A 57311-nucleotide genomic window follows, 5' to 3' on the forward strand; every position below is an offset into this window, starting at 1 on the left:
AGGCGCTCGGCGACGGGAATGGCTTCGATGTTTTGCAACAGCCGATTGACCACCGGCTGTTCCCGCAGAATCAATGAAATGTGGTTGCTCAGAATGTCGATCGGGCTGTGGAACTGTTCAGGTAAACGCTGTTTGTTCACCCCCAGTTTGCTCAGCCCCAGCAGGATGTCGGCGGCCTTGTCGTCGGAGGTGACCTGGGCGAACTCCAGACTGCTGAGCAGCAAGTCATATGTGTCGGTGGCGATGTTCTGCAGCTGCAGTTTGTCCCCCTCCACCAACTGGGCCAACTGTGCCTGAATGTCATCCTCGGCCGTGGGCAAGAACGCCAGCGAATTGCGCAATACGGCGTTGTGAGACTTGAACTGCTCCACCAGACGGGTTTTTTCCTGGATGGCGCTCAGGTACGCATCATGGCTGGTGCGCCAGATGGGCGACTCGTTGCGGCCGTGTTTCGACTCCATCGTGTCGAACCGCTCCCACAGCTGAGTTATCTCGGTCAGCGGGGCAACCAGCGGATCGTAGTTGTGGCTGATGGCGATCCTGGCCTTGAGGATTTCGGTTTCCCATTGCGCATTCAGCTGCTTGATCCGGCCGATCAAGTCCCGGGATTCGGCGTAGGTCGTCGTCTGGTTCGAATTGGATTTGAGATACAGGAACAGCAGCGTCGAGGCCAGCATCAGGGCAACGATGCCCAGTAATGCGAGGTTGCGGCGGTGATACATTCTCATAACGGTTTGCCTCCCCATTCACCGGTCAGGGTCTTGAGGAATTTGATGATCAGGGTCTTGTCCTCCTCGGAGGGAATGCGCCCGAGCTGAAACTTGAACATCACGTCCACCGCGTCTTCGAGGGTTTTGGCCGAGCCGTCGTGAAAGTACGGTGCGGTCACCGCGACATTGCGCAGGCTCGGCACCTTGAACACGTTGCGATCCTCTTCATCCTTGGTCACCAGATAACGGCCCAGGTCGGTTTCGGTAGGGTTGCCACGAACCTGAAAGTAATCGCCCATGACGCCGAACTTCTGGAACATGTTTGCGCCGATGTTCACCCCTTGATGGCAGGCGATGCAGCCGTAATCCTTGAAGCGTTGGTAGCCGTATTTCTCGTCGAGCGTGAGAACGTCGGTATCGCCTTGCAGGTATTGGTCGAAACGCGAGTTGGCACTGATCAGCGTGCGTTCGTAGGTGGCCAGGGCATTTTGCACATTGTTCATGGTCACGCCGTCCGGGTAGGCGCTGCCGAATTTAGACTGATAAGCCGGATCGGCGGACAGCGTTTGCACCACGTGTTGCCAGTTGCTGCCCATTTCGCTGGGGCTCTGCACCACTTCGTGGATTTGGATCTCCAGGGTGTCGGCCCGTCCGTTCCAGAATTGTCGAAAGTTCAGGCTCGCGTTGAACACGCTGGGGGTGTTGAACGCGACCGGAAGGCCGGCGAAACCAATGGAAAACGGCTTGTTATCGGCGCCGCCGTTTTCCAGTCGATGGCAACTGGCACAGGACAGACTGCCGTTGACCGACAAGCGCGGTTCGTTGAACAGTTGGCGACCGAGTTCGACCCGCAACGGATTCTGTTTTGGTACCGCCGGTAGCGGTTTGAGCGGTTCGTCCAGTGGCGCGCTGCCAGCGTTCAGGCAGAGCCCGAGCAGTGGCACCAGGAGCAGACGGTGAAAGCAGGACGACATCTTGTTATTCCTTGGCTGATAGCCGGTGTGTCGTTGCGCATCGTTCACAGGACTGCGGATTGAGGAGGTGTTACGGACCTCAGATACCGTACGAAATCGTCCGGCTCCACGGCTTTGCTGAAGTAGTAACCTTGGCCTTCCTCGCATTGATGAGCCTTGAGGAAATCCAGCTGTTCGAGGGTTTCCACCCCTTCGGCAATGATGATCAGCTTGAGGCTGCGACCCAGGCTGATAATGGCGCTGACCAGGGCGGCGTCATTACTGTCGCTGCTCAAACCGCGAATGAACGACTGGTCGATTTTCAGCACGTCGATGGGGAAGCGCCGCAAGTAACTCAGGCTGGAATAACCGGTACCGAAGTCATCGATGGCCAGTCGCACGCCCATGACCTTGAGTCGGGTCAGGGCATTCACTGTGGTATCGATATTCTGCATCAACACGCCTTCGGTGATTTCCAGCTCCAGCAAGGCCGGTTCCAGACCTGTTTGTTTGAGTATCAGTTCGATGCCGTCGACAAAGTCGCGTTGGCGAAAATCAATCGCCGACATATTCACCGACATACAGATCTTCGGCAGCCCGGCAGCCTGCCAGGCGCACGCTTGTCGGCAGGCCTCGGCCAGCACCCATTTGCTCAGCGGCACGATCAAACCGCTGTCTTCGGCCACACTGATGAAGTCCGTTGGATAGATCAGACCGTGCCCCGGTTTTTGCCAGCGGATCAGCGCCTCGGCGCCCACGACCTGGCCGCTGCCCAGATCCAGTTTGGGCTGGTAATGCAGGACAAATTCATTGCGTTCCAGCGCCAGGCGAATGCCGGTCTCGATGCTTTGTTGATCCCGGGCACGCTGGTTCATGTCGTCGATGAAGAATCTGAAATCGTTAGGGCCACTTTCCTTGACGTTGCGCATCGCGGTTTCGGCTTTCTTGATCAGCGATATCGCATCGAAGCCATCGTTGGGATAAATGCTGATACCCAGGCTGGCGGTCACGCTCAGATCGTGGCCGGCGATGTGCTGGGGTGCGCGGATGGCGTTCAAGAGTTTTTCGGCGATGCCCTTGGTCTGCTGGGGGTGGCGGACATCGGCGAGTATCACCACGAATTCGTCGGAGCCATAGCGAAACACCGAATCGGACTCGCGAACGGTCGCCACCAGATTACGGCCGACTTGTTTGAGCATCTCGTCACCGGCCGGATGGCCCAGTGCATTGTTGATGCGTTTGAAGCGATCAAGTCCCAGAAACATGACGGCCAGTTGTTTGTCATGGCGTCGGGACAGCGCCAGGGACTGGTTCAACCGGTCACCCAGCAACGTGCTGTTGGGCAACTCGGTCAACACGTCGTACTGCAACAGATGTGACACCTTGAGCAATTCGTGGACCCGGGCCTCGATGGTTTGCTCCAGGCTCAGCACCTTCATTGCGGCGTCCTGCGCCATCTGCCACTTCCAGGTCAGGGCGCTGGCCATCTGGCGGATTTCCAGGCTGTCGAAGGGTTTTTTCAGCACCAACAACTGGTCGCTGAATTCCAGCCGTTCGGCCATCGCCTCCCAGGAGTAATCGGAATAGGCCGTGCACAATGCGATTTGCAGATGCGGATCGGCCTTCCACAGTTGTTCGATGGTTTCCAGGCCGTCCCAACCCGGTGGCATGCGCATGTCGGTGAACACCAGCGCGTAAGGGCGACCTTCGGCCAGTGCACGCTTGACCAGTTCAAGGGCTTCCTGACCCTGATAGGCCGAGTCGAGCTGGAACGTCGGACGATCAAGTTGCAGCGTACCGAACAGCGCCTCTTCAGTGCCCGCCAGGCTTTGATCACCCTCGGTTTCGGGGCCGAGGATCTTGCGAAAGTCCTGATGGATCGAGGGCGTATCGTCGACGATCAGAATGCGCCGATTGGTCCGCACGAAAGGCGTTTTCATCCTTTGTCCTCCGTGGAGCGTGGCGGGTTGTCCGGAATCTGCCCGATGTCATGAAGGGCGGGCACGATGCTCCCGGCCTTCAGCAGCTCGGCGGCCTGCTGGCTACTCACAGCCTTGCTGAAGAAGTAACCCTGGGCGTTCATCGGTGAACCGGTGGCCATCAGCGAACTGCGCTGTTCCTGGGTTTCGACACCTTCGGCGATGATTCCGATCCCCACCTCGCGGGCGAAATTGATAATGGCGCGCAAGGTGTTCGCACTGGCCGGGTCGCGGGAGGCGGTGTCGATGAAGGCCTGGGCGAGCTTCAGGTGATTGACCTGGTAAATCTTGAGGTAGTCGAACGAGGAATACTCGGTGCCGAAGTCGTCGATGGCGATCTTCACCCCCAGTTCACGCAGGCGTGGCAGCACGTCGTTGTGGGTCCATTTGGTCTGGGCCAGCGTCGCTTCGGTGACGTCGAAGCGCAGGTCCCAAGGGCACAGCTCCCAACGCGCAGTGGTGCGCAGCACGTCATAGATCAGCTCGGGACCACTTTTTAGCTGGGCCAGCGACAGCTTGATCGCAATCACCGGCGGCGCCATGCCTTCATCGCGCCATTGGCGCATCTGCTGGCAGGCGCGATTCAGTACCCAGTGACCGAGTGCGACGATGGTGCCGGTCTTCTCCGCGGCGGGCAGGAACGCCGAGGATTCCAGCAGACCTCGCTCGGGGTGGTTCCAGGTGACTTGCGCTTCCATGCCGAGGATCTTGCCGCTGCTCAGGTCCACTTCCGGCCAGTAATGCAGTTCGAGTTCGTCGTGTTCGATGGCGTCTCTCAAGTCGCTGGCGATAGTCATGCGCTCGACCACCTCCTGATTGATCTCCTCGGAATGGAAGTGGTACTGGTTGCGGCCCTTTTCCTTGGAACGATAGAGCGCCATGTCGGCCTGGGTCAGCAGGCCGTCGGCGCTGGTGCAGGCCGGGCTGTAACTGCTGATGCCGATACTGACCGAAACCCGCACGTCATTGCCGCCCAGGGAGTAGGGCTGCACCAGCGTATCGCGGACCTTGGTGGCCAGGGCCGCGGAGTGCGTCGGGTCGCTGACGTCCAGTTGCAAAATTGCGAACTCGTCACCGCCGAGGCGGGCGACGACATCGTTCTCGCGCACGCAGGCCTTGATGCGATGAGCGACTTCTTGCAGCAACAGATCGCCCACGGGGTGCCCGAGGGTATCGTTGATGCGTTTGAAGTGGTCCAGATCCAGATAAAAGATGGCGAACGGTGTCGCGCCCCGTCGAGCGGCGGCGAAAGCCTGGTGCAACCGTTCGATCAGCGTCGCGCGGTTGGCCAGCCCGGTGAGCCCGTCGGTGCGGGCCAGCAGGGCGATTTTCTCCTCGGCCACCTTGCGTTCGGTGATGTCGATGATGATGCCTTCGACTTCCAGCAAGCGGCCTTCGGCATCGCGTACCGGGATATAGCGGTTTTCCACCCAGCGCCAGGCACCCGCGCCGGTGCGCATTCGAAACTCGATGGAGGCGCCTGCCGCATGGCGATCCAGCACCCGGGCCATGGCGGTGTCGACTTTCGATTGATCGTCAGGATGGATCAGCTCCTGGGCCCAGTTGACCGAGGCCACCAGGTTGGCCGCGACATGACCGTATTTGGTGATGTTGTGGGAGATGTACATCAGTGGAAACGACGGCTCACCCCGCAGCCGATACAGAATGGTCGGGCTGTTTTGCACAATGATGTTGGCATCGGACAGCTCCCGGGTACGTTCCTCGACCGCTTGTTCCAGCAGTGACATCTTCAACGCCGCGTCTTCGGTCATTTGCCACTTGGCCGTCAATGCGCTGGCCATCTGACGGATTTCGATCGCATCAAAGGGCTTCTTCAGAATCAGCAGACGATCACCCAGCTCCAGGCGCTCGTCGATGTCTTCCCAGGAATAGTCGGAGTACGCGGTGCAGAGCGCCACTTGCAGCTTGGGATCGACCTGCCACAGCCGTTCGATGGTTTCCAGCCCGTCCCAGCCCGGCGGCATGCGCATATCAATGAAGGCCATCGCGTAGGGCAGGTCATTGGCCAGCGCTGTCTCGACCTTGTCCAGGGCTTCGACACCCTGAAATGCGGAGTCGAGCACGAAACTTGGCAGCGAGAACGCCGCAGGGGTTCCGAACAAGGCGTTTTCGGCGCTGGTCAGGCGATCGTCATCAATCGATGGCGGGCTGAGGATTTTGACAAAGTCCTCATGAATCGAGGCGGTGTCGTCGACGATAAGAATCCGCCGGTTAGTCCGCGCCAGCAGTGTATTCATCGACATACGTCGACACCGGTAGCCGTTTGATGCGGTTTATTCATAGGGGCATCCTTTCCCGATCAACTGGCCGAACGGGTACGGATAATGGATCCGAGTGATCAGAGCATAGTCGCCCGAGCACAACTTCGCGCAAATGAATGAGCCCAATCATTTCCCGGAGCGGGCTGAAAATCATCTAGCCTGTAGGTCAGGCTCCGGCAATAGGGGATGTTTGCCCGGGACCTGACAACGCGATGTATCCGTTTCACTTGAGGTGACGCCATGGAAGAGCAACTCCCCACGACTTTGACCGATAAACCCAAGGTGCTGCTGGTCGATGACGAGGAATCTATCCTCAATAGCCTGCGTCGCCTGTTACGCGGCCAGCCCTACGAGGTGCTACTCGCTTCCAGCGGTGCCCAGGCACTTGAAATCATGGCGCAACAGCCCATCGACCTGGTGATGACCGACGCACGCATGCCCAACATGGATGGCGCCGCGCTGCTGGCTCGCATCCATCAGCTTTACCCGACGACCACCCGCATCCTGCTGACCGGCTATGCGGACATGCCGACGATCATCAAAGCCATCAACGAAGGGCAGATTCAGCGCTACATCAGCAAACCCTGGAACGACGAGGAAATGCTCCTGACCTTGCGCCAGGCCTTGGCTCATCAGCATTCCGAGCGCGAACGCCAGCGTCTGGAGCAGTTGACCCGGGAACAGAACGACCAATTGAAATCGCTCAATGCCACACTGGAAAAGCACGTTGTAGCCCGCACCGCCGAACTCCAGCAAACCGCCGACATGCTCGACCTGGCCTACGAAGAGCTCAAGCACAGCTATGTCACCGGCACCGAAGTGTTTTCGTTGCTGGCCAACCTGAGGCTGCCGCCGGCCAAACAGACCAACCGCCAGATCATCGAACTGGTGCGGGTGTACTGCAAACTTCATAGCCTGGACGAAGGTACCAGCCGCGACCTGACCATGGCCGCGGCGCTCTACAACATCGGCAAGCTGAGCTGGACCGACAGCATGATGACCGCGCCCGCAGATCTGCTGCACCACAATGATCGAGAACGCTATCGCAGTTATCCAAAGCAGAGCGAGTCACTCTTGATGACCCTCGACCCGATGAAGGATGCCGCTCGTCTGATTCTTCACCATCAGGAGCGCTGGGACGGCAGCGGTTTTCCCGATCGGCTCAAGGGCGAGGCCATTCCACTCGGTTCGCGATTGCTGAAACTGGCCGTGGATTTCATCGAGTTGCAGCGCGGGCTGATCCTTGAGCGGCAGATGAACAGCGATGAAGCGCTGGTCTATATCCGCAACTATGCCGGCAAGCTCTACGATCCCGAGCTGGTGGAGGATTTCATTCAGGTCTGTGCCGCGTACCTGAGCGATGTTTCGCTGGCCGATCCGTCGGTCAAGGTGATGACCACGCGGGAAGTGGCGGCGGGCATGATCCTGGCGCGCAATCTGAATGCCGACAACGGCATGCTGCTGCTCAATGCCGGCAAGGTATTGAGCGCAGCATTGGTGGAAAAATTGATCGCCTTCGAAGCCATGGAAGGCGCGAAATACAGCATTTTTGTGAAGTTGCCCGAAGAAGCGGGCGCGATTATCGAGGCGGGTTAAGTTTTCCAGCCAATGCATTACCCAATGTGGGAGCGAGCCTGCTCGCGATCGCGGTGTGTCAGACAATATCTCTGTTGAATGTGACATTGCCTTCGTCGGAACGCCGCCCGGAGCCGGTTCGCTCCCACAGGGGCTCGGTAGATATTTTTTCGGCGTGACGGCGCACCGACACCCATGTGATCCTTGCGCCTTTCACCCAAGGCCATTTCAGATCCATGACATTTTCATCCGCAACTTCACCCCGCCTTATCCGCATTGCCGCAGCCCTGTTGATCGGCCCTGACGGTCGTACCCTGTTGGTCCGCAAGCGCGGCACCGAGGCCTTCATGCAACCCGGCGGCAAGATCGAAGCCCATGAGCAACCGGTCCACGCGCTGGCTCGTGAACTGGAAGAAGAATTGGGCCTGGTCATCGATCCTGCACACAGCACCTACCTTGGGCAGTTCTCGGCACCGGCCGCCAACGAACCGGGTTTTGTCGTCCAGGCCGAACTCTTTCAATTGACCATCGATGCAGACGTCTGCCCGGCGGCGGAGATCGAAGAGGTGTGCTGGATCGACCCGGCCACCGACGGCGATCTCACGCTGGCGCCATTGACACGAGACCTGATCCTGCCGTTTTATCGAGCCTCGTTAACCACGACTGCCTGATCATTTACGCAAAGGACTCGCCATGATCCCGCTTCAAGATTTGCTGATCTTCGCCGCTGCCGCGCTGCTGATGGTGCTGACGCCAGGGCCGAACATGATCTACCTGATCTCCCGTTCGATCTGCCAGGGGCGCAAGGCCGGGATGACTTCGCTGCTCGGCGTGGTCGCGGGGTTTTTCGTGCACCTGTTCGCCGCTGCAGCAGGTTTGACCGCGGTGTTTCTGGCGGTGCCGATGGCCTATGAAGTGTTGAAGTGGGCCGGGGCGCTGTACCTGTTATGGCTGGCTTGGCAGGCGGTCAAGCCGGGTGCGCGGTCACCATTCAAAGCACAGCAATTGCCACCGGACTCGTCGCGCAAGCTGATCACCATGGGCTTTCTGACCAGCGCCCTGAACCCGAAGATTGCGGTGTTCTATCTGTCCGTGTTTCCGCAGTTCATCACGCCCGAACACGGTTCTGTGTTCACCCAAAGCATCGTGCTGGGGCTGACCCAGATCAGCGTCAGTTTCGGCGTTAATCTGCTGATCGCGATATTCGCCGCCGGCATCGCCTCCTGGTTCGTCAACAACCCGACGTGGCTGGCGGTGCAGCGCTATTTCATGGGGTTCGTGCTGTCTGCGCTGGCGGTGCGGCTGATGCTTGAGCAACGACGGATGGCGTGAACATGTGGATAGAACGGCTGGATGCAAGCCATGCCCTGGATTATCGGGCGCTCATGCTCGAAGCCTACGACCTGCACCCCCAGGCGTTTACCTCTAGCGTGCGCGAACGCGCCGTGATGCCGCTGAGTTGGTGGGAGTCGCGCCTGACCAGCAAGCTGGATGTGGTGCTCGGGGCATTTGAAGAGGGTGAGTTGGCGGGCATCGTCGGCCTTGCCTTCGAGCCTCGGGAAAAGGCCCGGCACAAGGCAACGCTGTTTGGCATGTACGTGTCAGGCAAGGTCCGCGAGCGCGGGTTTGGTTACCAATTGGTGCAAGCCGCTTTGGCGCAGGCGCAGACCCGTCAGAGCCTGAAACTGATCCAGCTGACCGTCACCGCCGGCAACGAAGCGGCATTCAACCTGTACCAGCGCTGCGGCTTCATCCAGTTTGGTCTCGAACCTTTGGCGGTACGGGTGGGCGAGGATTACTTCGATAAAATCCACATGTGGCGCGAACTCTGAAGCCACGACAATGATCGTTCCCACGCTCCGCGTGGGAATGCCGCCAGGGACGCTCCGCGTTCCGCTTCACGAGCTGACGCAGAGTGTCAGAGGATGCATTCCCACGCGGAGCGTGGGAACGATCGGATCGGTCAGCGAACCGCGCTGACCCCATCCAGGGTCGAGAACGACGTGTCCTTGGCCGTCAGCAGAAAGTCGCGCATATACGGCGCATCCAGCATGTCGGCGCGAATCCCGGCATACAGCGTCGCAAACAGTCCCTTCTCGCCAAGACGCTTACCCTTCACATAACCCCGTGAGCTGTATTCGTGCAGCGCCCAATGTGGCATGCCGCAGACGCCGCGACCGCTGGCCACCAGTTGCATCATCATCACCGTCAGTTCCGAGGTGCGGACCTGCGCCGGTTCGATATCGGCGGGTTCCAGGAAGCGGGTAAAGATGTCCAGCCGATCGCGCTCCACCGGGTAGGTGATCAGCGTTTCGGTGAGCAAATCTTGCGGGACGATGTAGGCCTTGCTCGCCAAACGGTGCTGATTGGCCACCGCCAGCATCGCTTCATAAGTGAACAGCGGCACGTAGGTGATCCCGGCCAGCTCCAGCGGATCGGAGGTCACCACCAAGTCCAGGTCGCCACGAGCAAGCGCCGGCAGCGGGGCGAAGGAGAAACCTGAGGCCAGGTCCAGCTCGACTTCCGGCCAGGCATCGCGGAACTGATCGATGGTCGGCATCAGCCACTGGAAGCAACTGTGGCACTCGATCGCCATGTGCAAACGCCCCGCGGTGCCACCGGCCAGCCGCGCGATGTCACGCTCGGCGCCCCGCAGCAGCGGCAGGGTGGCGTCGGCCAGCTGCAGCAGGCGCAAACCGGCGCTGGTGAAACGCACCGGTTTGGTCTTGCGCACAAACAACTGCATGCCCAAGCGTTCCTCAAGTTCCTTGAACTGATGGGACAGGGCTGACTGGGTCAGGTGCAGGCGGTCGGCTGCATCCACCAGGCTATCGGCTTCGCGCAAGGCGTGCAGGGTCTTCAAATGACGGATTTCAAGCACCGGGGGCTCCATGAGGAAAACTTGTGATCAACACGAAAAGGTTGAGTTTGTCTCATGTTGAGTGAGCTGTCGATAATGGCGCCATCTTTTATAGGGAGGTAACTCACCATGGCCTTGGCCCACACACTCGGTTTTCCACGCATCGGCGCTGACCGCGAACTGAAAAAAGCCCTCGAATCCTACTGGAAGGGCGATCTCGATCAGGACGCGCTGAAAAGTGTCGGCCGCCAATTGCGCGCCACCCACTGGCAATTGCAGAAAGACGCCGGCATCGATCTGCTGCCGGTAGGCGACTTCGCCTGGTACGACCAGGTGCTGACCCATTCCCTGACGTTCGGTGTGATCCCCGAGCGTTTCGACAGCGTCAAAGACTCGCGTGGCCTGCCCACCCTCGACACGCTGTTCGCCATGGCCCGTGGTGCCACCGCTGCCTGCTGCGGCGGTGAACATTCGAAGGCGCAATACGCTCAGGAGTTGACCAAGTGGTTCGACACCAACTACCACTATCTGGTCCCTGAGTTCACCGCTGACCAGCAATTCAAACTGAGCTGGGAACAGTTGTTCGACGAAGTCGACGAAGCCAAGGCCCTGGGCCACAACGTCAAACCGGTGATTATCGGCCCTCTGACTTACCTGTGGCTGGGCAAGGCCAAAGGCAACGACTTCGACAAGCTCGACTTGCTGGAACGCCTGCTGCCGATCTACGGCGAAATCCTCGGTCGCCTCGCGGCACAAGGTGTTGAGTGGGTACAGATCGACGAACCGATCCTGACCCTCGACCTGCCTCAAGACTGGAAAAACGCCTTCGAACGCGCCTATCATATCCTTCAATATTCGCCGCTGAAAAAACTCGTGGCGACGTACTTCAGCGGCCTGGAAGACAACCTCGGTTTGGCGGTCGGTCTGCCAGTTCAAGGTCTGCACATCGACGCAGTGCGCGCGCCGGATCAACTCGGCCAGGTGCTGGATCGTCTGCCGACCTACAAGATTCTCTCGGTGGGCCTGGTCAACGGCCGTAACGTCTGGCGCTGTGAACTGGAGCAAGTGCTTGCTCAACTGCGGCCGGCCCAGGAGCGCTTTGGCGACAACCTGTGGGTCAGCAGTTCCTGCTCGTTGCTGCACAGCCCGGTGGATCTGGATCGCGAAGACAAACTCGATCCTGAGCTGAAAAGCTGGCTGGCCTTCGCTGTACAGAAATGCGGTGAAATCGCTGTGCTGCGTGATGCCCTCAACGACCCGCAAGCGCCCAAGGTGCAAGCTGCCCTGGCCGAAAGCCGCGCCATTGCGGCCAGTCGCGCCGAGTCGCCGCGTATCCATAAAGCCGAGGTACAGGCGCGAATCGACGCCATCGGTGCGGCGGACAGCCAACGTCACTCGCCGTTCGCCAAACGCATCGAGCAGCAACGTGCGCGGTTGAAACTGCCGGCGTTCCCGACCACCACCATCGGTTCGTTCCCGCAGACCGGTTCGATTCGTCTGGCACGCCAGGCGTTCAAGCAAGGCAAGCTGTCGGCCAACGATTACACCGACGCCATGCACAGCGAAATCCGCCATGCCGTGCAAGTCCAGGAGCGCTTGGGCCTGGACGTGCTGGTGCACGGTGAAGCCGAACGCAATGACATGGTCGAGTACTTCGCCGAGCAACTGGACGGCTATCTGTTCACCCGTTTCGGCTGGGTGCAGAGCTACGGTTCGCGTTGCGTGAAACCGGCAATTATCTACGGCGACCTGAGCCGTCCGAATGCCATGACGGTCAACTGGATCGCCTATGCACAGAGCCTGACCGACAAGGTCATGAAAGGCATGCTCACCGGTCCCGTGACTATGCTGATGTGGTCGTTCCCGCGCGAAGATGTCTCGCGCAAAATCCAGGCGCAGCAACTGGCCCTGGCCCTGCGTGATGAAGTGGTGGACCTGGAAACTGCCGGCATCAAGATCGTTCAGATCGACGAAGCCGCTTTCCGCGAAGGCCTGCCACTGCGCCGGGCGCAATGGCAGGAATACCTGGATTGGGCGGTGGAAGCCTTCCGCTTGAGCGCCAGCGGTGTGCGTGATGAAACCCAGATCCACACCCACATGTGCTACAGCGAATTCAATGACGTGATCGAGTCCATCGCGGCCATGGACGCCGACGTGATCACGATTGAAACCTCGCGTTCGGACATGGAACTGCTGGAGGCTTTCGAAGCGTTTGATTACCCGAACGACATCGGTCCGGGTGTCTACGACATTCACTCACCACGGGTTCCGGACACGGCCGAGATGGTCAAGTTGATGAGCAAAGCCGTGAAGCGCATTCCGGCGCAGCGGTTGTGGGTCAACCCCGACTGCGGTTTGAAAACCCGCGCCTGGCCGGAAACCGAAGCGGCGCTGGTGAACATGGTCGCGGCAGCACGTCAGTTGCGCAGTCAGTTGGCTTAACGAAAGATCAAAAGATCGAGGCCTTCGGCAGCTCCTACAGGTGTACGCAAAACCCTGTAGGAGTTGCCGAAGGCCGCGATCTTTTTGCTTTGATAAATGACCGTTCAGCACTATTCATCAAACTGTCACGTAACTGTGGCAGCGCGCTTGAGCAAACTTCATCAGACTCGCGCTCTACTGGAGTTCTGCGTTTCGGTGTTTTTTCATGTGTGCACGATTTTTTTCGGCTGCGGTTTTTCTGACCGCGTTGTTGTTCGGCCTGCCGTCGTTGGCGGCTTCGCGATGCGATATCAATGTTCCGACTGAACGGGCCGATCTGGCGCAGGTGAGCCTGGCGTACCAGAGCATCGGCCGTGCATCCGACCCGGCGTTGCTGCTGGTGATGGGCCTGGGCGGGCAGTTGATTCACTGGCCGGACGAGGTGGTGATCGCGCTGTGTCAGCAGGGCTTTCGGGTGATTCGTTATGACAATCGCGATGTCGGCCTCTCGACTTGGCGGCAAACGCCGGTCGACGCCAACCTGACCTTCGAAGTGCTGCGCTACAAACTCGGTTTACCGGTGTCGGCGCCGTACACCCTGACCGACATGGCCGACGATGCGTTTGGATTGATGGATGCCTTGCACGTCGAGCAATTCCTCGTGCTGGGTGCCAGCATGGGCGGGATGATCGCCCAGCATATGGCGGCCATGGCGCCGCAACGGGTCGAGAGCTTGACCCTGATCATGACCAGTTCCGGGGCCGAAGGCTTGCCGGCGCCGAGCGCGGCGTTGGTGCAGTTGCTCTCGCGTCGTGGCGCACCGAATCGCGAAGTCGCCCTGGAGCAACAAGCCGATTTGTTGGCCGCGCTGGGCAGCCCCACGGTGAGCGATGATCGGCAGGCATTGTTGCATCAGGCGGCGCTGTCCTATGACCGGGCGTTCAACCCTGAGGGCGTGAAGCGCCAGATCATGGCGATCCTCGCCGAGCCGAGCAGGGTGGCGTTGCTCAACCAGTTGCGAGTGCCGACGCTGGTGGTGCATGGCACGGCTGATCCGCTGTTGCCAGTTATGCACGGCGTGCATCTTGCGGCGCACATTCGCGGCAGCCAGTTGAAGCTGATTCCGGGGTTGGCCCATCGTTTTCAGGAGTCGTTCAAGGCGCCGTTGCTGGCGGCGGTGCTGCCGTACTTACAGGCTCATCGCGAAGACACCTCGCATTGGGCGCAGATTGATCCGGTGACCGAACACAACCTCCTGTAACCCGCCAGCCAAACAATTTCTCACAGGAAAATGCATTCAAATTGTGGGAGCGAGCCTGCTCGCGAAGACGCTAGCACAGCCACCCCGTCTATTTCAGACAGAGCGCCTTCGCGAGCAGGCTCGCTCCCTCAATGGATCTGCTGTCAGCTTAAGTTTCTCGGTGTATGGTTGCTCTTTTCCTGCGCGTTGCCAGCCTGCGAGGTGAATGATGAGTACCCCCCTGAAAATCGATTTCGTCAGCGACGTGTCCTGCCCCTGGTGCGTCGTCGGCCTGTACGGCTTGACCCGGGCCCTGGATTTGCTGGGCGACGAGGTTCAGGCCGAGATCCGTTTCCAGCCATTCGAACTGAACCCGAAGATGGGCCCTGAAGGGCAGAACATCACCGAACACATCACCGAGAAGTACGGCTCCACCCCCGAGCAGTCCCAGAAGAATCGCGAGATGATCCGCGCCCGTGGCGCCGAGGTCGGGTTCGCTTTTCGCACTGACGGCAACAGCCGTATCTACAACACCTTCGACGCTCATCGCTTGCTGTTCTGGGCGGGGCTTGAAGGGTTGCAGTTCAATCTGAAGGACGCATTGTTCAAGGCGTATTTCAGCGAGGGCGGCAACCCTTCCGATCATCAGCAATTGGCGCAGATCGCTGAAAGCGTCGGGCTGGATCGGCAGCGCGCCGAAGCGATTCTGGCGTCGGATGAATTCGCCAAAGAGGTTCTCGAGGAAGAGCAATTGTGGCTGTCACGCGGGGTGAGTTCGGTGCCGACCGTTGTTTTCAATGGGCAGTACGCGGTCACTGGCGGGCAGCCGGTGGAGACTTTTGTCGGAGCCATTCGGCAAATCATGAGTGAGGCAAAGGGCGGAACGGTCAGCTGATGCTCGTCAGTTGTAAATAAATATATCAATGTGCCACTATTGTTTTTACCGGTGCTGCCGACAAAGGCAGCACCGTCGAAAAGTGGCAAGTGCGCGACCTCAACACTTTGCCGGATGTCATCGTCGCCAAGCTGCAGGCCAAGGGCTACAAGGCCAAGCGGATCAATGAGCCGGTCAATCTGCAGTTTTACAAGAACACTGACTTCCGCGAAGGCTACATGACCAAGGACTTGACGCCGATCAAGGGCGCCTACGGCGTCGATCGTCTGCTGCTGGTTAATGTCTACACCACCGGCGCCACCCGCAGCTACTACAGCATCATGCCGACCAGCGTACCGATGGCGCAGGTGGGCGGGCTGCCGTTTGAGGATGCTTTGTCACAAGCGCAGTTGCAGAAGGTTTACGCGCACTAGCCCGCGATCGCTTCCACGCTCTGCGTGGTAATGCTGCCCGTGACGCTCTGCGTCCCTTGAGGCATTCCCACGCAGAGCGTGGGAACGATCAGTTGTGGTCAGCTGTGAAGGTCCATCAGTGGCTCAGCCCGTATTTCTTCACTTTGTCGAACAGTGTGGTCTTGGCCATGCCCAATTCCAGGCTGGCCTGGGTCAGGTTGCCGCCGCTGCGCTGCAAGGCGTCGTTGAGCAGGTTGCGTTCGAAGGCTTCCACCGCTTCGGCGAAGGCCAGGCCCTGATTGCTGCCGCTGGTGCCGGTTTTTTTGAAAGCCGGCAAGCCGAGGGCAAAGCGCTCGGCGACGTTGCGCAGTTCGCGCACGTTGCCCGGCCAATCGTGGCTCATCAGGTTTGACAGGGTCTGGTTGTCCAGCTCCGGCACCGCGCGGTCGAAGCGCAGGGACGACTGCTGCAGGAAATGCTCGAACAGTTGCAGGATGTCTTCGCGACGTTCGCGCAATGGCGGCAATTCCAGGGTCACCACGTTCAGGCGGTAATACAAATCGCTGCGAAACTCGCCGGCCTTGCTCGACTCGTCGAGATCAGACTTGGTCGCCGCGATCACCCGGCAATCCACCGCCACGCTCTGGTTCGAACCGAGGCGTTCGAGGGTGCGCTCCTGCAACACCCGCAGCAGTTTGATCTGCAACGGCAGCGGCATGCTTTCCACTTCATCCAGGAACAGCGTGCCGCCATCGGCGTGTTCGATCTTGCCGATCCGCCGTTTACCGGCGCCGGTGAAGGCGTTGGCCTCGTGGCCGAAAATCTCGCTTTCGAACAGGTTCTCCGGCAGGCCGCCGCAGTTCAGCGCGACAAACTGCTTGGTATGCCGGCGACTGAAATCATGCAGGCAGCGCGCGACCAGTTCCTTGCCGGTGCCGGTCTCGCCCTCGATCAGCACGTTGGCCGAGGTGTCGGCGACGTTGGCGATCAGTTCCCGCAAGTTCTGCATGGCCGGCGAGCGGCCGATGATCCGGCCTTCGAGGGAATCACGCTCGGCGAGTTGCCGGCGCAACGAGGAGACTTCCCGCGCCAGGCTGCGTTGCTCCAGCGCGCGGCGGGCGACATCCACCAGGCGTTCGGGGGAGAAGGGTTTCTCCATGAAGTCGTAGGCGCCTTTTTGCATCGCGCCGACGGCCATGGAAATGTCACCGTGCCCGGTAATCAGCACCACCGGCAGGCTGCGGTCGCGGGCCTTGAGTCGGGTGAGCAGTTCCAGGCCGTCGATGCCCGGCAAGCGGATGTCGCTGATGACGATCCCGGCAAAGTTATCGCCGACCCGCTCCAGCGCTTCTTCGGCGCTGCCCACGCCAACGCAGGGAATGTCTTCCAGGGTCAGCGCCTGTTGGCAACCGAGCAGCACATGGGGGTCGTCTTCGACGATCAGCACACTAAGGTCGTTGTTCATATTGGCTCGGCAGAAGTGAGGCTTACCAACGGTAAACTGAGGACGAAGGTGGTACCACCGCTGGCCGGGTGTTCGACACCCAGGTGCCCGCCGGTGGCAGCGGCCAGGCTCGCCGACAGCGTCAGGCCCAGGCCCAGGCCTTGTTCGCCGGGTTTGGTGGTGAAGAACGGTTCGAACAGATGCTTGCGCGCTTCGGCGTCGATACCGTGGCCGTTGTCGCGTACCCGAAGGCGATATTTTCCATCGAACGCTTCGCCTTCGAGCCACAACTCCGGCATCGGCTGTGCCTGCATGGCGTCGAGGGCGTTGCCGATCAGGTTGACCAGAATCTGCTCCAGGCGGGTCTGGTCTATCTGCACCTGCACATCGGTGAAATCACGGTGCAATTGCAGATGTGCGCTTTCCATGCGGCTGCCCAGCACCTGCAAAGCGGCGTCTACCGCTTTGCCAAGGCTGGCCAGACCTTTGTCATCGCCGCGACGTGCGAAGGAGCGCAGGCTCGCGGTGATCCGACCCATGCGGTCGATCAGTTCGTTGATGGTCTTGAGGTTGGTGCTGGCCACATCCAGCTGACCGCGCTCAAGGAAACGCACGGTGTTGCCGGACAAGGTCCGCAGCGCGGCCAGCGGCTGATTCAATTCGTGGGCGATGCTGGTGGACATCTGACCGATGGCGGCGAGTTTTCCGGCCTGTACCAGTTCATCCTGGGCGCGGCGCAACGTCTCTTCAGCCTGACGCCGTTCGCGGATCTGGCCCTTGAGCCGTTCGTTGCTGGCGCGCAGGTCAGTGGTGCGTTCGGTAATCCGACGCTCCAGTTGATTGTTGGCTTCCTGCAAGGCTTCCCGGGCGGCGAGGCGGGTGGCGATCACCTTGCGGCGCTCGTTCCAGGCAATCAGCAGGAACGCCACGAGGGCAAACGCGACGGCGACCAGAATCCCCTGATTGATCGCTTCGCGACGCAAATCCTGCAGGGGTGTGAGCAGGGTGAAATTCCACGGCGTGTCGCTCAGCGGCCGGGTTTGCGAGAGGTAGCTGATGTCCTCTTCATCGGATTCCACTTCGCTGTTGGCGGGGAAGGTCAGTTTTTCCTCACCTTCGGCCAGCTTCTCCCGGGCCAACGGCTGCAGTTCGTTCAGCGGGAACCAGTAATACTGGAGGCTGCGGGCGAGTTTTTCTTTCGTGTCATCGCTCAATGGAATGACCGACTTCAGCCGCCGCGCCGGATCGCTGGAGAGAATGATGATGCCGTTCTCATCACTGACGAAGGCTTCCAGGCGTGCTCGCTGCCAGCGTTCTTCCATGGCTTCAAGACGTACCTTGACCACCGCGACGCCGATGATCTTGCCGTGTTCTTCGAGGCCGTGAGCCAGGTAGTAGCCGGGCTCGCCGTTGGTGCTGCCGATGCCGTAGAAACGTCCCGGCTGACCGCGCACGGCGTTCTGGAAATAGGCGCGGAAGGACAGGTCTTCCCCCAGGTAACTGTCGACATCGCGCCAATTGCTGGTGGCCATGACGCGACCGGTGGTGTCCATCACATAGATAGCCCGACTGCGGCTGCGCCGGTTCAGGCCTTCGAGGTATTCATTGACCGTCTGCCGGTGTTCCGGCGACGGATCGGCCAGCAGCTTTGAAACGCTGGTTTCGAGTTCCAGCAAGCTGGGCAGGTAGGTGTATTTGCTGATCTCGCTCTCGACGGCGCGGGCGTGCAGTTCGAGCTGTCGCTGGCCGTTCTCGCTGAGGCTGCGAATCCCGTAGTGTTCACTGACCCAGAAGCCGATATAACCCAATCCGATCATCAGGGCGATGACCAGCGGGGGCAGGAACAGATGGCGAATCAGACGGGGTTTCACGGCGAGTGATGGCGGCGCGGCGCGATAGAGAGTGGGGTCGCATTTCATCACAGATGCCTTGGGTCAACCACAACACAAATCGTCAGACTACCGCCGGCCCTTGTGGGAGCTGGCTTGCCTGCGATAGCGGCTTATCAGATCAATGATGATCTCAACTGACACTCCGTTATCACAGGCAAGCCAGCCCCCACAGGGGAGTGGCGTCGTCCTTAGTGCTGCAGAATCTTGTTGAGGAAATGCTGTGTACGCTCGGCGCGGTGGCTGATGTCGCCGAAGAAATCCTCTTTCTTGCAGTCTTCGATGATCTTGCCCTGGTCCATGAAGATCACGCGGTCCGCCACTTTGCGGGCGAAGCCCATTTCGTGGGTCACGCACATCATGGTCATGCCTTCGTGAGCCAGTTGCACCATCACGTCGAGCACTTCGTTGACCATTTCCGGGTCCAGCGCCGAGGTCGGTTCGTCGAACAGCATGACGATCGGGTCCATCGCCAGTGCGCGGGCAATCGCCACACGCTGTTGCTGACCACCGGAGAGTTGCCCCGGATGCTTTTTGGCGTGGGCCGAAAGACCGACGCGTTCAAGCAGCTGCAAAGCTTTTTTGCCGGCTTCTTCCTTGCTCCGACCCAACACCTTGATCTGTGCAATGGTCAGGTTATCCATGATGCTCAGGTGCGGGAACAGCTCGAAATGCTGGAACACCATGCCCACGCGCGAACGCAGTTTCGGCAAGTCGGTCTTCGGGTTGGCGATGGACGTGCCATCGACCACCACGTCGCCTTTCTGGAACGGTTCCAGGGCGTTGACGCATTTGATCAGGGTGGATTTACCGGAGCCGGACGGTCCGCACACCACGATCACCTCGCCTTTTTTGACCTCGGTGCTGCAATCAGTCAGCACCTGGAAGTCCCCATACCACTTGTTGACGTTCTTGATAGAGATCATACGGCGAACCTTTTTTGCAGACGCTTGACCAGCTGCGAGGCGGCAAAGCTGATGATGAAGTATGTGAAACCGGCGAAGATCAGGAACTCATTGGAGCGACCGATGATGTCGCCACTGGCGCGCGAAGCATTGAGGAAGTCGACCAGACCGACCGCGTAGACCAGCGAGGTGTCCTGAAACAGGATGATGCTCTGTTGCAGCAACAGCGGGGTCATCTTGCGGAACGCTTGCGGCAGGATAATCAACCGCATCATCTGGCCGTAGTTCATGCCCAGGGCCTGGGCAGCACCCATCTGGCCCTTGGGAATCGACTGCACGCCAGCCCGGACGATTTCGCAGAAGTACGCCGCTTCGAACATCATGAAGGCCACGATGCACGAGGCGAACGCGCCGATCGGGGTGTCTTCGCCGGTGATCCAGCGCAGTACGAACGGCACGGCCAGGTAGAACCAGGTGATGACCAGCAGCAGCGGGATCGAACGGAAGTAGTTAACGTAGGCGCCGGCAATGTTCGACAGCAGCTTGCTGTGGGACAAGCGCATCAGGGCGAGGATGGTGCCGAGGATGATCCCGCCGATCACGCCCAGCGCCATCAGTTGCAGGGTCATGACCATGCCGTTCCACAAACCCGGCAGGGACGGGATGATGCCCGAGAAGTCGAATTCCATCATTTACCCCCTACGGAGATCAGGCCAGGCACGGCGACTTTCTTCTCGACCATGCGCATCAGCAACATCAGGCCCATGTTCAGGGTGAAGTAGATCAGCGTTGCCAGGGTGAACGCTTCGAACAGGTTGGCGGAGAACTCGGCAGTCTGTTTGGTCTGCGCAAGCAACTCCATCAGACCGATCAGCGAGGCCACGGACGAGTTCTTGAACACGTTCAGGAATTCCGAGGTAAGCGGCGGAATGATGATCCGGTAAGCCTGGGGCAGCAGCACGTTCCAGTAAACCTGCGGCAGCTTGAAACCCATGGCGCGAGCGGCGGCTTCCTGGCCGCGAGGTAGCGCCTGGATACCGGTGCGCACTTGTTCGCAAACACGCGCGGCAGTAAACAGACCCAGGCACACCACGACGCTGAGGAAGGCCGAAGTGGTCGGGTTCAGGTCCTGCTTGTACCACTCTTGCAAGTTTGCCGGCAGCAGGTCCGGTACCAGGAAGTACCAGATGAACAGCTGAACCAGCAGCGGCACGTTACGGAAGAGTTCGACGTAGCAGGTCGCGATGCCCGATACGATGCGGTTCGGCACCGTGCGCATGACACCCAGAATCGAGCCCAGCAGCAGCGCGATAATCCAGGCGACGACGGCGATGGCGATGGTCCAGCCCAAACCGGAGACGTACCAGTCGAAATAAATTTCGCTGCCCACGCCGGTGGACTTGAAGAATACGCTCCAGTCCCAGTTGTAATTCATTAGGGTCTCCCCTCAGATCGTTCGATGTACAAATGCCCGCCTGGGGAAGCTCCGTTCCCGCCCGACCTGAGTGGCCTGTGGTCAGGCCACTACGACCGGGCACACACGAGCGGCTCGACAACCACCGGTTCGAGTGTTTCCAAAAATGCCAGCAGGGAGTGACCATCCCTGAAAGGGCAGAGGCCCCCTCAGGAGATAAGGTTAGTCAGAAATCAGGATTTCTTGTCGTCAGCCGCTTTATCGGTCGGATTGGCGATCAAGGCCTTGAGCTCGTCGCTCATCGGGAACATCAGGTTCAGGTTTTTAGGCGGGATTGGCTGCATGAACCATTTTTCGTAGATCTTGTTGATCTCGCCCGATTTGTAGGTCGCGACGATGGCGTCGTCGACAGCCTTCTTGAACGGCGCGTCGCCCTTGCGGACCATGCAGCCGTAGATTTCATAAGACTGTGGAGTGCCGGTCACGACCCAGTCAGTTGGCTTCTTGGCCTTGGCCATTTCACCGGCCAACAAGGCGTCGTCCATCATGAAAGCCACTGCACGGCCAGATTCCAGCATCTGGAAGGACTCGCCGTGGTCCTTGGCAGAGATCACGTTCATGCCCATCTGCTTGTCGGCGTTCATCGACTTGATGATGCGCTCGGACGTGGTGCCGGCGGTGGTCACGATGTTCTTGCCTTTCAGATCAGGGAAATCCTTGTACGGCGAATCTTTCTTTGTCAGCAGCTTGGTGCCGATTTCGAAGATGCCAACGGAGAAGTCAACTTGCTGCTGACGCTCGACGTTGTTGGTGGTGGAGCCGCATTCGAGGTCCACGGTCCCGTTCTGCACCAGCGGAATACGGGTTTGCGAGGTGACCAGGTTGTATTTGACCTGCAGGTTCGGTAGGTCCAAGTCTTTTTTCAGGGCTTCGACGACTTTCAGCTGAATATCGTGAGAGTAGCCAACCGGTTTGCCGGAAGCGTCCGCGATGTAGGAAAACGGAATGGAAGCGTCACGATGCCCGAGGGTGATGGTGCCGGACTCTTTGATCTTCTTCAGTGTGCCGGTGAGTTCGGCAGCGAAAACTGGAGTGCTAATCAGAGCGGCAGCAATGGCTGCGCCCAGGATATGGGGAACGATGCGCATCAAATTTTCCTCGACATTGTTTTTTTTATGGAGCCAGTTCATCGGCCCTTTTGTGCTTCGAACGTTTGCTGGCTCCTGAAGGGTTGGCGCAACAAAGCATTCGCTCAAGAGTGTAGAGCATGACTCGTGCCAGGCTAGGCTGAATAGATCAAATCATTGATTTACAAGGAGATTAAAAATTTATGGCAGGAATTTTGAGGCGGGATAATCCGGTTAACCGAACCGACCGTCAGGTCGCGTTCGGAAAACCGAATGAAATGTCGAGGCTTGGCGGAGCTTAAGGGTATTTGCGTTTGTCCGGTGCTGGCGGGAAGTATTGGTACAACCAGGTTTCGCTCAACGTGCGATCGTTGGTGCGAATGAACAACCGCAGCTCTACCGGCGCCACGCTGTCGTTGGTTGGGTACCAGTCGAAGGTGATGCGGTAGCCCTTGATGTCATCGAGCACCAGCACGTTGAAATCCTTGACCTCGCCGTTCGAGCAGGTCACCACCGGTTCGATCCCCGCGCCTGCGGGCAAGCGGTCCAGGCCTCCACCAGTAAAGTCCACGGCAAAGCGACGCGCCCAGACCGGCGGGTAATGCTCGCCCGGTGCCCAGCCTTCGATGAAACCGCCCATGCCCGACCGAGTCGCGTTGACTCGCGCCAGTGGCGTGCCGACCGGTGGCAAAGCGCTCCAGTAGAGTTTGTAGCCGTAATTCAGGGAATCGCCGGCCGCGACCGGTTTTTTCGGGGTCCAGAAGGCCACGATGTTATCGAGGGTTTCACCCGTTGTAGGAATTTCCAACAGATCGATAGAGCCTTCGCCCCACGCGGTTGTAGGCTCTACCCACAGACTTGGGCGCTTGCTGTACCAGTCGACGGTGTCTTGATAGCTGGCGAACTCGTGATCGGTCTGTACCAGGCCGAAACCTTTTGGATCTGTGTCAGCGAAGGCATTGAATTGCAGGGTCGCCGGATTATTCAGCGGGCGGCAGATCCACTCGCCGTTGCCGCGCCACATGGCCAGGCGATCAGAGTCGTGTATTTGCGGGTGAATGGTGTCGCACATGCGCCGTTCGTGGGTGCCGCAGCTGAACATGCTGGTCATTGCCGCGATGCCCAATTGTTCGATGGCAGTGCGCGCATTGATGTGGGCGTCGATGCCCATGACCACCTGATTGGCCTGGCAATCGATGTCGAAACGATAGGCGCCGGTGGCGCTCGGCGAATCCAGCAGGGCATAGACCACGAAGCGGGTGCTGTCCTTGTCGGGCGTCTCGAACCAGAACTTGGTGAAGTCCGGAAACTCTTCACGTTTCTTGGCGTAGGTATCGATCGCCAGCCCGCGAGCCGACAAACCATATTGGCCCGAAGCGTCTACCGCGCGGAAATAGCTGGCGCCGAGGAAGGACAATACGTCGTGCTTGTCCAGTTCCGGTGCCTTGAACAGCTTGAACCCGGAGAACCCCAGGTCGCCCGTGAGCTGCTTGGTGTCGACCGTGGTTTTTTCATAGTTGAACAGCGACGGGCGGAAATGGACCTCCCGCGCCTGACGGGTCTTTGGATCGACGCTGTACATGCGCACCGGCTGCTTGAAACCCATGCCGACGTGGAAAAACTGCACGTCCAGCTGACCGTTCAGGTCGTTCCACAGGGAATGGTTACCGTCGTACTGGATCGCGTTGAATTGTTGCGGCGCCATGGTCGCTAGCGTCGGCGGCAAGACCTGCTTGGTGTCTTGATAGCGACTGCTGGCAAGCTGCTTGGCCTGAATCTTCAAGGCTTCGAAGTCGAAGGCCTGAGCCTCGCCATCCGCCGTGCCGTTACCGGCCCAAGCCCGGGCAGCCAGTAGGCCGGTGGCAGACAATCCGGTGTAGGCAGCGATGGCCATGGACGCTTTGAGCAAATTCCTGCGGTGCATAAGTACAACCTGTCGTGAACAATCCCGCGCCGTTCTTGGCACGTGCTGGATCAAAAATAGAGGTTCGGACATGCCTTCGGCCAAACGCAACGGACATTAAACAGATGCCAAATAGCTTAGTCCGTTCGGTTGCAGAGGAAAAATGATTGATGGCGTGGCGATGGCGCGGCAATGAAACAAGAAGTGTCGGTGAAGTTTTCTGACAGTACATTCTGATTTATAGGGCATAACTGCTTTTTTCGACTAATTACTCTAAAAACTGCTTTTCAGCGCCGATTTACTTTCTATTCTATGCCCATGACCGACCTCTGCCCTTCAGGCCGGCGACTACAAAAAGGAGAGGGCGATGCGGTTTTTGAAGTTTTCTCGGGCTTATAGAAGGACATCGTCCATGACGAAAGTACAAGGCATCACCCAGTTGCTGGGAATCCTTCCTTGCTTGACCACTGTGCGCCGAAAGCGTCGGGTCAGTTCGGACGAGATGAAGTTGTTGGAGCGCTATCGGGAGCTGTCGGAAAGCGACCAGATTGCAATGCGGTATCTGGTGGATGCGATGAGGAGTGTTTCGAGGTTTTGAAAAGGAGAAGGCTTTGGCCGTGACACGGGTGTCGCGGTCAGATCCTACAGGGCGGTAGGAACCCGACATTTCAACAGACAAAGCTCAGGAAATTATCATGTCGACAATCATGAACAACGAGGACGAAGTCACGATTCCGAAGCCAAATGACGAGTCCCGCAAGACTGGCGCTCCAGATCAGTTCGAAGCCGCGCGAGGTAAAGCGGATATCAAATGGCGAACCGATGAACTGATGGCGCTGCTACGAGATGAGGATTGATATTTTGGAAGGCTTATGCGGAGGTTTTTTGAGAGGCTGATTAACCCAAGAGGCAGACTGTGAAGTCTGCCCCTTTTTCATTTATTCACGGCGTGGAGGAAGCGGTTGTGGCGGGTGAAGACGGTAGGGGTGTAATGCGGATGGATTTCAGACGGATTTGGTGTGTGCGTAAGCATTTTTCGACTCCATGTTGAAAAAGGAGCCGCCACTAATCCTTCGACAGATTTGGGTGCTGGCCGTTGTGGACCATCGTTTTTTTCGACGTCCAGGACGGGAGGAACAGCGGCGCGCAACAGCCAGGCAACATCTGGAAGCACTCTCGAATTCGGTAACCGGGCACTTTCGACCTAGGCTGGTGGCCCAAATGATCCGGTTACCCCGAATTCGTGGAGGCAGCAAAATGAACACCCGTGGATTGCTCGATCAGTTACTCAAATCCGGTCAGGACATGTTGCAGAACAAGGCCGGCAGTTCGCAGAACAAGGCATCAGGCGGTGGCTTGGGCGGGTTGCTCGGTGGCAGCGGTGGCTCGGGCGGCCTCGGCAGCCTGCTCTCGGGCGCGGGTGGCGGCGCACTGGCGGCCGGTGCGATGGGTCTGTTGCTGGGCAGCAAGAAGGGTCGCAATGTCGGCGGCAAGGTCCTGACCTACGGCGGCCTTGCGGCGCTGGGCGTCATTGCCTACAAGGCTTATGGCAACTGGCAGGCCCAGCAGGGCACTGCGCCGAAGACCGAGCCGCAAACCGTCGACCGCTTGCCGGCAGCGCAAGTCGAACAGCATAGCCAGGCAATTCTCGTTGCGCTGGTGGCTGCGGCCAAGGCCGATGGCCACGTCGATGAGCGCGAACGTGCGCTGATCGAAGGCGAGTTCACCAAACTCGACAATGATCAGGAACTGCAACACTGGCTGCATGCCGAGTTGAACAAGCCTCTTGATCCGACCGACGTCGCCCGCGCCGCCAGCACCCCGGAAATGGCCGCTGAAATGTACATCGCCAGTGTGATGCTGGTGGACGAGGAGAACTTCATGGAGAAGTCCTACCTCGATGAACTGGCGCGGCAGCTGAAACTTGAGTCGGGATTGAAGGCAGAGTTGGAAAAGCAGGTGCGCCAGGCTTCGGTGTAAGTCTTCAGGGCCTCTTCGCGAGCAGGCTCGCTCCCACAATAGATCTTCAGTGAGCACGAAATTTGCGTTCGACGGAGATCTCCTGTGGGAGCGAGCCTGCTCGCGAAAGCATTTTCAGGCGCACCACACCCCTCAATAGCCCAATCCCCAGCGTTTCTGCCCGGAATGAGAAATGCTGCGCAACCCTTTATAGATGCACCCCCGCCCTCGGCTATACTGCGCAGCATTTGAACCGCACCGAGGACTGACTGTGAAGAACTGGACGTTGCGCCAACGGATCCTGGCGAGCTTTGCGGTGATTATCGCCATCATGTTGCTGATGGTCGTCGTCTCATATTCCCGGCTGTTGAAGATCGAAAACAGCGAAGCCAGCGTTCGTGAAGACGCGCTTCCCGGGGTGTATTACAGCTCGATGATTCGTGGTGCCTGGGTCGACAGCTACCTCCTGACCCAGGAAATGCTCGGTTTCAGGGGGGGGGCAGGGTATCCGCGCTGAAGATACCGCCAATTTCAAAATCTTCGATGAGCATCTGCACGAGCAGATAAACAACTATCGTGGCACTGTCACCACGGATGAAGACAAGGTCGAATTCGCCGCCTTCGAAAAAAGCCATGACAGTTATGACAAGGTCCTGACCGCTTTACTCGACTTGCATCAGCGCAATCTGGAAACCGAAGCCATCAAGATGTTCAACGAGCAACTGACCCCGGCCTGGAATGCGGGTCGCGTGAAGCTCAATGACATCATCCGCGAAAACAAAGTCGTGGCCGACCAGGGCATCGTGGACATCGATAATGCCGTGGTCGAGGCAGAAGTCAGCATGGGCATTTCCTTGTTGGTTGCGGTACTGGCCGCCGGCCTCTGCGGTCTGCTGCTGATGCGCGCGATCATGGCGCCGATGAACCGGATCGTGCAGATCCTCGAAATCATGCGCACCGGCGACCTCAGCGGTCGACTGAACCTGGAGCGCAAGGACGAATTCGATGCTGTAGAAACCGGCTTCAACGACATGATGACCGAGCTGACGTCCCTGGTATCGCAGGCCCAGCGCTCCTCGGTGCAGGTCACCACCTCGGTCACCGAGATCGCCGCCACCTCCAAGCAACAACAGGCGACCGCCACCGAAACCGCCGCCACTACCACCGAAATCGGCGCGACGTCCCGTGAGATCGCCGCGACGTCCCGTGACCTGGTGCGCACCATGACCGAAGTCTCCACCGCTGCCGATCAGGCTTCGGTGGCCGCCGGCTCCGGGCAGCAAGGCCTGGCGCGTATGGAAGAAACCATGCACTCGGTGATGGGCGCAGCCGATCTGGTGAACGCCAAACTGGCGATCCTCAACGAGAAGGCCGGCAACATCAATCAGGTGGTCGTGACCATCGTCAAAGTCGCCGATCAGACCAATCTGCTGTCGCTGAACGCGGCGATTGAGGCCGAGAAGGCCGGTGAATACGGTCGCGGCTTTGCCGTGGTCGCCACCGAAGTACGGCGGCTGGCGGACCAGACCGCGGTCGCCACGTACGACATCGAGCAAATGGTGCGCGAGATTCAGTCGGCGGTGTCGGCCGGGGTCATGGGCATGGACAAGTTCTCCGAAGAAGTGCGCCGCGGCATGTCCGAGGTGCAGCAGGTGGGCGAGCAGCTGTCGCAGATCATCCATCAGGTCCAGGCGCTGGCGCCGCGGGTGTTGATGGTCAATGAAGGCATGCAGGCCCAGGCCACGGGCGCCGAACAGATCAACCATGCGCTGGTGCAATTGGGCGATGCCAGCAGCCAGACCGTCGAGTCCTTGCGTCAGGCCAGTTTCGCCATCGACGAACTGAGCCAGGTGGCGGTCGGGCTGCGTAGCGGCGTTTCGCGATTCAAAGTCTGATGAGCGAACTCACGGCCAAACGCATCGCCGTGAAGCCGGCGCTGCAATCATTGTTTCTGGTATTCCGCATCGGCAACGAGCGCTATGCCTTGCAGGCGATCGAGGTGGCGGAAGTGCTGCCGCGCCTGCCGTTGAAACCTATCCCGCGCGCGCCGGACTGGGTCGCCGGGGTGTTCGCCTATCGCGGCGCAGTGGTGCCGGTGATCGACCTCAGTGCACTGACCTTCGGCCAACCGGCCCAGGCCCGGACCAGCACTCGGTTGGTGCTGGTCAATTATCGTCCGGATGAAACCGCTGAGGCCCAGTTGCTCGGGCTGATTCTGGAGCAGGCCACCGACACCTTGCGGTGCACCCCGGCGGACTTTCAACCCTATGGCCTGGACAATCGGCAGGCGCCGTACCTCGGGCCTGTGCGAGAAGATGCGCAAGGACTGCTGCAATGGGTGCGGGTCGCCGATCTGCTGGATGATCAGGTTCGCGCGCTGCTGTTTCCGGCGCAGCCGTTGGACCTGACGCTGCTTGAGGAGCGGCCATGAGCAGCGATCAGCGATTTTTTGATTTCCTCAAAGAACGCATCGGCCTCGATGTGACCTCGGTGGGGCCTGCGATTATCGAACGTGCGGTGCGCCAGCGCAGCACGGCGTCAAAGGCACTGACGGCCGATGAGTATTGGCACACCTTGCAAGGTTCCCGCGACGAGCAGCAGGCGCTGATTGAAGCGGTGATCGTTCCTGAGACCTGGTTTTTCCGTTACCCGGAATCCTTCGCCACCCTGGCGAAACTGGCCGTCAAGCGGCTGGCCGAGATCAACAACATGCGTGCCCTGCGGATTCTCAGCCTGCCGTGTTCCACCGGCGAAGAACCGTATTCCATCGCCATGGCCCTGCTCGATGCTGGATTAAAGCCACATCAGTTCAAGGTCGACGGCATGGACGTCAGCCCGTTGTCGGTGGAAAAAGCCCGGCGTGCGCTGTACGGCAAGAACTCCTTTCGCGGTCAGGACATCGAATTTCGCGAGCGGCATTTCACCGCCGAAAGCGACGGTTATCGCCTCAGCGGGCGAGTGCTTGAGCAAGTGCGTTTGCAGGTCGGCAATCTGCTCGATCCGGCGTTGTTGGCCAGCGAACCGCCCTACGACTTCGTGTTCTGCCGCAACCTGCTGATCTATTTCGATCAATCGACCCAGCAGCAAGTTTTCGAAGTGCTCAAGCGGCTGACCCATGTCGACGGCGTGTTGTTTATCGGCCCGGCCGAGGGCAGTTTGCTGGGGCGCTTTGGCATGCGTTCGATCGGTATCGCGCAGTCCTTTGCCTTCAGACGCCAGAGCGCGCCTGAGCCCCAGCCTTTGCCGACTTTCATTCCGATCCCGCTGCCGGTGCGCCAACCGGTGCGCAGCGTGACACCGGCGCCCGTTTGCAGCCGACCCTTCGCAATGGTGGCGCCGCTACCTGTCGCGACGAAAACGGCTAACCCGGATGCTGCCGCATTGCTGGCGAACATCGCCGCACTGGCCAACGAAGGCAAAAGCGTCGAGGCCCGTACCGCGTGCGATAGCTACTTGCGCAGTCACGAACCAGCGGCCCAGGTCTTTTACTGGCTGGGCTTGCTCAGCGATGTCGCTGGCAGCACTTTTGAGGCCCAGGGTTTTTATCGCAAGGCGTTGTACCTCGAACCGCAACATCCCGACGCGTTGATGCACCTGGCAGCATTGCTGCAATCCCAGGGTGACACGACGGGTGCCAGACGATTGCAGGCCCGCGCCGCCCGCAGCGAACGTGCCGCTGACAGTGAGCGTAATCGATGATCGCCTCCGACACCTTTAGCGTCACCCATGAAGATGCCCAGACCATCGACGATTGCTGGAACCGCATCGGTATCCACGGCGACAAGTCTTGCCCACTGCTGATCGAGCATATTCACTGCCGCAATTGCGCGGTGTACTCGGCCGCCGCGACGCGTTTGCTCGACCGCTACGCGTTGCAGCAGGAAGATCGCGGGCAAGTCTCCACGGCGGTCGAGAGCGACGTGAAAACCCGCTCGCTATTGATGTTCCGCCTCGGTGAAGAATGGCTGGCTCTGGCCACGCGCAGTCTGGTGGAAGTGGCGCCGCTGCAAGCGATTCACTCCTTGCCGCACCAGCGCTCCCGGGCGTTGCTCGGCGTGGCGAATGTACGCGGCGCTTTGGTGGCGTGCCTCTCTTTGGTTGAGTTGCTGGGGCTGGACGGCGTCAGCAGCGTGGCGTCTGGTGCGCGAGTCATGCCGCGGATGCTGATCATCGCTGCCCACGGTGGGCCGGTGGTGGTGCCGGTGGACGAAGTGGACGGGATTCACGCCATCGACGAGCACATCCTTGATGCAGCGTCCCGGTCGGGAACCCAGGTCAGCGCCAAATACACCCGTGGCGTGTTGCAATTCAAAGGTCGCAGCCTGCGTTGGCTGGATGAAGAACAGCTGCTGTCCGCGGTGACCCGGAGCCTCACATGACCCCCGAGCAATTGCGCGACGCCTCGTTGCTGGAACTCTTCAGTCTGGAAGCCGAGGCCCAGACCCAAGTGCTGAGCGCAGGACTGTTGGCCCTTGAGCGCGATCCGACACAGGCCGATCACCTCGAATCGTGCATGCGTGCGGCGCACTCGCTCAAGGGGGCTGCGCGGATCGTCGGCGTGGATGCAGGCGTCAGTGTCGCTCATGTGATGGAGGATTGCCTGGTCAGCGCCCAGGAAGGGCGCTTGTATCTGCGACCCGAACACATTGATGCGCTGTTGCAAGGCACCGATTTGCTGATGCGCATCGCCACGCCGAACAACAATCCAGAGCTTGCGGATATCGAGGCTTACGTGGCCCTGATGGCGCGGTTGCTTGATCCGATGGCGGCGCGTGCGCCGGTCACTGCACCTGCCGCACCAGTGATGGCGGAACTTCAGCTCGAAGCGTCGGCGCTAACAGTTGAAACGCCGGTCGCGGTAGCTGAACCGGTGGAGGCGCTGCGCAAAAACAAGCGCACCACCGAAAACGGTGAGCGAGTGCTGCGCGTCACGGCCGAACGTTTGAACAGCCTGCTCGACCTGTCCAGCAAATCCCTGGTGGAAACCCTGCGGCTCAAACCGCACCTGGCCACCATGCAGCGGCTCAAGCGCACGCAGAGTAGTGGCCTGCGGGCTCTGGAGAACCTCAACGTTCATCTCAAGGAACATACCTTGAGCCTCGAGGCCCGGGAAGCGCTCGAAGATGCCCGCCGGTTACTGGCTGAATCCCAGCAATTGCTGGTGGAAAAAAACGCCGAGCTGGATGAGTTCGCCTGGCAGGCCAGTCAGCGAGCGCAAGTGTTATACGACACGGCTTTGGCCTGTCGCATGCGGCCCTTTGCCGATGTATTGACCGGGCAAGTGCGCATGGTGCGTGACCTCGGTCGCAGCCTCGGCAAGCAAGTGCGGCTGGAGATCGAGGGTGAAAAGACCCAGGTCGATCGCGACGTACTGGAAAAACTCGAAGCGCCGTTGACACACCTGCTGCGCAACGCCGTCGATCACGGCATCGAAACCCCTGAACAACGTCTGTTGGCCGGCAAGCCGGCTGAAGGTTTGATCCGTCTGCGCGCCTCCCATCAGGCGGGTCTGCTGGTGATGGAACTGAGCGATGACGGCAATGGCGTCGATCTGGAAAAGGTCCGCAGCAGCATCATCGAACGCCAATTGTCCCCGGCTGAGACCGCAGCGCAGTTGAGCGAAGAGGAACTGCTGACCTTCCTGTTTTTACCGGGCTTCAGCCTGCGGGACACGGTCACCGAAGTCTCCGGACGCGGCGTCGGTCTGGATGCGGTTCAGCACATGGTTCGCCAGGTGCGTGGCGCGGTGGTGCTGGAGCAGACGGCGGGCGAGGGCAGTCGCTTCCATCTCGAAGTGCCGCTGACCCTGTCGGTGGTGCGCAGCCTGGTGGTGGAAGTCGGCGACGAGGCCTATGCCTTCCCGCTGGCCCACATCGAACGCATGTGCGATCTGGAGCGGGCGGACATCGTTCAGGTCGAAGGCCGGCAACATTTTTGGTACGAAGGCCGGCACGTCGGGCTGGTGGCGGCCAGCCAACTGTTGCAGCGCCCGGCGAGCCAGAACAGTCAGCAAACCCTCAAAGTCGTGGTGATCCGCGAGCGCGAGGCGATCTACGGCGTGGCAGTCGAGCGTTTTATCGGCGAGCGGACGTTGGTGGTATTGCCGCTGGATGAGCGTCTGGGCAAAGTGCAGGACATTTCCGCCGGGGCCTTGCTTGATGACGGTTCTGTGGTGCTGATCGTCGATGTCGAAGACATGCTGCGTTCGGTGGATAAACTGCTCAATACCGGGCGTCTGGAGCGGATTGCCCGTCACAGCAATCAGGTGGTGGAAGCCGCGCGCAAACGGATCCTGGTGGTCGACGATTCCCTGACCGTGCGCGAATTGCAGCGCAAACTGTTGCTCAATCGCGGGTACGACGTGGCTGTGGCAGTCGACGGTATGGATGGCTGGAATGCGCTGCGTTCGGAGGATTTCGATCTGCTGATCACCGACATTGATATGCCGCGCATGGACGGCATTGAACTGGTGTCTTTATTGCGTCGGGACAATCGCCTGCAATCGCTGCCGGTTATGGTGGTGTCCTACAAGGATCGCGAAGAAGACCGTCGTCGTGGGCTGGACGCCGGAGCTGACTATTATCTAGCCAAAGCCAGTTTTCATGACGATGCCCTGCTCGATGCAGTGGTTGAGCTCATCGGGGGAGCGCGGGCATGAAAATCGCTATCGTCAACGACATGCCCATGGCGGTAGAGGCCCTGCGCCGCGCCTTGGCGTTCGAGCCGGCGCACGAGGTGGTCTGGGTCGCCAGTAATGGGGCCGAGGCGGTGCAGCGTTGCGCTGAAAATACGCCGGATCTGATTCTGATGGACCTGATCATGCCCGTGATGGATGGCGTGGAGGCGACCCGGCGGATCATGGCTGATACGCCGTGCGCAATTGTCATCGTTACGGTCGACCGCGAGCAGAACGTGCATCGGGTGTTCGAAGCCATGGGCCACGGAGCGCTGGATGTGGTCGATACGCCGGCCCTCGGTGCCGGTAATGCGGCGGAGGCAGCAGCCCCGTTACTGCGCAAAATCATGAACATCGGTTGGCTGATCGGTGATCGAGGCAATCGGGAGCGACCGGCACCGAGCCCGCAACGCAGCTCGGCCTCGCGCCAGCGTCTGATCGCGATCGGTTCGTCCGCTGGCGGGCCGGCCGCGCTGGAAGTATTGCTCAAAGGCCTGCCGCGAGATTTTTCGGCGGCCATCGTATTGGTGCAGCACGTTGACCAGGTGTTCGCCGCCGGCATGGCCGAATGGCTGAGCAGTGCCAGCGGCCTGAACGTGCGCCTGGCTCAGGAAGGCGAGCCACCGCAGGCCGGCACCGTGTTGCTGGCCGGCACTAACCATCATATTCGGTTGTTGAAAAACGGCACGCTGGCCTACACCGCCGAACCGGTCAACGAGATCTACCGGCCCTCGATCGATGTGTTTTTCGAGAGCGTGGCCAGTTACTGGAGCGGCGATGCCATAGGCGTTTTGTTGACTGGCATGGGGCGCGATGGCGCGCAGGGGCTTAAACTCATGCGCCAACAAGGTTACCTGACCATCGCTCAGGATCAGCACAGCAGTGCGGTATACGGAATGCCCAAAGCGGCAGCGGCCATCGACGCAGCTATGGAAGTTCGCCCACTGGACAAGATAGCGCCACGATTGCTGGAGATTTTCTCTAAATGAAGCATTTTCAGAGCAATCCTGGCCCAAGTAGTAATCAGGTGATCGCACATGAATAATTTACAGCCCGACGACTTCAAAACCGACGAAAACGCCGCCATGGTGTTATTGGTGGACGATCAGGCGATGATCGGCGAGGCGGTGCGCCGCGGTTTGTCGAACGAAGACAATATCGACTTCCATTTCTGCGCCGACCCGCACCAGGCCATCGCCCAGGCGATCCGCATCAAACCGACGGTGATCCTCCAGGATCTGGTGATGCCCGGTCTTGACGGCTTGAGTCTGGTGCGCGAGTACCGCAACCATCCGGCGACCAAGAACATCCCGATCATCGTCCTGTCGACCAAGGAAGACCCGCTGATCAAAAGCGCGGCGTTCGCGGCCGGGGCCAACGATTACCTCGTCAAGCTGCCGGACAACATCGAACTGGTGGCGCGCATCCGCTATCACTCGCGCTCCTATATGACCTTGTTGCAGCGCGATGCGGCTTACCGCGCGTTGCGGGTCAGCCAGCAGCAGCTGCTCGACACCAATCTTGTGCTGCAGCGTTTGATGAACTCCGACGGCTTGACCGGGCTGTCGAACCGCCGACACTTCGATGAATACCTGGAACTGGAGTGGCGCCGTTCGCTGCGCGATCAAACACAACTGTCACTGCTGATGATCGATGTCGACTACTTCAAGTCCTACAACGACAGCTTTGGTCACCTGGAAGGCGATGAGGCTCTGCGTAAAGTCGCCACCGCGATTCGCGACGCCAGCGCCCGGCCTTCGGACCTGCCGGCCCGTTACGGCGGTGAAGAGTTTGTCCTGGTGCTGCCCAATACCACGCCGGGCGGTGCGCGACTGGTGGCGGAAAAACTGCGCCTGACCGTGGCCGCGCTGAAGATTCCACACATTTTCCCCGTCGAAGGTTCGAGCCTGACCATCAGCATCGGCCTGTCGACCATGATCCCGCAGCCGGGCAGCGATTGCCGGCAACTGATCTCGGCGGCGGACAAGGGGCTGTATCTGGCGAAGAACAATGGGCGTAATCAGGTGGGGATCGAATAACCTCACAACCCCACCTCGCTCTGTAGCACCGTAGCAGCTGTCGAGCCCCGCGAGGCGGCGTTCGGCGGCGAAGCCGTCGTAAAACCATACAGCGCGGTCTTCCAGACAAACCGCGTACACAGGCTTAGCGAGGACTTCGTCCTCGAACGCGGCCTCGCGGGGCTCGACCGCTGCTACAAGTGTTCGCCCTTCAGCAAAAACCATTCGCCGCTAAAGCCGCCAGGCGGGCTGCCGTGACAGCTTGATTACGTTATACTCGCCGGCTTTCAAAAGTTCGCCAACGAGTGCTGCCCGCCATGGAAATCAACCCGATCCTTAACAGTATCAAGGACCTGTCCGAGCGCTCCGAAACTATTCGGGGGTATCTTTGACTACGATCAAAAGCATGAGCGTCTGACTGAAGTCAATCGCGAGCTTGAAGATCCGAATGTCTGGAACAACCCCTCGTACGCTCAGGAACTGGGTCGCGAGCGCTCGCTGCTGGCGCAGATCGTCGAAACCCTCGACGAAATGCACACCGGCCTGGCCGATGCCAAAGAGCTGCTGCTGATGTCCGCCGAAGAAGAAGACCAGGCGGCCGTCGATGACGTCGCAACCGAAGTCGAGCGTCTTCGCGAGTCCCTGGAAAAACTCGAATTCCGTCGCATGTTCAGCGGTGAGATGGACGCCAACAACGCCTACCTGGACATCCAGGCCGGCTCCGGCGGTACCGAGGCCCAGGACTGGGCCAACATCCTGCTGCGCATGTACCTGCGCTGGGCTGACAAACGCGGTTTCGACGCGACCATCATGGAGCTGTCGGCCGGTGAAGTCGCCGGTATCAAAGGCGCGACCATCCACATCAAGGGCGAATACGCCTTTGGCTGGTTGCGTACCGAAATCGGCGTGCACCGTCTGGTGCGCAAGAGCCCGTACGATTCCGGTAACCGTCGCCACACCTCGTTCTCGGCCGTGTTCGTGTCGCCGGAAATCGATGACAACATCGAAATCGACATCAACCCGTCGGACCTGCGCATCGACACCTACCGCTCCTCCGGTGCCGGTGGTCAGCACGTAAACACCACCGACTCGGCCGTACGTATTACCCACGTACCGACCAACACCGTGGTCAGCTGCCAGAACGAACGCTCCCAGCACGCCAACAAAGACACCGCGATGAAAATGTTGCGGGCGCGCTTGTACGAGCAGGAAGTGCAGAAACGCAATGCTGCCTCCCAAGCCATGGAAGACACCAAGTCGGATATCGGCTGGGGTCACCAGATTCGCTCGTACGTGCTCGACCAGTCGCGAATCAAGGATTTGCGCACTAACGTCGAACGCAGCGACTGCGACAAGGTGCTCGACGGCGACATCGACGAATACTTGGTGGCCAGCCTGAAGCAAGGGCTTTAAGGCCCGCGCTACAGGATCACCACGATCCTGTAGGAGCGTGGCTTGCCCGCGAACCCCGGCGAATGCCGGGGGTAACGAACCTGATGGAATATCTAAAGACATGAGCGACCTACAACTCGACCCGCAAGCCCTGCAACAGGAAGAAAACTCCCTGATCGCCCTGCGCAAGGAAAAGCTTGCTGCCGAGCGCGCCAAGGGCCAGGCCTTCCCCAACGACTTCCGTCGTGATGCTTACTGCGAAGACTTGCAGAAACAGTACGCGGACAAGACCAAGGAAGAGCTGGCAGAGGCTGCGATCCCGGTCAAGGTTGCCGGTCGCATCATGCTCAACCGTGGCTCGTTCATGGTGATCCAGGACATGACCGGTCGCATTCAGGTCTACGTCAACCGTAAAACCCTGTCCGAAGAAACCCTGGCCTCGGTGAAAACCTGGGACATGGGCGACATCATCGCCGCTGTTGGCACCCTGGCGCGTTCCGGCAAGGGCGACCTGTACGTCGAAATGACTGAAGTGCGCCTGCTGACCAAGTCCCTGCGTCCGCTGCCGGATAAACACCACGGCCTGACCGACACCGAACAGCGCTATCGCCAGCGTTACGTCGACCTGATCGTCAACGAAGAAGTGCGCCAGACCTTCCGCGTACGTTCGCAAGTGATTGCGCACATCCGCAGCTTCCTGATGCAGCGTGACTTCCTGGAAGTGGAAACGCCGATGCTGCAAACCATTCCGGGTGGCGCGGCAGCCAAGCCGTTCGAAACTCACCACAACGCGCTGGACCTGGAAATGTTCCTGCGTATCGCGCCTGAGTTGTACCTCAAGCGTCTGGTGGTCGGTGGTTTTGAAAAGGTCTTCGAGATCAACCGCAACTTCCGTAACGAAGGCGTTTCGACTCGTCACAACCCTGAATTCACCATGTTGGAGTTCTACCAGGCTTACGCCGACTACGAAGACAACATGGACCTGACCGAAGAACTGTTCCGCGAATTGGCGCAGCTGGTTCTGGGCAGCACCGACGTGCCGTACGGCGACAAGGTGTTCCACTTCGGCGAACCGTTCGTGCGTCTGTCGGTGTTCGACTCGATCCTCAAGTACAACCCTGAGCTGACCGCTGACGACCTGACCGACATCGAAAAGGCTCGCGCCATCGCCAAGAAGGCCGGCGCCAAGGTGCTGGGCTTCGAAGGTCTGGGCAAACTGCAGGTGATGATTTTCGAAGAACTGGTCGAGCACAAGCTGGAGCAGCCGCACTTCATCACCCAGTACCCGTTCGAAGTGTCGCCACTGGCCCGCCGCAACGACGAGAATCCGAACGTCACCGACCGTTTCGAACTGTTCATCGGTGGCCGTGAAATCGCCAACGCCTACTCCGAGTTGAACGACGCGGAAGACCAGGCCGAGCGCTTCATGGCTCAGGTGGCTGACAAGGACGCCGGCGACGACGAGGCCATGCACTACGACGCCGATTTCGTTCGCGCGCTGGAGTACGGCATGCCGCCGACGGCCGGTGAAGGGATCGGCATCGACCGTCTGGTGATGCTGCTGACCAACTCCCCGTCGATCCGCGACGTGATCCTGTTCCCGCACATGCGGCCGCAAGCGTAAGTGTTTCAATAAAAAAAGCCGCCTAAAACAGGCGGCTTTTTATTGCCTGTCTGGTACAAACGTATCAATTGGTTACTTTTGAAGTAAGAGAGGAATACCTGTCGTGAACCGTGCAATTGCTCAAGAGGGTGCAGCGGACGTCGCCACGGCGGTCGCTGAAAGTGTTCAGTATCAGGGTCGCAAGGCCAGCCGACAGGGCAGCGAGCAGCGTCGACAGGACATTCTTGATGCGGCGATGCGCATTGTCGTGCGCGATGGCGTGCGGGCCGTGCGTCACCGTGCGGTGGCCGCCGAAGCCGGTGTGCCGCTGTCGGCCACTACTTACTACTTCAAGGATATCGATGACTTGCTCACCGATACCTTTGCCCAATACGTGGAACGCAGCGCGGCGTTCATGGCCAAGTTGTGGGCCAACAACGAAGGCTTGCTGCGCGAAATGGTTGCCTACGGTGACGGCAGCCCTGAATCCCGTTCGCAATTGGCCGACGACATTGCCCGGCTGACGTCCGACTATGTGCACCGCCAGTTGCAGACCCGCCGCGAACATTTGATGGCCGAGCAGGCGTTCCGTCAGGAGGCGCTGTTGAACCCGCGTCTGGCGGAGTTGGTGCGCTCGCATCAGCAAATTCTGCTACAGGGAACCTGCCATTTTTTCGAGGTGTTGGGTTCCCGCGAGCCACGACAAGATGCCAAAGTGTTGACGGCGATTATCGGACGGATGGAATATCAGGGCCTGCTCAACGACGCCGAGCCTGTCGCCGAAGTGGAAATGCTCGGTATCCTCACGCGGTATATGCACCTGGTATTGGCGTCGGTGTAACCCTTGTGGGCGCCACACCTCCTGTGGGAGTGAGCCTGCTCGCGATAGCGGTTTAACATTCAACATTGATGTTGGCTGACACACCGCTATCGCGAGCAGGCTCACTCCCACAGGGGGCGGTGTTCACTTGAGGTCCGCGTGTATTCAAAGGGAGTGTTGAATGAAAGCCTGGCGTGTCGTTGTGATCGCCTTGTCGTTCCTGCTGCTCAGTGGCTGTCTGGTGACCTTCAAGGAGCCTATGCCCGACAGTGAGCCCGTGCCCAAAGGGTTGCTCGGCAAATGGACCAGCACCAACGCCTGGGGCGAGCCGCTGAACCTTACGCTGACGCGCATTGGCGACAATCACTATCAGGCGGTCAGCTACTTCAGGGCCAAGCCCAAGGAACGCGAAGCCTATCCCTTCACGGTGTCGCGCCATGGCAGTCGCTGGTACCTGTCGGCGAAGGTGCCTGCGCAGTTCGGTGGGCATTTCACCCTCTTGGGTTTCGAACTCACCGATAAGCATGAACTGGTGGTCTACAACCTCGACCTTGAGCAGATCAACCAAGCCCTCAGGCAAAAGGTCCTGAGTGGCGAAAGCTTCCAGACCGACGAAGGTGACGGCGTACTGGTCAACACCAGCATGGACCAGGTATTCGCCTACCTCGACGACCCGGCCAATTCCGATGTGTTCGTCGAAGCGGTGCGCTATCAGCGCCTGGCCAAAGCCAAATAACCCAGCATGTAACGGTTTCTACAGGAGTTTCGGGTGGACGATTACCAGCAGTCGATACGCATTTTGTCCGATCGCATTGTGCTGGCACAGACGCCGATCCGCGTCCTTGATGCGGTCAAGTGGGACGACACCGTTCGCAAAGGTTTCCTCAAGGCCAAGGGCAAGGAAATGCCGGCGGTGGACCGCGATTACTACCTGAATCGGCCGCTGTCCTTCGACTCCAGCAAAGTGAAACTGGAATTCCAGAACATCGAGCGCGACATCACCCGTCAGCTCGGCCAGTTCAACCCGGTCGGCCAGATCATGCGTCGCATGTGCAAGGAATACCGGATGGTGGTGCGCATGCTCGAAGCGCGCGGCACCGAAGATTTCGGACTGATTTCCCAGGAACTGTACGGCGCAGCGTCCGATGCGTTCCACGCCGGCGACCCGACCCTGTCCGACCTGGGCCTGATGCTCTCCGATTACCTGAACAACATCGACGGCCGCGGAGACCTGAAGGACGAGCCGAAAATCCTCACCGCCAAGGACGCCGTACATTTGTTGCAAACCCGGTTGAGCAAGGTGTTTGGCGAGGCCGAGGAAACCATTCGGGTGTTCGAGTCCGACGGCATCGTTGCCGATGCGGCGGCTGGCGCCGACTACATCAAGATTCGCACCGACGCGATGTTCAACGAGCGTGACGTGCGCGCCCTGGAAGTCCACGAAGGGCTGGTGCATGTGGGCACAACGCTAAACGGTCTGAACCAGCCGATCTGCACCTTTCTTTCCAAAGGCCCGCCGTCGTCCACCGTGACCCAGGAAGGCCTGGCGATCCTGATGGAGATCATCACCTTTGCCTCCTACCCGAGTCGCCTGCGCAAACTGACCAACCGCACTCGCGCCATTCATATGGTGGAGGAGGGCGCCGATTTTTTGCAGATATTCGAGTTCTTCCGCGAGCAAGGTTTCGAAATGGCCGAAAGCTACGGCAACGCCAGTCGGGTGTTCCGCGGTTCGGTGCCAACCGGTCTACCGTTTACCAAAGACTTGTCCTACCTCAAGGGCTTTATCATGGTTTACAACTACATTCAGTTAGCCGTGCGTAAAGGCAAGCTTGAGCAGATACCGCTGCTGTTTTGCGGCAAGACCACGCTGGAAGACATGCGCACGTTGCGCCAATTGGTGGATGAAGGAATGGTGGTGCCGCCCAAGTATCTGCCCGAGCAGTTCCGTGACTTGAACGCGCTGTCGGCGTGGATGTGTTTCTCCAACTTCCTCAATCACCTGAGCCTGGACCGGATCGAAGCGGATTACTCGAATATCCTTTAAGGCTGGAGAACATTCCCACAGGATAATTTGTTGTCCACAGGAATTTGTTCAAACCCCATTTTGTCGCGAGGTTTCAACGGATGAGAATCCTCGGCATTTTCTGCCTGCTTCTGACCCTCGGCGGTTGTAGCTCGCTGCTGTTCTACCCCGAGCCCGGCCAGTTGTTTACCCCGGAAAAAGCCAAACTCGAATACCGCGATGTCACCTTGATCACCGCCGACGGCCTCAAACTGCACGGCTGGTGGCTGCCGGCGAAAAAAGGTGTCGAGGTCAAAGGCACGGTGCTGCACCTGCACGGCAACGGCGGCAACCTGCCCATGCATCTTGGGGGAAGCTGGTGGTTGCCGGCGGAAGGTTATCAAGTGCTGCTGGTGGACTATCGCGGTTATGGCCTGTCACAAGGTGAACCGAGTTTGCCGGCGATCTATCAGGACATCGATGCCGCGTTCAAATGGCTCGACCAGGCGCCGGAGGTCAAGGGCAAGCCGTTGATCCTCCTGGGCCAGAGCCTCGGCGGTTCGATGGCCGTTCACTATCTGGTTCAACACCCCGAACGGCAGAAACAACTCAAGGCCGTCGTCCTCGACGGCGTGCCCGCCAGTTACCGCAGTGTCGGTCGCTATGCGTTGAGCAACTCTTGGGTGTTCTGGACGTTCCAGGTCCCGCTATCGTGGCTGGTGCCGGATGGCGACAGCGCGATCAACTCCATGGCGCAGCTCAATGGCGTACCGAAACTGATCTACCACAGCATCGACGATCCGATCGTGCCCCTTTCCAACGGCATCCGTCTGTATCAAGCTGCGCCGCCGCCGCGAGTGCTGCAACTGACCCGTGGTGGTCATGTGCAGACGTTCGCCGACCCGGTCTGGCGCACAGTCATGCTGCGTTATCTCGATGACCCGCAGCATTTCAACGGTTTGCGCCGACTGGGTGAAGTCCCGAATTATCCGGCGCCGAAAAATTCTGAAGATGAACCACCAGAGAGTCCGCAATGAGTGAAGAACGTAACGCCATCCCGCTGATCATCACCGGTATCTGCAGCATCCTCGGCACCGTCGGGGCCCTGTGGTTCTACGGTTACCTGCACTTCGCAAAGCCTGAGGATGCGCTGCTGCTCAGCGATTTCACCATGCTCAAGACGGTGCCGGGCGAAGACTACAAAGTCTCCCTGCAACCGGCCCCGCAAGTAGCTCAGTGTATCGACGGCGTGCTGGTGATGTTCGACACCGAACAGAAAGGCCTGACCGGCGTATTGGTCAACAACAAGAAGAAAGCGGTGCGCTGCATGGGCGAGGAACCCCCGCAAAAACTCGAGCAGTAATCTCGGTCTGTGTTCACCGCAGACCCAATGTGGGAGCGGGGTTGAGTGATCGCCCAACAAAAAGCCCCACCTGATCAGATCAGGCGGGGCTTTTGTTTACCGCAACAGCTGTTTAATGCTTGTTGGCGCTAATCGCCGAACGTGGAATCACCGGCTGGTTGTCGTTGGAGATCGTCACTTCCACCCGACGATTCATCGCCCGACCCGAGACGCTGGAGTTCTCCGCCACCGGGTATTCCTTGCCGTAACCCTGGGCAACGATGCGCGCTGGATCAACGCCCATCTTCACCAGTGCCATGCGCACGGAACCGGCGCGACGCTCGGACAGCGACTGGTTGTGGCTCGCCGTACCAGTACTGTCGGTGTAACCCTCGACGATCACTTTACGGTCCGGGTTTTCCTGAAGGAACTGAGCCAGTTTGTTGATATTCACCAGACCGCTGGATTTCAGGTCGGCCCTGTCGGTGGCGAACAGCACATCACCGAAGGTCACCAGCGTCCCGCGATCGGTCTGCTTGGCGTTCAGGCTGTCCTGCAACTGCTTGATCTGCGTGTCGCGGGCATCCAGACGCGCTTGGGCACGTTGCGCGGAGGCATTTTTCAGATTGGCTTCAGCGGTGCGCAGAGCGATGGTCTGCTTCGCCACTTCAACACGCTGATTGGTCAGGTAAGCCAGTTGATCGACCGTGTTCTGGTCTTCCTTGTCCATGTAGGCCTTGTCGGCCTTATCCAGGTAATCGCTGGCGTCTTTGGTTTCCAGCGCCGCGACTTTGCTGGCTTGCGGGTTGGCTTGCAGGCCGGTGTAGTTGGTGCGGGCCTGTTCCAGGTTTGCATTCGGTGGCGTGGAGCAAGCAGCCAATGCGACGCTTGCGGCCAGGAGAGCGGGGATCATCAATTGTTTGCGCATAATGGTTTCGTCCTTTTAGTCGAATAAGAAGTACGTCGTGCCGCGCCGCTTACTGCACGGTGCGCTGGCTTTCCTGACGCAGTTCCTGAACTCCTTTCTGAGAGTCCTTCACAGCCTGTTCGGCTTTCATCGCCTGGGCTTTGCGTTCCGCCACACGAGCGTCCCACTCGGCCTGCTCGGCCAACACTTTGGCCTCGGCATACTTTTTGTCGTGCATGGCGATTTCGGCTTGTTTGAGCTTGTCCTGGGCGGACTTCATTTCCACTGCGGCGAATTCGGTACCGCCAGCGCTGACCGCGCCATTGACGGCGGATTGGGTCACGGCGAATTGCTCGGTCGGCGGGTTACCGGCGCAACCGGCCAGAACAAAGCTGCTGCCGATTGCCAGGGCAGCCAGCTTCAGGCCGCGCAGATGATTGAACGAGGATTTGGCAGTTCGGGTTTTCATGGTCTTCAACTCCATTGGAATAACTCCTGAAAAACTTAAAAATCCATGCTGGGCAAGGAGCCGTAACCGTCAATTTCCGGGGGTGTTTTGAAACGGCCGTCCCAGGCGTGGTTAATGGCTGTGACCCGAGGGGTTTTTCAAAAGTTCAGAGAAGATGGCTCATTGCCGGAAAAAACCTTGATCGAGCGGACAAGGCTCTAAGTCGGGAACTTTGGCGGTGCGCAGCGGTATTCCCGACCTTTTTTAGGTGGGTAATACGCAATTATTGAAGGGCGCAGCAACGCTTGTGGGCGCGAGCCTGCTCACCAAAGCGGTCGTTCAGTCAACCTGATGTTGAATGCACTGACGCCTTCGCGAGCAGTCTCGCTCCCACAGATTCATCCCGGCGGGATCAGTGTTTTTGTTTGTCGTTACCGGCCGACAAATCGTGCAAGTGGCGACGGGACAACGCGAGAAAACGCGGGGTCGGACCGACGTCTTCGTACAGCGGATCGCCTTCTTCGTCGGTGGCCACGACGGTCGACCCTTTTACATACGGGAAGCTCTTCTCGAGCTCTTCCAGAGCGGCGCCAATCAATTCGCCGAGCAGCTCTTCGGGATGCCGTTTGGGGTACATCTCGATAATCGCCGCCAGCCGAGCGGCGGCCTCCACATCCAGATGTATCGAGTATCCGGTGTCGGTCAGGCGACCCTTGGCGTTTTCTTCCCAATGATGGGCAAGCTGGCGGATTTTCATAGTGACCTCAGTGCGCTCCTGCTCGTGGCAGGCCGTGTGAATGTCCGGCAGTGGCCGGCGGCAGCCGTTGTACGGCTTACTCTTCAGACTAGCTTCAACGCACAAGGTTTAAAGTCCCTTCGTCGTCTGCTTGTAAGAACCGCCTCAGGGCGGCACTCTTTATGCTCATAGCCGCCCGGATTTTTGCTGGAGAACTGCTGATGACCGATATTGATGCACGCTTGCGCGAGGATGTTCACCTGTTGGGTGAGCTGTTGGGCAACACCATTCGTGAACAGTACGGGGACGGCTTTCTCGACAAGATCGAGCAGATCCGCAAGGGCGCCAAGGCCGACCGTCGCGGTTCGATGGACGCCGAGCTGAGCGCCAGTCTCAACCAATTGAGCGAAGAAGAGTTGCTGCCGGTAGCGCGGGCGTTCAACCAGTTTCTGAACCTGGCCAATATCGCCGAGCAATATCAGCTGATTCACCGTCGCGAAGAATCGCAGCCTGCGCCATTCGAAGCGCGGGTCCTGCCGCAATTGCTTGCTCGCCTGCTTGCCGAAGGTCATGGCGCCGAATCGCTGGCCCTGCAATTGGGACGGCTGGAAATCGAGCTTGTACTGACGGCACACCCGACTGAAGTAGCGCGCCGCACGCTGATCCAGAAGTACGACGCGATCGCCGCGCAACTGGCCGCGCAGGATCATCGCGACCTGACCACTGCCGAACGTGAGCAGATCCAGGCGAAATTGCAGCGCCTGATCGCCGAAGCCTGGCACACCGAAGAAATCCGCCGCACCCGCCCGACGCCTGTCGATGAAGCCAAATGGGGTTTTGCGGTGATCGAACATTCGCTGTGGCAGGCGATTCCCAACTATTTGCGCAAGGCCGATAAAGCGCTGCATGACGCCACCGGCCTGCATCTGCCGCTGGAAGCTGCACCGATTCGCTTCGCCTCTTGGATGGGCGGCGACCGGGATGGCAACCCCAATGTGACGGCTGCCGTGACCCGTGAAGTGCTGTTGCTGGCGCGCTGGATGGCGGCTGACTTGTACCTGCGGGATGTCGATCAACTCGCAGCTGATTTGTCGATGCAGCAGGCCAGTGACGACTTGAAGGTCAAGGCCGGAGACAGCGCCGAACCTTACCGCGCGGTACTTAAACAATTGCGCGAACGCCTGCGCGCAACGCGTAACTGGGCTCACACCTCCTTGACGGTGACGACACCTGCACCCGCCGACGTTCTGCAAAACAATCGCGACCTGCTCGATCCGCTGGAGCTTTGCTACCACTCGTTGCATGAGTGCGGCATGGGCGTGATCGCTGATGGGCCGCTGCTCGATTGCCTGCGTCGGGCAGTGACTTTCGGGCTGTTCCTGGTGCGGCTCGATGTGCGTCAGGACTCGTCGCGGCACTCGGCTGCGATGACTGAAATCACCGACTACCTGGGTTTGGGGCGCTACGAAGACTGGAGCGAGGAAGAGCGGATCGCCTTCCTGATGCGCGAACTGAACAACCGTCGGCCGTTGCTGCCGGCGTATTTCAAACCGTCCGCCGACACCGCCGAAGTGCTGGCGACCTGCCGGGAAATCGCCGCGGCACCGGGCGCATCTCTCGGTTCTTATGTGATCTCCATGGCCGGCGCCGCTTCCGACGTGCTGGCGGTGCAGCTGCTGCTCAAAGAGGCCGGGGTATTGCGGCCGATGCGCGTGGTGCCGCTGTTCGAAACCCTCGCCGACCTCGACAACGCCGGCCCGGTGATTGAAAAACTGTTGCTGCTGCCGGGGTATCGCGCGCGCCTGCAAGGGCCGCAGGAAGTGATGATCGGTTACTCCGACTCGGCCAAGGACGCCGGCACCACGGCGGCGGCCTGGGCGCAGTATCGGGCGCAGGAACGCTTGGTCGACATCTGCCGCGAGCAGCAAGTGGAGCTGCTGTTGTTCCATGGTCGCGGTGGCACCGTGGGCCGTGGCGGCGGCCCGGCGCACGCGGCGATTTTGTCGCAGCCACCGGGTTCGGTGGCAGGGCGTTTCCGGACCACCGAGCAGGGAGAAATGATTCGTTTCAAATTCGGCCTACCGGACATCGCCGAGCAGAATCTCAATCTGTACCTGGCGGCGGTACTGGAAGCAACCTTGCTGCCACCGCCACCACCGGAGCCAGCCTGGCGCCACTTGATGGACGAATTGGCGGCAGATGGTGTCAGCGCTTACCGCGCCGTGGTGCGGGAAAATCCGCAATTCGTCGAGTATTTCCGCCAGTCCACTCCGGAACAGGAATTGGGCCGTTTGCCGTTGGGCAGCCGTCCGGCCAAGCGCCGCGCCGGCGGGATCGAAAGCCTGCGGGCAATTCCATGGATCTTCGGCTGGACCCAGATGCGCCTGATGTTGCCGGCCTGGCTCGGCTGGGAAGCGGCCCTGAGCAAGGCGCTGGAGCGCGGTGAAGGTGAGCTGCTGGGGCAAATGCGCGAGCAGTGGCCATTCTTCCGCACCCGCATCGATATGCTGGAAATGGTGTTGGCCAAGGCGGACGCCGATATCGCCCGGTCCTACGATGAGCGCTTGGTCGAGCCGGATCTGCTTCCTTTGGGTGCGCATTTACGCGACCTATTGTCGCAGGCGTGCTCGGTGGTCCTGGGGCTGACTGGTCAGTCGCAGCTACTGGCACATAGCCCAGACACGCTCGAATTCATCCGCTTGCGTAACACTTACCTCGACCCTCTTCATCTATTGCAGGCCGAATTGTTGGCGCGCTCGCGGCAGCAGGAAGTGGCGCAGGGTAGCCCGGTAGAACAGGCGCTGCTGGTGTCTGTGGCGGGGATTGCCGCCGGTTTGCGTAATACCGGCTAAGGTTTTCGTCGTGGGGGAAGGCACCCGGCGCGAGCGTCGAGTGCCTTTGCAGGGAGCGGCTGAAAAGTGCTGCAAGGCGACAGTTAATGACGGGGTTGCGACTTGGGGTACCCCATCCAAAGGTCACATAAGTCGCGGGTTTCTCCGACTTTCGGCGGCTTGTGTGGTCAGGGCCTGCTGTGTATCTTGATCAGCCTTTGGCCGTTTGGGCGGTCACGTTCCTATTTTTGAGATTGGCCCCACGAGGCGAATCTGACGATATCTATATAAAAAATTGAGGAGCACATCGATGCGCGTCATTCTGCTGGGAGCTCCCGGGGCCGGTAAAGGTACTCAGGCAAAGTTCATCACCGAAAAATTCGGCATTCCGCAAATCTCCACTGGCGACATGCTGCGTGCAGCGGTCAAGGCCGGCACCGAGCTGGGCCTGATTGCCAAGAGCGTCATGGACAGCGGCGGTCTGGTTTCCGATGACCTGATCATTAATCTGGTCAAGGAACGCATCAGTCAGGCTGATTGCGCCAACGGTTTCCTGTTCGACGGTTTCCCGCGCACCATCCCTCAGGCTGAAGCGCTGGTGAAAGCTGGTGTGGAGCTGGATCACGTGGTTGAAATCGCCGTCGATGACGAAGAGATCGTTCAGCGTATCGCCGGTCGTCGTGTTCACGAGGCCAGCGGTCGCGTGTACCACACCGTCTACAACCCGCCGAAAATTGCCGGTAAAGACGACATCACCGGTGAAGCACTGGTGCAGCGCAAGGACGACACCGAAGAAACCGTTCGTCATCGCCTGTCGGTCTACCACTCCCAGACCAAGCCACTGGTAGCCTTCTACCAGAATCTGGCCGCTGATCAGGGCAAGCCGAAGTACAGCCACATCGCTGGCGTCGGCTCGGTTGAATCGATCACCGGCAAGGTGCTTGAAGCGCTTAGCTGAAAAGACTGATCTGCTTCATCTTCTACGGCCCGCTTGCGGGCCGTAGTTGTTTATACTGGCGCACTTTTTCTGACCTCTCTTACGGAAACATCGATGAGCACCTTGCTGGCCCTGGACACCGCGACTGAAGCTTGCTCCGTTGCCTTGCTGCATGACGGCAAGGTTACGAGCCATTACGAGGTGATCCCGCGCCTGCATGCGCAGAAGCTGTTGCCGATGATTCAGCAATTGCTCGCCGACGCCGGCATCACCTTGCAAGCGGTCGATGCCATCGCGTTCGGCCGTGGGCCGGGTGCTTTTACCGGTGTGCGCATCGCCATCGGTGTGGTGCAGGGACTGGCGTTTGCCCTGGAGCGTCCGGTGTTGCCGGTGTCGAACCTGGCGGTGCTGGCTCAGCGCGCCTACCGCGAGCACGGCGTCAGTCAGGTCGCCGCCGCCATCGATGCGCGGATGGATGAGGTGTATTGGGGCTGCTACCGCGAAACGGCGGGGGAGATGCGACTGGTCGGCCATGAAGCGGTGTTGCCACCGGAAGTGGCTACGCTGCCGGCCGACGCCAGTGGCGAATGGTTCGGCGCGGGCACCGGTTGGGGATATGCCGAGCGAATCGCCGTCAGCCTCGCCGGGCAGGATGCGGGCATGTTGCCTCACGCTGAGGATCTGTTGACCCTGGCGTGTTTCGCCTGGGCGCGGGGTGAAGCGATCGTGGCTGATGAGGCTCAGCCGGTGTACTTGCGCGATAAAGTCGCCACCCCCAAAGCGCGTTAATCCTTAATACCGAGTTGTCCCTATCGCGGGCTTGCCCGCGATGGCGGACTGCGCAACGCAGCCAATCGTCGTTTTATATCCCCAGCTTTTAAACCTTTTTGTATTTCTGTGTTCTAGTTATCACTCGGCGGTTTGCGAAGTGGATGATGCGCCACTAAACTGCCATCACTGATACCGAGCATGCACGTATGCGTATAGACGGCCTTTCCTCTCAGTCCTACCCCATCAAGCGCAAGCCTCGCAAAGGCCCTGTGACGGATGACGACTACGTCGATATCGAGGGCGAGCTGGAAATACCCTCCGAAGAGCAACTGGCCGCCCGCGCCGCCAAAGCCTCTGCGCAACGCTTGAGTAATCTCCCCGCCCGTCAACAAGACATGCTTTATCACCGTGCCATGAGCAACAGTGTCGCGAAGGCCTTGGCCAGCTACCTGAGCACCGCCGGTTTTGTCGATTGGGATTCGGATGTGCTGGGCCTCGACCTGTACATCTGATGGTGCTGCCTTACTACCTCGGTTGCCCGTCCTGGAGTGAAAACGCCTGGCGCGAGTACCTGTATCCGCAAGACGCCAAACCCGCCGAATTTCTGAGTCTCTATTCCCAGGTGTTTAACGCCGTGGAAGGCAATACGACCTTCTACGCGAGCCCGTCTGCCGCCACTGTGCAGCGCTGGGCCGAGATCATGCCCGCACACTTTCGCTTCACTGCCAAGTTCCCTGGTGACATCAGTCACAGCGGTGACCTGCGCGAACAACTGACCGCCGCCGAGACCTTCCTGCAATTGCTCAGCCCTCTGGGTGAGCGCGTTTCGCCGTTGTGGCTGCAGTTATCGAAAAGCTTCACGCCACACCGTTTGCCCGAGCTGGCCGGATTTATTGATGCCCTGCAACGACCGCTCGCAGTGGAAGTGCGTCATGACGAGTTCTTCGCCAAGGGCGACAGCGAGCGGGTGCTCAATCGTCTGCTTCTGGATCGTGGTGTCGAGCGCATCTGCCTCGATCCCCGGGCGCTGTTTAGCTGCACGACGACCGATCCTTCAGTACTCCACGCCCAATCGAAAAAGCCCAGGGTCCCACCTCGTCCAGCGGCGTTTACCCAATTCCCGCAGGTGCGCTTCATCGGCCATCCGCAGCTTGAGGCCAACGATCCGTTCCTGGTGCCGTGGGTTGAGAAAATCGCCCTGTGGATCGAAGAAGGCCGCACGCCCTACATCTTCCTGCACACCGCCGACAACTTGCTGGCCGCGAAGCTCGCGCAACGTTTTCACGCACAACTGATGCTGCGTTTGCCTGGCTTGCCGCCGCTGCCTGAGCTATACAGAGAGCCCGCTGCCGAGCAACTTGGCCTGCTCTGAGGCGGATTTTTCCTCTTTTCAGGAGCCTGCCAATGGATGCGCAAACCCTTCGAGCCCAGGCGTTCAAAGCGCTGCATGAACGCGACGGCGCCTTTGTCATTCCCAACCCCTGGGACGCAGGCTCGGCGAAAATGCTCGCCAGCCTGGGTTTTGAAGCGCTGGCCACCACCAGTGCCGGTTATGCCTTTTCACGGGGGCGTCCCGATGGCGGACTGACGCTGGACGAGACCCTGGCGAACGTTCAGGCGATTGTCGCGGCCACGGATCTGCCGGTGGCGGTCGATCTGGAAAACGGTTTTGCTGACGATCCCACTGCGTGCGCACAGAGCATTTTGCGGGTAGCGGCGGTCGGTGCCGTCGGTGGCTCGATCGAAGATGCGACAGGGCGCGAAGACGCTCCGATCTACTGCCTCGAACATGCGGTAGCCCGCATCGAAGCCGCCGTCGCTGCGGCTCGCAGTTTGCCTTTCCCGTTCACGTTGACGGCCCGGGCCGAGAACTTTCTGCATGGCAATCCCGATCTGGCCGATACGATCCGCCGTTTGCAGGCGTTCGCCGAGGCCGGTGCAGATGTGCTGTACGCGCCGGGTCTGCGCAGCGCTGAAGACGTATTGGCGGTGGTGCGCGCGGTGGCGCCCAAACCGGTCAATATCTTGATGTCCGGCGGGCTCAAGCTGACGGTCGAGCAACTGAGTGAGATGGGCGTCAAACGGATCAGCGTCGGGTCGGCCCTGGCACTGGCTGCGTATGGCGAGTTTTTCCGCGCTGCCGAAGAGATCAAGACGTCGGGCACGTTCGGCTTCACATCGAGATCCATGCCGTACGCCCGGGCCAATCAATTGTTCAAAGGCTGCTGATGCGGTTTCGGTGGTGGCTGCTGTTGATGCTGTTGATCATGGGGGCGGCGGCCGTGAGCGTCTGGCGCGGCTGGATCTCGGTGCCACCACAGTGGAATCCTTGGGCGCCGCTGGACGTGAAGGCCGCGCCCAATTTTCTGACCCGCTACAAACTGATGCGTTTGCGCGATGATCCGCAGTTGTGCGATCAAGCCCTCGGCAGCTCCGGGCTACGCGTGGCTCACTTGGCCGACAGCCCTGACGCGAAGTGTCCGCTGACCAACACCCTGCGCGTGCAGGGCGGCGAGGTGGCCCTGAGCAGCAGCTTTGTTGCCAGCTGCCGCCTGGCGGTGTCATTTGCCCTGTTCGAGCACCATGCCCTGCAACCCGCGGCGCAGGCGGTTTATGGTCAGGCGGTGGCGCGCGTCGATCATCTCGGCAGTTTTGCCTGTCGCAATGTCTACGGCCGCGAGAACGGCAGACTCAGCCAGCATGCCACCGCCAATGCTTTGGATATCGCCGGATTCCGCTTGGCTGATGGGCGATCCATCAACGTGCTCAAGGATTGGCCCAAGGATAATCAGGACGCACGGTTTTTACGTCAGGTCCGTGATAACGCCTGCGACATGTTCAGTGTGGTTTTGAGCCCGGATTACAACGCCGCGCATCGCAATCATTTTCACGTGGATGTCGGGTCGTGGTGGGTGTGTCGCTGAAGGCCTGTTATTGAAAGTCAGGCGGCGATGCGCAGGTTTTGCAGGACGATCGGGCGAGCCCAGCCGTTATCGAAATCGAGTTGTTTCTGTTGCGCCACCAGCTCTTCGGGCGAGAACGGCGGGAACGGCTTGTCCAGCAGATGGAGTTCGAATTCGGCAATCGGCAGATACAACGGGCGCGGTTGTGGCGCCGGGCCGGCTTCTGGCATTGGCTGACCTGCGGCCAGTACGATCGGACGAACCCAGCTGCTGTCGAAATCCTGTTGTTTCTGTTGAGCGACAATTTCTTGTGCCGGGAAGGGTGGGAAAGGCTTGTCGGCCAGGTCCATTTCAAACTCGGCAATTGGCAGGAACAGAGGCTCGGGCGGGCGAACTTCGTTGTCCTTCACATCACATTCGCGCTGGGAAACGATGTGTGCGTACAGATCGCTGCCCACCGTTGGCTCGATCGCGCTGTCGAGATCGACCGGCGGAAAATCGAGAGAAGCCGGCACGACATCGCCCGACTGATCGGCCAGGGCCTGGGCAAAAAAATCCTGCCACAGGTGACTGACGCCGCTCAGTGCTTGGGAGTTTCGCAGGCCGAAATCGCCGTAGGGCGAGATGAAGCCTATGAATGTGGGTTGAATGTCTGACATTTCTCTCGGTCGACGCTCAGCTCTGGCAAAATGCTCGATAGTTTTGTTATCGGCCGTTTTTGCCGATCATTAATTTTTTGAGCGTGTTTTCCCATGATTGAGCAACCTGCGGCCTGCCGCATCCATGTCGAAGCCTTGGCCACGACCTTTCAGCCACAGGCCGAACAATGGGCCGAGCGCCTGGGTTTGCCTATGCAGGTGGATGACGGCGAGTTTGCCTTGCAGGTGGGCGACCAGGGTTTGCAGTTGCAACAACTGGGGCCAGATGCGCCGGGGCCGGTGCGGGTGGACTTTGTCGAAGGTGGTGCGGCGCATCGCCGGTTGTTCGGTGGCGGCACGGGTCAGATGATCGCCAAGGCGGTTGGTATTGCGCAGGGCGTGCGTCCGCGTGTTCTGGATGCCACGGCGGGGCTGGGCAAGGATGCGTTCGTGCTGGCCAGCCTGGGCTGCGAGATGAGCCTGATCGAGCGTCAACCGTTGATCGGTGCCTTGCTTGAAGATGGCCTGGCACGCGGCGCAGAAGACTTTGACGTGGCGCCGATCGTGGCTCGGATGCGTTTGCTCAAGGGAAATTCGATCGAAGTGATGCGCAATTGGGAAGGCGAGCCGCCGCAGGTGATCTATCTCGATCCGATGTTTCCCCATCGTGAGAAAACGGCCCTGGTTAAGAAGGAAATGCGCCTGTTCCGGCCGCTGGTAGGCGATGATCCGGATGCACCGGCATTGCTCGAAGCGGCGTTGGCGTTGGCCAGTCACCGGGTGGTGGTCAAGCGTCCGCGCAAGGCGCCGTGTATTGCGGGGCCGAAGCCGAGTCATGCGCTGGACGGCAAATCCAGCCGGTATGACATTTATCCGAAGAAAGCGCTCAAGCCTTGATCCAGCACTGATCGTTCCCACGCTCTGCGTGGGAACGATCATCGCTAAGGCCGATAAGCCCGCATAAACAACCCCACCACTTCCTGCACATGGCTTTCCGCCGCGTCGCCAGTCAGCGGTTCGCCACAGCCATACAGCAACCGAAAATTCCCCGCACCCTTGAGCAGGCAGAAGAAATGCTCGGCCGCATGGCGCGGCTTGTCGATGCTCAACGCGCCGCTCTGATCAACCTTGGTCAGCAACCGCTCCATGCCATGCAGCATGCGCTCAGGCCCGGCCTCGAAGAAGATCAGCGAGAGTTTCGGGTCCTGGCTGCCCAGCGTCATCATCAGCCGGTGCAGGTTCACCGATTCGTCGCTATTGATCAGTTGGTGAAAGCCGCGTGCGATGTTCAGCAGCACCGTTTCCACCCTGACGCCGTCCGGCAACTCGAAAAACAGCGTCGGCAACTGCTCTTCGCACTTGGCCATCACGGCGGCGGAGAACAGCGTCTCCTTGTCGTTGAAATGGCTGTAGACCGTCAACTTCGACACACCGGCCTCGGCGGCCACGGCGTCCATGCTGGTGTTGGCATAACCATTACTCAGAAACAGAATTTTCGCCGCATCCAGGATGGCCTGGCGCTTGGCCAGATCCTTGGGGCGGCCCGGACCGTTAGGTGCTGATGGACTGTTTGGCATTATTCGCTTTTATTACTGGACTGGTGAGTTTGCTATTAATAACATACCCGCCAGTATAATTATTCCAAGCACCATTAGCGAAAGGTCCTTCACCATGTTCCGCTATGCCTTGCCCCTCGCGGTGCCAGTCAGTCTGGCGTTTTTATTGTCTGCGTGCGGTCACGAAGAGGCGCCTCAAGTCGTTGTCCGCCCGGCCATGGTGGTTCAGCCAGAGCCTTCGGCCCAGGCGATGGAAAGCTTCCCCGGTGAAGTTCGTGCGCGCTATGAGCCGGACCTGGCGTTTCGCATTGGCGGTAAAGTCAGCCGACGACTGGTCGAAGAGGGGCAGCGGGTCAAGGCCGATCAACCTCTGGCGGAGCTCGATCCTCAGGACGTGCGTCTGCAACTGGAAGCCACCCGCGCCCAGGTCGCCGCTGCCGAAGCCAACCTGAGCCTGGTGCGCGCTGAACGCGATCGCTACAAGACCCTGATGGACCGTCAGATGGTTAGCAAGTCTGCGTACGACAATTCTGAAAACCTTTACCGATCCGGTGAAGCACGCCTGAAGCAAATCAAAGCCGAATTCAACGTCTCGACCAATCAGGCGAGCTACGCCGTGTTGCGCGCGCCTCAAGACGGTGTGGTGGCCAAGCGTGCGGTGGAAGTCGGTCAAGTGGTGTCCGCGGGACAAACCGTGTTTACCCTCGCCACCGATGGTGAGCGCGAAGTGTTGATCAGCCTGCCGGAGCAGAGTTTTGGCCGATTCAAGGTCGGCCAGCCGGTATCGGTAGAACTGTGGACCCAACCCGATCAGCGTTTCGCCGGGCGCATCCGTGAACTGTCGCCCGCGGCCGATCCAAAATCGCGCACCTTCGCCGCCCGCATCGCATTCACCGCCGGTAAAGTCCCCGCTGAACTCGGCCAGAGCGCCCGGGTGTTCATCCAGACGGCCGAAGTGGTGTCGCTGTCGGTACCGCTTTCCGCACTGACCGCGGAAAACGGCGCGACTTATGTCTGGGTCGTCAGCGCCAACAACACTTTGAAGAAGATTCCCGTGCGCATCGGCGCATTCGGCGAGAAAACCGTGCCGGTGCTTGAAGGCCTGAACGCCAGCGACTGGGTGGTGGCGGCCGGTGTCCATGTGCTTCTCGAGGGGCAGCAGGTGCGCCCGGTGGATCGCTCCAACCGCGTGGTCAATCTGGCGGACAAGGAGTAATCCCCGATGGGTTTCAATCTTTCCGAATGGGCGCTGCGCAACCGCCAGATCGTACTGTTCCTGATGCTCTTGCTGGCAGTTGTCGGCGCACTGTCCTACACCAAACTCGGCCAAAGCGAAGACCCGCCGTTTACCTTCAAGGCGATGGTCATTCGCACCAACTGGCCGGGGGCCACGGCGCAGGAAGTGTCGCGCCAGGTTACCGAGCGCATTGAAAAGAAATTGATGGAAACCGGCGAGTACGAGCGCATCGTTTCGTTCTCCCGTCCGGGTGAATCCCAGGTGACGTTCATTGCCCGTGATTCCATGCACTCGGTGGAAATCCCGGACCTCTGGTATCAGGTCCGCAAGAAGATCAGCGACATTCGTCATACCCTGCCACCGGGCATCCAGGGGCCATTCTTCAACGATGAGTTCGGCACTACGTTTGGCAATATCTACGCCCTGACCGGCGAAGGTTTTGATTATGCCGTGCTCAAGGACTACGCCGACCGCGTGCAGATTCAGCTGCAACGGGTCAAGGATGTAGGCAAGGTCGACCTGCTCGGCCTGCAGGACGAGAAGATCTGGATCGAACTCTCCAACGTCAAGCTCGCCACCCTCGGCCTGCCTTTGGCGGCGGTACAGCAAGCCCTTGAAGAGCAGAACGCGGTGTCTACCGCCGGGTTCTTCGAAACCACCAGTGAGCGATTGCAGCTACGGGTGTCGGGAAATTTTCAGACGGTCGATGAAATCAAGAACTTCCCGATCCGCGTCGGTGATCGCACGTTCCGCATCTCGGACGTGGCGAACGTTCGTCGCGGTTTCAATGATCCACCGGCGCCGCGCATGCGCTTCATGGCAGAAGATGCCATCGGCCTGGCCGTGGCAATGAAGGACGGCGGCGACATTCTGGTGCTGGGCAAGGCGCTGGAAATCGAGTTCGACCGGATCCAGAAAAACCTCCCGGCCGGCATGCAGCTGCGCAAGGTTTCCGATCAGCCTGCCGCGGTGAAAACCGGTGTCGGCGAGTTCGTCCAGGTATTGGTGGAGGCGCTGGCAATCGTGCTGTTGGTGAGTTTCTTCTCCCTCGGTGTGCGCACCGGCATGGTGGTGGCGCTGGCGATTCCGCTGGTGTTGGCGATGACCTTCGCCTGCATGTATTACCTGGGCATCGGCCTGCACAAGATTTCCCTCGGCGCGTTGGTACTGGCACTGGGGTTGCTGGTGGACGATGCGATCATCGCCGTGGAAATGATGGCGATCAAAATGGAGCAGGGTTTCGACCGGATCAAGGCCGCCAGTTACGCCTGGACCAGCACCGCGTTCCCGATGCTCACCGGCACGTTGATCACTGCCGCCGGCTTCCTGCCGATTGCCACGGCGCAATCGGGCACCGGCGAATATACCCGTTCGATCTTCCAGGTAGTGACCATTGCGCTGCTGGCATCCTGGATTGCGGCGGTGGTGTTTGTGCCGTATCTGGGGGAAAAACTCCTGCCGGACCTGGCGAAGATTCACGCAGCCAAACACGGCACCGGCGATGGCCAACCCGACCCTTACGGTACGCCGTTTTATCAGCGCGTCAGGCGTCTGGTGGAGTGGTGTGTGCGGCGACGCAAGACGGTTATCGTCCTGACCGTCGTGTTGTTTATCGCTTCTGTCGTCCTGTTCCGCTTTGTGCCGCAGCAGTTCTTCCCGGCGTCGGGTCGCCTGGAACTGATGGTCGACCTGAAACTGGCCGAAGGCGCGTCCCTGAGCAACACCAGCGATGAGGTCAAGCGTCTCGAAGGGTTGCTCAAGGATCACGCCGGTATCGACAATTACGTCGCTTATATCGGCACGGGTTCGCCGCGTTTTTACCTACCGCTGGACCAGCAACTTCCGGCGGCGAGCTTCGCTCAGTTTGTAGTCCTGGCCAAGACCATCGAGGAGCGCGAAACCCTGCGTACCTGGCTGATCGAAACCCTCAACGAACAATTCCCGGCCCTGCGTTCGCGAGTCACGCGTCTGGAAAACGGCCCGCCGGTTGGTTATCCGGTGCAGTTCCGGGTAACGGGCGAGCACATCGAGGAAGTCCGCGCGCTGGCCCGCAAAGTTGCGGCCAAGGTTCGCGAGAACCCGCACGTGGTCAACGTCCATCTGGACTGGGAGGAACCGAGCAAAGTCGTTTATCTGAACGTCGATCAGGACCGCGCGCGGGCACTGGGTGTGAGTACGGCGAAGCTGTCGCAGTTCCTGCAAAGCTCGCTGACCGGTTCCAGCGTCAGCCAGTACCGTGAAGACAACGAGTTGATCGAGATTCTGCTGCGCGGCACGTTGCATGAGCGCACAGAGTTGTCGTTGCTGCCGAGTCTGGCGGTGCCGACCGACAACGGTCGCAGCGTCGCGCTGTCGCAGATCGCGACCCTGGAATATGGATTTGAAGAAGGCATCATCTGGCACCGTAACCGCTTGCCCAACGTGACGGTTCGCGCCGACATCTACGGCAAGGAGCAACCGGCGACCCTGGTGCAGCAGATCATGCCGACGCTCGACCCGATCCGCGCCGAACTGCCGGACGGCTACCTGCTGGATGTCGGTGG

Annotated in this window: 51 protein-coding genes and 2 pseudogenes (2 of these 53 cut by a window edge); 36 read left to right on the top strand and 17 right to left on the bottom strand. The window is 59.6% G+C overall.

Going from position 1 to position 57311, the window contains the following annotated elements:
* The 4 genes in view from FQ185_RS25600 to FQ185_RS25615 are tightly spaced (at most 44 nt apart) and all read right to left on the bottom strand, a layout consistent with a single transcriptional unit that may run on beyond the window.
* Positions 1-728 carry the 5' portion of a DAHL domain-containing protein gene (locus FQ185_RS25600; protein ID WP_149419870.1) on the bottom strand. 1084 nt of this gene lie to the left of the window's left edge, so the window shows 728 of its 1812 coding nt (coding positions 1-728); its start codon is at positions 726-728; its stop codon lies off the left edge, out of view.
* Entirely contained in the window at positions 725-1684 is a 960-nt protein-coding gene (locus FQ185_RS25605) for a cytochrome-c peroxidase (protein ID WP_149419871.1), read from the bottom strand. Before FQ185_RS25605 ends, FQ185_RS25600 begins: the two co-directional genes overlap by 4 nt.
* Positions 1685-1728: 44 nt before the next feature.
* Positions 1729-3603, bottom strand: coding sequence for a bifunctional diguanylate cyclase/phosphodiesterase (locus tag FQ185_RS25610; RefSeq protein ID WP_149419872.1), 1875 nt, complete (start codon positions 3601-3603; stop codon positions 1729-1731).
* Positions 3600-5906, bottom strand: coding sequence for an EAL domain-containing protein (locus tag FQ185_RS25615; protein ID WP_149419873.1), 2307 nt, complete (start codon positions 5904-5906; stop codon positions 3600-3602). The genes FQ185_RS25610 and FQ185_RS25615 overlap by 4 nt, the downstream gene beginning before the upstream one ends.
* A gap of 258 nt (positions 5907-6164) precedes the next feature.
* On the opposite strand from FQ185_RS25615, the gene FQ185_RS25620 reads away from it, so the two are divergent.
* The 4 genes from FQ185_RS25620 (at position 6165) to FQ185_RS25635 (ending at position 9331) form a co-directional block, all read left to right on the top strand.
* On the top strand, positions 6165-7520 hold the full coding sequence (locus FQ185_RS25620) for an HD domain-containing phosphohydrolase (RefSeq protein WP_149419874.1): 1356 nt from the start codon (positions 6165-6167) through the stop codon (positions 7518-7520).
* A gap of 215 nt (positions 7521-7735) precedes the next feature.
* Positions 7736-8170, top strand: a complete 435-nt coding sequence (locus tag FQ185_RS25625; RefSeq protein WP_149419875.1) for an NUDIX domain-containing protein — start codon at positions 7736-7738, stop codon at positions 8168-8170.
* A 22-nt stretch (positions 8171-8192) separates the two neighbouring features.
* Positions 8193-8831, top strand: coding sequence for a LysE family translocator (locus tag FQ185_RS25630; protein ID WP_149419876.1), 639 nt, complete (start codon positions 8193-8195; stop codon positions 8829-8831).
* A 2-nt stretch (positions 8832-8833) separates the two neighbouring features.
* Positions 8834-9331: a GNAT family N-acetyltransferase gene (locus tag FQ185_RS25635; protein WP_149419922.1), complete on the top strand. Its 498-nt coding sequence runs from the start codon at positions 8834-8836 to the stop codon at positions 9329-9331.
* 131 nt (positions 9332-9462) lie between these two features.
* On the opposite strand, the gene metR is transcribed toward FQ185_RS25635, so the two are convergent.
* Positions 9463-10380, bottom strand: coding sequence for a transcriptional regulator MetR (gene metR, locus FQ185_RS25640; protein ID WP_149419877.1), 918 nt, complete (start codon positions 10378-10380; stop codon positions 9463-9465).
* 108 nt (positions 10381-10488) lie between these two features.
* Between metR and metE the strand changes: the two genes are divergently transcribed.
* The 4 genes and pseudogenes from metE to FQ185_RS25660 all read left to right on the top strand — a co-directional run.
* Complete coding sequence (gene metE, locus FQ185_RS25645) at positions 10489-12801, top strand: 5-methyltetrahydropteroyltriglutamate--homocysteine S-methyltransferase (RefSeq protein WP_149419878.1); 2313 nt, start codon at positions 10489-10491, stop codon at positions 12799-12801.
* A gap of 205 nt (positions 12802-13006) precedes the next feature.
* A complete protein-coding gene (locus FQ185_RS25650) occupies positions 13007-14041 on the top strand; it encodes an alpha/beta fold hydrolase (RefSeq protein WP_149419879.1) in 1035 nt (344 codons plus the stop codon).
* Positions 14042-14249: 208 nt separating this feature from the next.
* Entirely contained in the window at positions 14250-14915 is a 666-nt protein-coding gene (locus FQ185_RS25655; protein WP_149419880.1) for a DsbA family oxidoreductase, read from the top strand.
* 74 nt (positions 14916-14989) lie between these two features.
* Positions 14990-15271 (top strand): annotated as a pseudogene (locus tag FQ185_RS25660) (hypothetical protein); the annotation flags it as partial.
* A 172-nt stretch (positions 15272-15443) separates the two neighbouring features.
* Here the strand turns inward: FQ185_RS25660 and FQ185_RS25665 are convergent.
* The 7 genes from FQ185_RS25665 to FQ185_RS25695 all read right to left on the bottom strand — a co-directional run bounded on the left by FQ185_RS25665 (position 15444) and on the right by FQ185_RS25695 (position 24010).
* A complete protein-coding gene (locus tag FQ185_RS25665) occupies positions 15444-16772 on the bottom strand; it encodes a sigma-54 dependent transcriptional regulator (protein WP_149419881.1) in 1329 nt (442 codons plus the stop codon).
* Positions 16769-18670 (bottom strand): sensor histidine kinase, encoded by a 1902-nt coding sequence (locus FQ185_RS25670; RefSeq protein ID WP_149419882.1) that lies wholly within the window; start codon positions 18668-18670, stop codon positions 16769-16771. The genes FQ185_RS25665 and FQ185_RS25670 overlap by 4 nt, the downstream gene beginning before the upstream one ends.
* A 161-nt stretch (positions 18671-18831) precedes the next feature.
* Complete coding sequence (locus FQ185_RS25675; RefSeq protein WP_149419883.1) at positions 18832-19566, bottom strand: amino acid ABC transporter ATP-binding protein; 735 nt, start codon at positions 19564-19566, stop codon at positions 18832-18834.
* The gene (locus tag FQ185_RS25680; protein WP_149419884.1) at positions 19563-20234 is read right to left on the bottom strand and encodes an amino acid ABC transporter permease; all 672 of its coding nucleotides are present in this window, start codon (positions 20232-20234) and stop codon (positions 19563-19565) included. The genes FQ185_RS25675 and FQ185_RS25680 overlap by 4 nt, the downstream gene beginning before the upstream one ends.
* Positions 20234-20980 carry an amino acid ABC transporter permease gene (locus FQ185_RS25685; protein ID WP_149419885.1) on the bottom strand — a complete coding sequence of 249 codons (747 nt, stop codon included), beginning with the start codon at positions 20978-20980 and terminating at the stop codon, positions 20234-20236. The genes FQ185_RS25680 and FQ185_RS25685 overlap by 1 nt, the downstream gene beginning before the upstream one ends.
* Positions 20981-21192: 212 nt before the next feature.
* Positions 21193-22107 carry a glutamate/aspartate ABC transporter substrate-binding protein gene (locus FQ185_RS25690; RefSeq protein WP_149419886.1) on the bottom strand — a complete coding sequence of 305 codons (915 nt, stop codon included), beginning with the start codon at positions 22105-22107 and terminating at the stop codon, positions 21193-21195.
* 277 nt (positions 22108-22384) lie between these two features.
* Complete coding sequence (locus FQ185_RS25695) at positions 22385-24010, bottom strand: glucan biosynthesis protein D (protein WP_149419887.1); 1626 nt, start codon at positions 24008-24010, stop codon at positions 22385-22387.
* Between the two features lie 391 nt (positions 24011-24401).
* Between FQ185_RS25695 and FQ185_RS25700 the strand changes: the two genes are divergently transcribed.
* The 18 genes and pseudogenes from FQ185_RS25700 (at position 24402) to FQ185_RS25785 (ending at position 41825) form a co-directional block, all read left to right on the top strand.
* Positions 24402-24587, top strand: coding sequence for a hypothetical protein (locus tag FQ185_RS25700; protein ID WP_149419888.1), 186 nt, complete (start codon positions 24402-24404; stop codon positions 24585-24587).
* A 97-nt stretch (positions 24588-24684) separates the two neighbouring features.
* Positions 24685-24846 carry a hypothetical protein gene (locus FQ185_RS30270; RefSeq protein WP_178113601.1) on the top strand — a complete coding sequence of 54 codons (162 nt, stop codon included), beginning with the start codon at positions 24685-24687 and terminating at the stop codon, positions 24844-24846.
* A 400-nt stretch (positions 24847-25246) separates the two neighbouring features.
* Positions 25247-25969 carry a tellurite resistance TerB family protein gene (locus FQ185_RS25710; RefSeq protein WP_149419889.1) on the top strand — a complete coding sequence of 241 codons (723 nt, stop codon included), beginning with the start codon at positions 25247-25249 and terminating at the stop codon, positions 25967-25969.
* A gap of 250 nt (positions 25970-26219) precedes the next feature.
* Positions 26220-26464: pseudogene (locus FQ185_RS31200) on the top strand (methyl-accepting chemotaxis protein); the annotation flags it as partial.
* 35 nt (positions 26465-26499) lie between these two features.
* Positions 26500-27843, top strand: a complete 1344-nt coding sequence (locus FQ185_RS25720; protein WP_371926679.1) for a methyl-accepting chemotaxis protein — start codon at positions 26500-26502, stop codon at positions 27841-27843.
* Positions 27843-28379, top strand: coding sequence for a chemotaxis protein CheW (locus FQ185_RS25725; RefSeq protein ID WP_149419890.1), 537 nt, complete (start codon positions 27843-27845; stop codon positions 28377-28379). The genes FQ185_RS25720 and FQ185_RS25725 overlap by 1 nt, the downstream gene beginning before the upstream one ends.
* Entirely contained in the window at positions 28376-29647 is a 1272-nt protein-coding gene (locus tag FQ185_RS25730) for a CheR family methyltransferase (RefSeq protein ID WP_149419891.1), read from the top strand. Before FQ185_RS25725 ends, FQ185_RS25730 begins: the two co-directional genes overlap by 4 nt.
* Complete coding sequence (locus FQ185_RS25735) at positions 29644-30327, top strand: chemotaxis protein CheW (RefSeq protein ID WP_149419892.1); 684 nt, start codon at positions 29644-29646, stop codon at positions 30325-30327. Before FQ185_RS25730 ends, FQ185_RS25735 begins: the two co-directional genes overlap by 4 nt.
* The gene (locus tag FQ185_RS25740; protein WP_149419893.1) at positions 30324-32606 is read left to right on the top strand and encodes a hybrid sensor histidine kinase/response regulator; all 2283 of its coding nucleotides are present in this window, start codon (positions 30324-30326) and stop codon (positions 32604-32606) included. The genes FQ185_RS25735 and FQ185_RS25740 overlap by 4 nt, the downstream gene beginning before the upstream one ends.
* Entirely contained in the window at positions 32603-33613 is a 1011-nt protein-coding gene (locus FQ185_RS25745; protein WP_149419894.1) for a chemotaxis response regulator protein-glutamate methylesterase, read from the top strand. Before FQ185_RS25740 ends, FQ185_RS25745 begins: the two co-directional genes overlap by 4 nt.
* Before the next feature lie 48 nt (positions 33614-33661).
* Complete coding sequence (locus tag FQ185_RS25750; protein ID WP_149419895.1) at positions 33662-34663, top strand: diguanylate cyclase domain-containing protein; 1002 nt, start codon at positions 33662-33664, stop codon at positions 34661-34663.
* A gap of 296 nt (positions 34664-34959) precedes the next feature.
* Positions 34960-36055, top strand: a protein-coding gene (gene prfB / locus FQ185_RS25755; protein ID WP_149419896.1) for a peptide chain release factor 2 whose coding sequence is annotated in 2 segments (ribosomal slippage) — positions 34960-35031 and positions 35033-36055 — 1095 coding nt in all. Because the reading frame shifts where the segments join, the coding sequence is not laid out codon by codon here.
* A gap of 100 nt (positions 36056-36155) precedes the next feature.
* The gene (gene lysS, locus FQ185_RS25760; protein ID WP_149419897.1) at positions 36156-37658 is read left to right on the top strand and encodes a lysine--tRNA ligase; all 1503 of its coding nucleotides are present in this window, start codon (positions 36156-36158) and stop codon (positions 37656-37658) included.
* A 103-nt stretch (positions 37659-37761) separates the two neighbouring features.
* A complete protein-coding gene (locus FQ185_RS25765) occupies positions 37762-38478 on the top strand; it encodes a TetR/AcrR family transcriptional regulator (RefSeq protein ID WP_149419898.1) in 717 nt (238 codons plus the stop codon).
* Positions 38479-38638: 160 nt separating this feature from the next.
* On the top strand, positions 38639-39193 hold the full coding sequence (locus FQ185_RS25770; RefSeq protein ID WP_149419899.1) for a hypothetical protein: 555 nt from the start codon (positions 38639-38641) through the stop codon (positions 39191-39193).
* Between the two features lie 33 nt (positions 39194-39226).
* Positions 39227-40504: a flavohemoglobin expression-modulating QEGLA motif protein gene (locus FQ185_RS25775; RefSeq protein WP_149419900.1), complete on the top strand. Its 1278-nt coding sequence runs from the start codon at positions 39227-39229 to the stop codon at positions 40502-40504.
* Between the two features lie 80 nt (positions 40505-40584).
* Positions 40585-41499 carry an alpha/beta hydrolase gene (locus tag FQ185_RS25780; protein ID WP_149419901.1) on the top strand — a complete coding sequence of 305 codons (915 nt, stop codon included), beginning with the start codon at positions 40585-40587 and terminating at the stop codon, positions 41497-41499.
* The gene (locus FQ185_RS25785; RefSeq protein ID WP_149419902.1) at positions 41496-41825 is read left to right on the top strand and encodes a hypothetical protein; all 330 of its coding nucleotides are present in this window, start codon (positions 41496-41498) and stop codon (positions 41823-41825) included. Before FQ185_RS25780 ends, FQ185_RS25785 begins: the two co-directional genes overlap by 4 nt.
* 112 nt (positions 41826-41937) lie before the next feature.
* On the opposite strand, the gene FQ185_RS25790 is transcribed toward FQ185_RS25785, so the two are convergent.
* From FQ185_RS25790 to FQ185_RS25800, 3 genes are all read right to left on the bottom strand, one after another.
* A complete protein-coding gene (locus FQ185_RS25790; protein ID WP_149419903.1) occupies positions 41938-42732 on the bottom strand; it encodes an OmpA family protein in 795 nt (264 codons plus the stop codon).
* A 49-nt stretch (positions 42733-42781) separates the two neighbouring features.
* On the bottom strand, positions 42782-43195 hold the full coding sequence (locus tag FQ185_RS25795) for a DUF4398 domain-containing protein (protein WP_149419904.1): 414 nt from the start codon (positions 43193-43195) through the stop codon (positions 42782-42784).
* 376 nt (positions 43196-43571) lie between these two features.
* Complete coding sequence (locus FQ185_RS25800) at positions 43572-43916, bottom strand: pilin assembly protein (protein ID WP_149419905.1); 345 nt, start codon at positions 43914-43916, stop codon at positions 43572-43574.
* 200 nt (positions 43917-44116) lie between these two features.
* Between FQ185_RS25800 and ppc the strand changes: the two genes are divergently transcribed.
* The 7 genes from ppc (at position 44117) to FQ185_RS25835 (ending at position 51358) form a co-directional block, all read left to right on the top strand.
* Positions 44117-46747 carry a phosphoenolpyruvate carboxylase gene (gene ppc / locus FQ185_RS25805; RefSeq protein WP_149419906.1) on the top strand — a complete coding sequence of 877 codons (2631 nt, stop codon included), beginning with the start codon at positions 44117-44119 and terminating at the stop codon, positions 46745-46747.
* 289 nt (positions 46748-47036) lie between these two features.
* Positions 47037-47684: an adenylate kinase gene (gene adk, locus FQ185_RS25810; RefSeq protein WP_149419907.1), complete on the top strand. Its 648-nt coding sequence runs from the start codon at positions 47037-47039 to the stop codon at positions 47682-47684.
* Positions 47685-47777: 93 nt separating this feature from the next.
* Complete coding sequence (tsaB, locus tag FQ185_RS25815) at positions 47778-48452, top strand: tRNA (adenosine(37)-N6)-threonylcarbamoyltransferase complex dimerization subunit type 1 TsaB (protein WP_149419908.1); 675 nt, start codon at positions 47778-47780, stop codon at positions 48450-48452.
* A gap of 188 nt (positions 48453-48640) precedes the next feature.
* Entirely contained in the window at positions 48641-48946 is a 306-nt protein-coding gene (locus FQ185_RS25820) for a hypothetical protein (protein WP_149419909.1), read from the top strand.
* Positions 48946-49806, top strand: coding sequence for a DUF72 domain-containing protein (locus FQ185_RS25825; RefSeq protein ID WP_149419910.1), 861 nt, complete (start codon positions 48946-48948; stop codon positions 49804-49806). The genes FQ185_RS25820 and FQ185_RS25825 overlap by 1 nt, the downstream gene beginning before the upstream one ends.
* A 32-nt stretch (positions 49807-49838) precedes the next feature.
* Positions 49839-50663: an oxaloacetate decarboxylase gene (locus FQ185_RS25830; RefSeq protein WP_149419911.1), complete on the top strand. Its 825-nt coding sequence runs from the start codon at positions 49839-49841 to the stop codon at positions 50661-50663.
* Positions 50663-51358 carry an extensin family protein gene (locus tag FQ185_RS25835; protein ID WP_149419912.1) on the top strand — a complete coding sequence of 232 codons (696 nt, stop codon included), beginning with the start codon at positions 50663-50665 and terminating at the stop codon, positions 51356-51358. The genes FQ185_RS25830 and FQ185_RS25835 overlap by 1 nt, the downstream gene beginning before the upstream one ends.
* Positions 51359-51375: 17 nt before the next feature.
* Here FQ185_RS25835 and FQ185_RS25840 read toward each other — a convergent pair whose 3' ends face one another.
* Complete coding sequence (locus FQ185_RS25840; protein ID WP_149419913.1) at positions 51376-51996, bottom strand: energy transducer TonB; 621 nt, start codon at positions 51994-51996, stop codon at positions 51376-51378.
* A gap of 93 nt (positions 51997-52089) precedes the next feature.
* Here FQ185_RS25840 and FQ185_RS25845 point away from each other — a divergent pair, with 93 nt between their 5' ends.
* Entirely contained in the window at positions 52090-52872 is a 783-nt protein-coding gene (locus FQ185_RS25845) for a class I SAM-dependent methyltransferase (RefSeq protein WP_149419914.1), read from the top strand.
* Positions 52873-52916: 44 nt separating this feature from the next.
* On the opposite strand, the gene FQ185_RS25850 is transcribed toward FQ185_RS25845, so the two are convergent.
* Positions 52917-53552 carry a TetR/AcrR family transcriptional regulator gene (locus FQ185_RS25850; RefSeq protein ID WP_149419915.1) on the bottom strand — a complete coding sequence of 212 codons (636 nt, stop codon included), beginning with the start codon at positions 53550-53552 and terminating at the stop codon, positions 52917-52919.
* A gap of 94 nt (positions 53553-53646) precedes the next feature.
* Here FQ185_RS25850 and FQ185_RS25855 point away from each other — a divergent pair, with 94 nt between their 5' ends.
* Together FQ185_RS25855 and FQ185_RS25860 are read left to right on the top strand one after the other, a co-directional pair.
* Positions 53647-54747 (top strand): efflux RND transporter periplasmic adaptor subunit, encoded by a 1101-nt coding sequence (locus FQ185_RS25855; RefSeq protein ID WP_149419916.1) that lies wholly within the window; start codon positions 53647-53649, stop codon positions 54745-54747.
* A 6-nt stretch (positions 54748-54753) separates the two neighbouring features.
* Positions 54754-57311, top strand: partial view of an efflux RND transporter permease subunit gene (locus FQ185_RS25860; protein WP_149419917.1) — the 5' portion only. It continues 514 nt past the right edge of the window; only the first 2558 of its 3072 coding nucleotides appear in the window; it begins with the start codon at positions 54754-54756; the stop codon falls past the right edge of the window.

Source organism: Pseudomonas sp. ANT_H12B (assembly GCF_008369325.1).
In the GTDB taxonomy this organism is placed as follows: domain Bacteria; phylum Pseudomonadota; class Gammaproteobacteria; order Pseudomonadales; family Pseudomonadaceae; genus Aquipseudomonas.

What these genes read in the sequence shown, in the direction of transcription:
- FQ185_RS25605 (WP_149419871.1), bottom strand. Translation starts at nt 1,684, where the DNA reads ATGTCGTCCTGCTTTCACCGTCTGCTCCTGGTGCCACTGCTCGGGCTC.
- FQ185_RS25610 (WP_149419872.1), bottom strand. Translation starts at nt 3,603, where the DNA reads ATGAAAACGCCTTTCGTGCGGACCAATCGGCGCATTCTGATCGTCGAC.
- FQ185_RS25615 (WP_149419873.1), bottom strand. Translation starts at nt 5,906, where the DNA reads ATGTCGATGAATACACTGCTGGCGCGGACTAACCGGCGGATTCTTATC.
- FQ185_RS25620 (WP_149419874.1), top strand. Translation starts at nt 6,165, where the DNA reads ATGGAAGAGCAACTCCCCACGACTTTGACCGATAAACCCAAGGTGCTG.
- FQ185_RS25625 (WP_149419875.1), top strand. Translation starts at nt 7,736, where the DNA reads ATGACATTTTCATCCGCAACTTCACCCCGCCTTATCCGCATTGCCGCA.
- FQ185_RS25630 (WP_149419876.1), top strand. Translation starts at nt 8,193, where the DNA reads ATGATCCCGCTTCAAGATTTGCTGATCTTCGCCGCTGCCGCGCTGCTG.
- FQ185_RS25635 (WP_149419922.1), top strand. Translation starts at nt 8,834, where the DNA reads ATGTGGATAGAACGGCTGGATGCAAGCCATGCCCTGGATTATCGGGCG.
- metE (WP_149419878.1), top strand. Translation starts at nt 10,489, where the DNA reads ATGGCCTTGGCCCACACACTCGGTTTTCCACGCATCGGCGCTGACCGC.
- FQ185_RS25650 (WP_149419879.1), top strand. Translation starts at nt 13,007, where the DNA reads ATGTGTGCACGATTTTTTTCGGCTGCGGTTTTTCTGACCGCGTTGTTG.
- FQ185_RS25655 (WP_149419880.1), top strand. Translation starts at nt 14,250, where the DNA reads ATGAGTACCCCCCTGAAAATCGATTTCGTCAGCGACGTGTCCTGCCCC.
- FQ185_RS25665 (WP_149419881.1), bottom strand. Translation starts at nt 16,772, where the DNA reads ATGAACAACGACCTTAGTGTGCTGATCGTCGAAGACGACCCCCATGTG.
- FQ185_RS25670 (WP_149419882.1), bottom strand. Translation starts at nt 18,670, where the DNA reads ATGAAATGCGACCCCACTCTCTATCGCGCCGCGCCGCCATCACTCGCC.
- FQ185_RS25675 (WP_149419883.1), bottom strand. Translation starts at nt 19,566, where the DNA reads ATGATCTCTATCAAGAACGTCAACAAGTGGTATGGGGACTTCCAGGTG.
- FQ185_RS25680 (WP_149419884.1), bottom strand. Translation starts at nt 20,234, where the DNA reads ATGGAATTCGACTTCTCGGGCATCATCCCGTCCCTGCCGGGTTTGTGG.
- FQ185_RS25685 (WP_149419885.1), bottom strand. Translation starts at nt 20,980, where the DNA reads ATGAATTACAACTGGGACTGGAGCGTATTCTTCAAGTCCACCGGCGTG.
- FQ185_RS25690 (WP_149419886.1), bottom strand. Translation starts at nt 22,107, where the DNA reads ATGCGCATCGTTCCCCATATCCTGGGCGCAGCCATTGCTGCCGCTCTG.
- FQ185_RS25695 (WP_149419887.1), bottom strand. Translation starts at nt 24,010, where the DNA reads ATGCACCGCAGGAATTTGCTCAAAGCGTCCATGGCCATCGCTGCCTAC.
- FQ185_RS25700 (WP_149419888.1), top strand. Translation starts at nt 24,402, where the DNA reads ATGACGAAAGTACAAGGCATCACCCAGTTGCTGGGAATCCTTCCTTGC.
- FQ185_RS30270 (WP_178113601.1), top strand. Translation starts at nt 24,685, where the DNA reads ATGTCGACAATCATGAACAACGAGGACGAAGTCACGATTCCGAAGCCA.
- FQ185_RS25710 (WP_149419889.1), top strand. Translation starts at nt 25,247, where the DNA reads ATGAACACCCGTGGATTGCTCGATCAGTTACTCAAATCCGGTCAGGAC.
- FQ185_RS25725 (WP_149419890.1), top strand. Translation starts at nt 27,843, where the DNA reads ATGAGCGAACTCACGGCCAAACGCATCGCCGTGAAGCCGGCGCTGCAA.
- FQ185_RS25730 (WP_149419891.1), top strand. Translation starts at nt 28,376, where the DNA reads ATGAGCAGCGATCAGCGATTTTTTGATTTCCTCAAAGAACGCATCGGC.
- FQ185_RS25735 (WP_149419892.1), top strand. Translation starts at nt 29,644, where the DNA reads ATGATCGCCTCCGACACCTTTAGCGTCACCCATGAAGATGCCCAGACC.
- FQ185_RS25740 (WP_149419893.1), top strand. Translation starts at nt 30,324, where the DNA reads ATGACCCCCGAGCAATTGCGCGACGCCTCGTTGCTGGAACTCTTCAGT.
- FQ185_RS25745 (WP_149419894.1), top strand. Translation starts at nt 32,603, where the DNA reads ATGAAAATCGCTATCGTCAACGACATGCCCATGGCGGTAGAGGCCCTG.
- FQ185_RS25750 (WP_149419895.1), top strand. Translation starts at nt 33,662, where the DNA reads ATGAATAATTTACAGCCCGACGACTTCAAAACCGACGAAAACGCCGCC.
- lysS (WP_149419897.1), top strand. Translation starts at nt 36,156, where the DNA reads ATGAGCGACCTACAACTCGACCCGCAAGCCCTGCAACAGGAAGAAAAC.
- FQ185_RS25770 (WP_149419899.1), top strand. Translation starts at nt 38,639, where the DNA reads ATGAAAGCCTGGCGTGTCGTTGTGATCGCCTTGTCGTTCCTGCTGCTC.
- FQ185_RS25780 (WP_149419901.1), top strand. Translation starts at nt 40,585, where the DNA reads ATGAGAATCCTCGGCATTTTCTGCCTGCTTCTGACCCTCGGCGGTTGT.
- FQ185_RS25785 (WP_149419902.1), top strand. Translation starts at nt 41,496, where the DNA reads ATGAGTGAAGAACGTAACGCCATCCCGCTGATCATCACCGGTATCTGC.
- FQ185_RS25790 (WP_149419903.1), bottom strand. Translation starts at nt 42,732, where the DNA reads ATGCGCAAACAATTGATGATCCCCGCTCTCCTGGCCGCAAGCGTCGCA.
- FQ185_RS25795 (WP_149419904.1), bottom strand. Translation starts at nt 43,195, where the DNA reads ATGGAGTTGAAGACCATGAAAACCCGAACTGCCAAATCCTCGTTCAAT.
- FQ185_RS25800 (WP_149419905.1), bottom strand. Translation starts at nt 43,916, where the DNA reads ATGAAAATCCGCCAGCTTGCCCATCATTGGGAAGAAAACGCCAAGGGT.
- ppc (WP_149419906.1), top strand. Translation starts at nt 44,117, where the DNA reads ATGACCGATATTGATGCACGCTTGCGCGAGGATGTTCACCTGTTGGGT.
- adk (WP_149419907.1), top strand. Translation starts at nt 47,037, where the DNA reads ATGCGCGTCATTCTGCTGGGAGCTCCCGGGGCCGGTAAAGGTACTCAG.
- tsaB (WP_149419908.1), top strand. Translation starts at nt 47,778, where the DNA reads ATGAGCACCTTGCTGGCCCTGGACACCGCGACTGAAGCTTGCTCCGTT.
- FQ185_RS25820 (WP_149419909.1), top strand. Translation starts at nt 48,641, where the DNA reads ATGCGTATAGACGGCCTTTCCTCTCAGTCCTACCCCATCAAGCGCAAG.
- FQ185_RS25825 (WP_149419910.1), top strand. Translation starts at nt 48,946, where the DNA reads ATGGTGCTGCCTTACTACCTCGGTTGCCCGTCCTGGAGTGAAAACGCC.
- FQ185_RS25830 (WP_149419911.1), top strand. Translation starts at nt 49,839, where the DNA reads ATGGATGCGCAAACCCTTCGAGCCCAGGCGTTCAAAGCGCTGCATGAA.
- FQ185_RS25835 (WP_149419912.1), top strand. Translation starts at nt 50,663, where the DNA reads ATGCGGTTTCGGTGGTGGCTGCTGTTGATGCTGTTGATCATGGGGGCG.
- FQ185_RS25840 (WP_149419913.1), bottom strand. Translation starts at nt 51,996, where the DNA reads ATGTCAGACATTCAACCCACATTCATAGGCTTCATCTCGCCCTACGGC.
- FQ185_RS25845 (WP_149419914.1), top strand. Translation starts at nt 52,090, where the DNA reads ATGATTGAGCAACCTGCGGCCTGCCGCATCCATGTCGAAGCCTTGGCC.
- FQ185_RS25850 (WP_149419915.1), bottom strand. Translation starts at nt 53,552, where the DNA reads ATGCCAAACAGTCCATCAGCACCTAACGGTCCGGGCCGCCCCAAGGAT.
- FQ185_RS25855 (WP_149419916.1), top strand. Translation starts at nt 53,647, where the DNA reads ATGTTCCGCTATGCCTTGCCCCTCGCGGTGCCAGTCAGTCTGGCGTTT.